Origin of the sequence: Nocardioides sp. (assembly GCF_047607365.1) — a bacterium.
Classification (GTDB): domain Bacteria; phylum Actinomycetota; class Actinomycetes; order Propionibacteriales; family Nocardioidaceae; genus Nocardioides.
In genome coordinates this window covers 1-47994 of the sequence record NZ_JASGDD010000168.1, presented here as the reverse complement: position 1 = coordinate 47994, position 47994 = coordinate 1, and the positions used below count along the sequence as shown (strand labels likewise).

Genomic DNA, 47994 nt, shown 5'->3' with positions numbered 1-47994 from the left:
TCGGCGCCGGAGCCGGCGGCACGACGGGCGGGGCCGGGGGCGGTGTCGGCGAGGCCGTCCGGGCCGAGCGCTCGCCCGGCGGCGTCGGCGTCCAGGTGCCGGCGAGCCACGCCCGCGCGGGATCGAGCCAGAGGGTCAGGACCCCGATCGGCGCGAGCGCCGCGAGCAGCCCGCTGCTGCACAGCGCGGCGACGAGAAGCGGGACGGCGAGGACGCTCAGCCACAGTCGCGCCGACGTCGAGCGTTGCTGCAGCACCTGCCACCCGAGGATGGCCGAGGCCGTGGCACACGCCGCGGCGACCATGCCCAGCGCCCGCAGCCACGACTCGACGTCGTGCACGCTCACGCCCGCGTCGGCGAAGACGGGGTAGTCGATGGCCTCGGAGATCGTGCTGGCGAGCTTCATCGAGCCGAACGACTGGAACTGGTCGGCGACCAGCAGGATGGTCAGGACGGAGCCGCCGATGATCAGCCACACGGCGGTGGTCACCTGGCGGGGTCGGGCGGCGGCCATGGGCCCATTCTCCCCGAGCTTCCCGGACGTCACGCGCGCAGGTCCGCCGCTCCCAGCCGCCGGAGCGCCTCGGCGAGCACCTCGGGCCGCTTGCAGAAGGCCCAGCGCACCAGCTGGTCGCCCGCGTCGGAGTCGTGGAAGACCTGGAGCGGGATGGCGACCACGCCCGCGCGCTCGGGCAGCGCGTGGCAGAACGCGAGGCCGTCGCGCCAGCCCAGGCCGCCGATGTCGCTGATCGCGAAGTAGGTCCCCTCCGGAGCCCGCGTCGGCAGCCCGACCTCGTTGAGCCCGTCGACGAGCAGGTCACGTCGCTCCCGCAGTTCGTCCGCCAGCTGCGCCGGCCACGCGTCCAGCTCCCCCAGCGCGTACGCCGCCGCCGGCTGCAACGGCCCGCCGGAGGTGAAGGTGAGCCACTGCTTGGCGGCATAGACGGCGTCGACCAGGTGCGCCGGCCCGCTCGCCCAGCCGATCTTCCATCCGGTGAAGGAGAACGACTTGCCGATGCTCGAGATCGTCAGCGTGCGCTCCCGCATGCCGGGCAGCGTCGCCACGGGCGTGTGCGGCACGCCGTAGGTGAGCCGCTCGTAGACCTCGTCGGAGACCACGACCAGGTCGTGCTCGATCGCGACGTCGGCGATCGCCGCCAGCTCGTCGCGCGTCAGCACCGCGCCGGTCGGGTTGTGCGGCGTGTTGAGCAGCACCATCCGGGTCCGGTCGGTCACCGCCGCCCGCAGGGCCGCCACGTCGAGACGGAAGTCGGGGGCGGCGAGCGTCAGCGGACGGCGTACGCCGCCGGCGATCCGCACCATGGCGGGATAGCTGTCGTAGAACGGCTCGAGCATGATCACCTCGTCGCCCGGCTCGACCAGGCCGAGGACGGCGGCGGCGATGGCCTCCGTGGCGCCGGTGGTGACCACCACCTCGGTGTCGGGATCGAGGGCGAGACCGTAGTGACGGGCCTGGTGTGCGGCGACCGCCGCACGGAGCGCAGGTGTTCCCCGGCCCGGCGGGTACTGGTTGTGCCCGCCGCCCAGCGCACGCTCGGCGGCCGCCAGCGCCTCGGCCGGGCCGTCGGCGTCGGGGAAGCCCTGCCCCAGGTTGACCGCTCCGGTCCGCAGCGCGAGCGCGGTCATCTCACCGAAGATCGTCGGCGGGATGTCCCGCAGCCGCGCCGCCACCATGCCCCTAACCTAGACGCCGTGACCGACGCGCCCCTGGATGAGCACAGCCTTGCCGCCGACATCGACGCCGCCTGCCGGCTGCACGGAGAGTTCACGCTCCGCTCCGGGCAGGTGAGCGACACCTACTTCGACAAGTACCTCTTCGAGGCCCAGCCTGCGCTGCTCGACCGGGTCGCGGCCCGGATGGTCGAGCTGCTGCCCGAGGGCACCGAGCTCCTCGGCGGGCTCGAGCTCGGCGGGGTCCCGATCGCCACGATGGTGAGCGCCAAGACCGGCCTCCCGGTGCTCTTCATCCGCAAGAAGGCGAAGGAGTACGGCACCGCCAAGCTCGCCGAGGGACCGGACTTCGACGGCCGCCGGGTGACGCTGATCGAGGACGTGATCACCTCCGGCGGCGCCGTACGCGACGCCGTGAGCGCGCTCCGCCCCGCCGGCGCGATCATCGACACCGTCGTGTGCGCCATCGACCGCTCGGCCGAGCCGGGTGCGTCGCTGCGCGACGTCGACCTGGAGATCCGCCCGGTCCTGACCCGGGCCGAGCTCGACGCCGTCAGCCGATGACGTCGTCCTCGGCGGCCTCGGCGCGCTGCTTCTCGTTGCGCTCCTCGACGTCGCGGACGTAGGCCTCGGGGACACCGGGGTCGGGGTCGTCCTTCTTCCGGACGACCTCGATGAGCAGCAGGATCACCGTGACGCCCAGCAGGCCGTAGGTGACCAGGTCGATGTACTTGCCCAGCGACGGGAAGGTCTTGCCCAGGCCGTAGCCGATGAGCGTGATCGACCAGACCCAGATGACGGCGCCGAGCGCGCTCCACACGAAGAACTTGCGGCGGTCCATCCGGGTGACGCCGGCGACGAGCGTGATGTAGGTCCGGACGAACGGCACGAAGCGGCCGGCGACGAGCGCGAAGTGACCATGGCGCTCGAAGAACTCGGCGGTCTGGTCGAGATACTTCCGCTTGATGATCTTCCCGTCGCGCTCGTAGATCCGCGGTCCGATCTTGGCGCCGATCTCATAGCCCACCACGTTGCCCGCGAAGGCGGCGGCCGTGTAGAGCACGAGCAGGATGATGAGGTTGGTCAGGTGTCCTCCGGGGAACACCATCACCGACTCTTTCCCCTCGGCGATGAAGAGCCCCATCGCGAAGAGGAACGTGTCGCCCGGCAGGAACGGGAAGAACAGGCCGCATTCGACGAACAGCACCCCCACGCCGAGCCAGTACAGAGCCGCCCCGAAGCGATCGAGGAGGTATTCAGGGCTCAACCACTGTGTGAAATCGTGCACCGAGACAAGCGTGGGGAGCTGGACGAGGAGATCGTGCACAGCGCAACCCTAGCCGGACACACCGAGCGGGACCTGACTACCGTTTCCCCGATGACCGAGGAGTACGACGTCGAGGAGCTCGCTCCCTACGACCCGATGCCCCACGGACCACCCGAAGTGGGGCTCGGTCCGTGGCCCGGAGGGCGCGCCGCGTGGCCGCAGGAGTCGCACTACGACCCGGAGCTGCTCGAGCACGGCGACCGGCGCAACGTCGTCGACCGCTACCGCTACTGGCGCCTCCGGGCGATCGTCGCCGACCTCGACACCCGGCGGCACGGGTTCCACGTGGCCATCGAGAACTGGCAGCACGACTTCAACATCGGCACCATCGTCCGGAGCGCCAACGCCTTCCTCGCGGCGGAGGTCCACATCGTCGGCAGGCGCCGGTGGAACCGACGCGGGGCGATGGTGACCGATCGCTATCAGCATGTGCGCCACCACGACGACGTACCGGCGCTGGCGGAGTATCTGCGCTCACATGCCGACGGGCCGATTCCGCTGCTCGGCATCGACAACCTGCCCGGATCGCTCCACCTCGAGACGATGCCGCTCCCCCGGCGGGTCTGCTTCCTCTTCGGCCAGGAGGGTCCCGGGCTCTCGGAGCAGGCACGGGAGGCGGTCGACGGGACGTTCTCGATCGCTCAGTTCGGGTCGACGCGCTCGATCAACGCGTCGGCGGCCGCCGCGATCGCGATGCACTCGTGGGTCGTCCAGCACGCCGACCTCGGCGGCGAGGACGCCTGGCGCGGCTGAGCACCGGCAGTGGCACGCGTCACGGGGCTTTGATCGGTCCAATCCCCCGGCCCGTGTTCCGGGCCTGCTCCGGCGTCTAGGGTGACCGATGGCCCGACGCCTGCCGCCGCCGCGACACTGCCGACACACGAGGAGAGCCATGCCCATCGCCACCCCCGAGAAGTACGCCGAGATGCTGGCGACCGCCAAGGAGAAGGGCTTCGCCTTCCCGGCGATCAACGTGAGCTCCTCGCAGACGCTCAACGCGGCCCTCGCCGGATTCGCCGAGGCCGGATCCGACGGCATCATCCAGATCTCGACCGGTGGCGCGGAGTACCTCTCGGGTCCGACCATCAAGGACATGGTGGCCGGCTCGGTGGCCTTCGCGGCCTTCGCCCGCGAGGTCGCGAGGAAGTACCCCGTCAACATCGCCCTCCACACCGACCACTGCCCCAAGGACAAGCTCGACGGCTTCGTCCGGCCGCTCCTCGAGCTCTCCTCCGAGCGGGTCGCGGCCGGCGGGGAGCCGCTCTTCCAGTCGCACATGTGGGACGGCTCGGCGGTGCCGCTCGACGAGAACCTCGCGATCGCCGAGGAGCTCCTCGCCAAGGCCGCCGCGGCCAAGGCGGTGCTCGAGATCGAGGTCGGCGTCGTCGGAGGCGAGGAGGACGGCATCGTCGGCGCGATCGACGAGAAGCTCTACTCCACGCCCGAGGACGCCATCGCCACCGTCGAGGCGCTCGGCCTCGGCGAGGACGGCATCTACCTGACCGCGCTCACCTTCGGCAACGTCCACGGCGTCTACAAGCCGGGCAACGTGAAGCTGCGCCCCGAGATCCTCCAGCAGGCTCAGGAGGCGGTCGTCGAGAAGCTCGGCCTCGCCGCCGGCTCGAAGCCGTTCAACCTCGTCTTTCACGGCGGCTCCGGCTCTACCGAGCAGGAGATCGCCGCCGCCGTCTCCTACGGCGTGGTGAAGATGAACATCGACACCGACACCCAGTACGCCTTCACCCGCCCGGTCGCCGGCTACATGCTCTCCAAGTACGACGGCGTGCTGAAGGTGGACGGCGAGGTCGGTGACAAGAAGGCCTACGACCCCCGCGCCTGGGGCAAGGTGGCCGAGGCCGCCATGGCCGCCCGCGTGGTCGAGGCCACCCAGCACCTCGGCTCCGCCGGCAAGACGATCGGCTGACGCGCCAGCGTTCCGGACGCCCGCACCGCCGTCTTCGCAGACGCCCGCCACGCAAGAACCCCACCCAGGTGGGGTTCTTGTCGTCTCCGGGCCACGCCGAGCCGCCACTTCCCCACCCTGGTGGGGTTCTCGCTGCCTGTGGACAGCCGCCGACCCGACGGCGGGATTCGGGGCAGGCTGCTCAGATGCCTCTCGGGACCTCGCCTGCCGTCGACACCTCGCTGCCCTTCACCCGTACGGATGCTCTGCGGAGCGGCATCTCCAGCGCTCAGCTGCGGTCGTCGGCGTACGTCGCGCTGCACCACGGCGTCTACGTCGCCGCCGACGTCGAGCTGACACCACACCTGCGCGCGCTGGCGGCGCTGCGCTGCTTCCGTTCCGGCGCGTTCGTCTCCCACGCGACCGCCGCGCGGCTGTGGGAGCTTCCGCTCCCGACGCTGCCCGAGGAGCATGTCACCGTCGCCGCGCGGAGGGACCGGCGGTCGCGACCGGGGATCGTCACCCACTCTCCCCGCTCGGTGCCGCTACTGGGGAAGGACGGCGTGACGGCGACCGCCCCCGTGCAGACCTTCGTCGACCTGGCCGCACTGGTCGGCCTGGTCGATCTCGTGATCGTCGGCGACCATCTCGTCCGCAAGCGGCTGGCCAGACTCGACGACCTCGTCGCCGCTGCCGGCCGAGCGACCGGCCCGGGCGCCGCCGACGTCCGCCGGGCCGCCGCGCTCGTCCGCGCCGGTGTGGACTCCCCGATGGAGACGCGCCTCCGGCTGCTCCTCGTGCTTGCCAGGTTGCCGGAGCCGCGGGTCAACTCACGGGTGAGCATCGACGAAGGTGTGACGATGCGGAAGTACGACCTGTGCTGGCCTGCCGCCAAGCTCATCGTCGAGTACGACGGCCGTCATCACATCGAGCGCGTGGAGCAGTGGGAGTCCGACCTGGCTCGGCGGGAGGCGATCGACGACGACGGCTGGCGCATCCTCGTGGTGACCGCCGATGGCATCTTCAAGCGCCCGGCCGACACGGTGGCCAAGGTGCACCGGCTGCTGCGCGAGCGCGGGGTGCCCGGGACCCCGGTCATGCCGAGCCCGGCCTGGCAGCCGCACTTCCCGGGACGCCCCTGACTCACAAGAACCCACCCTGGTGGGGTTCTTGTCGTCTCCGGGCCACGCCGAGCCGCCACTTCCCCACCCTGGTGAGGTTCTCGCGGTCAGGCGACCGGTGGGGACGACCGCCTCCCCACTCAGGCGGGATTCCTGCGGCCGGGAGGCTGCCGCCGACTCAGTGCCCGGCGGCGTAGCCGGAGTGCTTCGGCTTCTCGTAGAAGACGACGAACACGAGGCCGAGGAGGGTGACGACGGCCGGGAGGTAGGCGGCGTCGCGCATGGCGTCGGAGAAGAGCTGCGCGACGTGCGCGTCGCCGATCCTGTCGGCGCCGGTCTCCCCCGTCGAGCTGGCGCCCGGGAGGTAGTGCGCGAGCCGGGCGTCCAGCAGCACGGCGATCGCCGCCGAGCCGAGGACCGAGCCCACCTGGCGGGTCGCGTTGTAGACCCCCGCCCCCGCGCCGGCGAGGTGCATGGGGAGGTTGCGGGTGGCCGTCGCCGCGGTGGGCGCCCACACGAACGCCTGGCCGATGCCGACGACGATCATCGGCAGCACGATCCGCCACACGGCGACGTCCGGCTGGAGCTGGGTCGCCAGCCAGAAGAAACCGACCACGTTGCAGAGGAAGCCGAAGCCCACCACGAGTCGCGGGTGCACGTTGTCGACCAGGTTGCCGACGACCTTGGCGAGCAGGATCGACATGATCGCCATCGGGAACAGGAGCAGGGCGGCCTGGGTCGGCGAGTCACCACGGACCGCCTCGGCGTAGAGGATGATCGGGTAGCCGAACGAGGCGCCCACGGCGCCCATCGTCGTGATCGCCAGGTTGGACACCGAGAAGTTCCGGTCCTTGAACAGGCCCAGCGGGACGAGAGGCTCCTGCTTGTTGGCGGCCTGCCACAGCACGAAGACGACGAGGAACACCAGGCCGCCGGCGATCATCGCGATGATGCCGGTGTCCCAGTCCTCCTGGTGGCCCTGCTGGACGCCGTACGCCAGGAGGAAGAGGCCGACGCCGGACAGGGCGACGCCGAGCCAGTCGAACCTGTGCTCGTGGGTCGGCAGCACCGGCACGAACCGGAGCGCGGCGAGGAAGGCGACGATGCCGATCGGCACGTTGACGAAGAAGATCCACTCCCAGCCGAACGCGTCGGTGAGCACGCCGCCGAGGATCGGGCCGACGACCATCGCCACGCCGGCGGTGGCGCCCCACACGGCCATCGCCTGGCCGCGCTGGGCCGGCGGGAAGATCCGGGTGATGATCGCCATGGTCTGCGGCGTCATCATCGAGGCGCCCAGGCCCTGCGCCACCCGCGCCACGATCAGCATCTCGACCGAGCCGGTCAGGCCGCACCACAGCGAGGCGAGGCTGAAGACGATCAGGCCAGCCATGTAGATGTACTTCGAGCCGAAGCGGTCACCGAGGCGTCCGGTGATGAGCACCGGCACCGCATAGGCCAGCATGTAGGCGCTGGAGACCCAGATGACCTTGTTGTAGCTGGCGTCGAGATCGCTGCTGATGCTGGGCGTCGCCACGGTGACGATCGTCAGATCGATGAGGATCATGAAGAAGCCGATGACGAGCGCGAAGAGCGCGGGCCACGGCTTCACGTCGGTCGCGGGAGCGGGCGCGGAGGTCTGTGCCTGGGTCACGAGGAACATCCAACACCGATGCACCGACAATTACTCCCATGAGCACCCACGACCTGATGGCCCAGCCGCCCGCCACCCTGCTGCCCGAGGACCCGGCCGCGGCCGAGCTGGCGGACGGGGCCGACCCCGCCGACGTCGTACGCCGGAATCCGGCCTCGCCGGCGGCCTGGGCCGTCCTCGCGACGGCTGCCAAGGAGGAGGGCGCGGATGACGTGACGGTCTACGCCTATGCCCGCGTCGGCTATCACCGCAGCCTCGACCTGCTGCGCCGCAACGGATGGAAGGGCCACGGCCCGGTCCCGTGGGAGCACGAGCCGAACCGTGGCTTCCTGTCCTGCCTGGCGCTCCTCTCGCTGGCCGCCGAGGCGATCGGCGAGACCGAGGAGGCCACCCGCTGCGCGGACTTCCTGCGCGACAGCAGCCCCGCCGCCTACGACGCCCTCATGAGCTGAGACTCAGCTGCTGAGAAGCAGCCCGTCCTCGCCGCGGTCGACGGTGACGGTGTCGCCGTCCTTGACCTCGCCACCGATCAGCCTCCGCGCGAGCGGGTCGCCGATGGCGGTCTGGATCAGCCGGCGCAGCGGCCGCGCCCCGTACGCCGGGTCGTAGCCGATCTCCGCCAGCCACTCCTTCGCGGGCTGGCTCACGGAGACCGCGATCCGCCGGGCGGCGAGCCTGCGCTCGAGCGCCGCGAGCTGGATGTCGACGATCCGCGTCAGCTGCTCCTTCGACAGGGCGTCGAACATGACGACCTCGTCGAGCCGGTTGAGGAACTCCGGCTTGAAGCTCGCCCGGACCGCGGCCATGACGGACTCGCGCTTGGCGTGCTCGTCCAGCAGGGGGTCGATGAGGAACTGCGACCCGAGGTTGGAGGTCAGGATGAGGATCGTGTTGCGGAAGTCCACGGTCCGGCCCTGGCCGTCGGTGAGACGGCCGTCGTCGAGCACCTGGAGCAGGATGTCGAAGACCTCGGGGTGGGCCTTCTCGACCTCGTCGAGGAGCACGACGGAGTAGGGCCGGCGTCGCACGGCCTCGGTGAGCTGGCCGCCCTCGTCGTACCCGACGTAGCCCGGAGGCGCGCCGACGAGCCGGGCGACGGAGTGCTTCTCGGAGTACTCCGACATGTCGATCCGCACGATCGCCCGCTCGTCGTCGAAGAGGAAGTCGGCGAGCGACTTGGCGAGCTCGGTCTTGCCGGTGCCGGTGGGGCCGAGGAAGAGGAACGAGCCGGTGGGGCGGTTCGGGTCGGCGATGCCCGCCCGCGACCGGCGTACGGCGTCGGAGACGGCCTTGACCGCGGAGGCCTGGCCGATCAGCCGCTCGCCGATGACGTCCTCCATCCGGAGCAGCTTGGCGGTCTCGCCCTCGAGCATCCGGCCGGTCGGGATGCCGGTCCAGGCCTCGACCACCTCGGCGATCTGCTCGGGGCCGACTTCGTCGCCGACGAGCTTCTCCGCGGCCGGGATCGCGGACTCGGTGCTCTTGACCGCGTCGATCCGCTCCTCCAGCGCCCTGATCTGCGTCTCGGTCTCGTAGCGCCGGTTGAGCAGCGCCCACTTCTCCTCGCCCTCGGGGGCGAGCATCGACTCGCGGGTCAGCCGGTCGAGCTCGACCCGCAGTGCGTCGATCTGCGTGCGCAGCTCGCCCTCGCCCTCCAGTGAGGCCTTCTCCGCCTCCCAGCGGGCCTCCAGCGCGCGCAGCTCCTCGGCCTTGTCGGCGAGGTCGGCGCGCAGCGCCGACAGCCGCTCGACGGAGGCCTCGTCGGACTCGCGCTCGAGCGCGAACTGCTCCATCTTGAGCCGGTCGACCTGGCGGCGGAGCTGGTCGATCTCCTCGGGAGAGGACTCGTGCTCCATCCGCAGGCGCGAAGCGGCCTCGTCGATCAGGTCGATCGCCTTGTCCGGCAGCTGACGGCCGGTGATGTAGCGATCCGACAGCGACGCCGCGGCCACGAGCGCGGCATCGGTGATGCCCACCTTGTGGTGCGCCTCGTACTTCTCGCGAATGCCGCGCAGGATCTGGATGGTGTCCTCGACCGACGGCTCGCCGACGAAGACCTGCTGGAAGCGGCGCTCCAGCGCGGGGTCCTTCTCGATCGACTCGCGGTACTCGTCCAGCGTCGTCGCGCCGATCATGTGCAGCTCGCCGCGGGCCAGCATCGGCTTGAGCATGTTGCCGGCATCCATCTGCGAGTCGCCGCCGGCGCCCGCGCCGACGACGGTGTGGAGCTCGTCGATGAAGGTGATGACCTGGCCGTCGGACTGCCTGATCTCGTCGAGGACGGCCTTGAGCCGCTCCTCGAACTCGCCGCGGTACTTCGCGCCGGCGACCATGCTCATGAGGTCGAGCGCGAGCACCTTCTTGCCCTTGAGGCTGTCGGGCACGTCGCCGTCGACGATGCGCTGGGCGAGGCCCTCGACGACGGCCGTCTTGCCGACCCCGGGCTCGCCGATGAGCACCGGGTTGTTCTTCGTACGCCGGCTGAGCACCTGGATCACGCGACGGATCTCGGCGTCGCGACCGATGACCGGGTCGAGTCGACCCTCCTCGGCGCGCTCGGTGAGGTCGACGGCGTACTTCTCCAGGGCCTCGAAGCTGGCCTCCGCGTCCGCGGAGGTGACGCGGCGGCCGCCACGGGTCTGCTCGAGGGCGGCGGTGAGGCTCTCGGCGGTGAGGCCCCGCGCGGCGAGCACCGCGCGGGCGCTCGACTCCACGGTGGCGAGTGAGATGAGCAGGTGCTCGGTCGTGACGTAGTCGTCCTTCATCGACTGCGCCAGCTCGATCGACCCGGCCAGCACGCGGGTGAGCGCGCCGGACGCGGCCGGGGCGGCGACCGAGGAGCCGGTGACCTTCGGCAGCGTGTCGCGCTCGGCGCCGGCCGCCTCGACGACGACCGAGGGGTCGACGCCGGCCTTGGCGACGAGCGAGACGGCGGTGCCCTCCTCCTGGAGGAGCAGCGCCACGAGGAGGTGGATCGGCTCGACGGAGGAGTTGCTCCCCGTCGTGGCCGCGAGCTGTGCGGCCTCGATGGCCTCCCGGCTCCGGGTGGTGAACTTGTCCAGACCGAACTGGCTCATGGTCGTGATGATCTCCCATTTCTGTCGGGTCGTGCTGAGGATGGGCGAAGCCCTGTATCCATGCAACAACCCCAAAGTTGAGTCCATTCCACTCAACTTTGTCAATCGTGCGCGTCGCGCGGCCGGCGTTCGTCCGAGCGCTCATCCCGACGGGTCAGTCGGCCTCCGGGTCGGCGTGCTCCGGGAACGCCTCGGTGACCGCCTGCTCCTCGGAGACCAGGCACGCGCGACAGAACTCCTCGCCGAAGGGGGTCAGGTGGATCGAGCGCCGTACGACGCGCGCGAAGCGCACCGAGTGCAGCGCGCCGAGGACGTCCGGCTGCGCCTCGAGGACCTGATACTCCTCGGAGTCGGCGATCGACTCCTTGCTGAACCAGACGAGCCCGAGCCGGTGCAGGTTGTCGAGGTAGGCAGGCACGTGGCCGGCGTACCGCACCCCGGCGCGCATGCCGATCATCGACAGCCCCGGCGCGATCAGCTGGGAGGAGACCACGCCGACCGGCCCGCCGGTGCGGACGTCGACCGAGGGCTGCGGGCCGCCGCGCAGAAGCAGCAGCAGGATCCGCGCCTCGTCGGGCGCGAGGTCGCCGAGGATCCGGTCGAACGCCGGGTGCCCCTCGTCCGGCGACCACACGTCGCGGGAGCGCTCCAGCAGGTCGGCGCCACGCTCGCGCAACGACGTCGGCGTGACGGCCTGCTTCACCGGGGCGAGCGGCGCCCCCGACCCGCGCGCGGTGTCGCCGAGCGCCGTCTCGCGCACGACCTCGGCCGCCCGCAGCACCTCGCGGACCAGCTCGGCGGCCTCGGCGGGGTCGACCGCCGCACGGACGACCCGGGACCCGCCACGCCAGGCGGCCCGTGCGCCCCAGCCGACCGTGTTGACCGAGACCCCGGCGGCCACGCGGGCGAGGCCGGGCACGGCCCCGAGTCCGGCCAGCCGCGAGCGGCGGGGCACCAGGTCGGTCACTGTCGTCTCCTCACAGGAGGTGGAAGAGGCCATAGTGCAGGAATCCTCCCGCAAGCCCCATGATGGCCCCGTGGACGTAGAGCATCCACTCGTCCTCCTTGATCGCGGCCCGCATCATCTCCACGAACTCGTCGGCCGGCAGCTCCCGGGTGCGTACGGCGACGAGCGCCTGGATCCGGTCCGCCTGCTGTCGCGAGAAGACGGCGTCCTGGAACGGCGTGAGGGTGCGGTCGACGGCCTGCCGGGTGACCGACTCGCGGATGCTGTCGAAGCGCTCGGGGCCGATCGCCACCCGCACGGCGGCGCGGGCGGGACCGGCGGCCTGGTCGATCGCGGGCCGCAGCGCGTCGGCGAGGAGGCGGTGGGTGGTGTCGCCCCGGGGCCCGTGGAGCAGGTGGTCGCCGATCCGCTCGAGGGTGATCACGTGGTCGGCGATGATCCGGGCGTAGACCTCGGCCGCCTCGGACTGCCGGCGCGGGAAGAGCCCCTGCATCCGCACGCCGAGCACGCGCCGCGGGGCCGGTGGCTCGAAGATCAGCCACATGCCGAGCGCGTTGGTCACCCACCCGACGACCACGCCCATGAGCGGGAGCGACCACCACGGGTGCCACACCAGGTCGATCGCCGCGACGGGGATGCCCAGCAGGAAGCCGAAGATGAAGCCGAACGCCACCATGAGGTCGAGCTCGCGCTGGCCGAAGTCGCGGAAGATCCGGACCACCAGGCCCGGGTTGGCGCGGAAGTGCTCGATCACCATGTACTTCGGGTCGAGCAGCTGGTCGATGTGCACCCCGATCTGGCCGGTGACCTGACCGGCGATGCCCGGCAGCTGCGACTGGACCCGCGCCACGATCCCGTCGCGGATCGGCTGCGGCAGGTCGCGCCACAGGGCCGGGTGCTCGGCCCGCATCACCTCGTCGACCAGGGCGGGCACCTCGGGCGCGAACGTCGCCACGATGTGCGCGGCGATCTTCTCCGGCTCGAGCTCGCGGTAGAAGTCGGCCGGCGTGCCGAGCTTGGCGATCGCCTTGTCCACCGCGATCGAGCCCATCTTGGCCGCCCGCGCGGGGATGATCCCCTGCCACCCGAGCCTGCCCTGCGCGAGACCCGGGAACTCCTGGATCCTGCGCGGCAGCAGCCGGGCGAGCTCACGCAGACCGGGCACGGCGACGCCGGCGAACGACGTGGGCTTGAACAGCATCCACAGGCCCGACCAGTTGATCAGCCAGCCGATCACGCCGGTGAACAGCGGAATGGTCGCGGTCGCCCACCAGCCCATGGGACCACTCCTCGCGTCCGGCCGTCTCTGGCGGCGACCTTAGCCGACGGGCGTCGGGAGGACCGCGGGCCACTCGTCCACAGGCGCTGAGATCGCTCGTTGCCCCACGAGGGCCTCCCTCGACGCTTGGGTGACAACCGCTCGGGAGGAACGCAGAATGGACGTCGGTCCGCACGGAAGGAGCCACCCATGCCGCTCTCGGCCAGGCCGGAGGCCGTCATCCCGATGTCGTGGGAGGAGTACGCCGCATGGGAGGACGACAACGTTCGCGGGGAGTACCTCGACGGGGTGTTCGTGATGGCGCCCAGCGCAAGCGGATGGCACATGGAGATCTCATTCCGGTTGACCGCCGCGTTGCGTGCGGTCGTCCAGGGCCCCTACGTCGCGCGGCAGGAGGTCGGCTGGTCGCCCACCGACCAGCATCAGGAGCCGGTGCCCGACATCGCCGTCTACTGGCCCACCGCGGCGCCCCGCATCGCGCGCACTCCCGTGCTGGTCGTCGAGATACTGTCGCGCGACCGCAACTACGACATCGAGTTCAAGCGCGGCCTCTACGCACGCTGGGGCCTGCCGACCTACTGGATCGTCGACCCCCAGCGCCAGGAGCTGCGCGTCCACACGCTGCACGACCAAGAGCTGCGCGAGACCACGCGCCTCGCGGGCGGCGTCCACCACCTGGCCTTCGGCCCCTTCGCGGTCGACCTCGACCTCGACGCGCTCTTCGCCTGAGCCACCGCACCGCTGCGGCTCGCGATTTCACACGCCGTCCGGGATCTCCGGGCCCCCTTCAGTCGCCCTCCCACGGGCCCGAAGGTCGTTCGGCGTTCGGGAAGGACCCGGGCTCAGTCCTCGACGGCCTCGCTGGTGGCGGCGTCCGGCGGCGGCTCGTGGTCCGGGAAGTGCGCCGTGTCGGCCTCCTCGGCGGTGGCGAAGCACACCCGGGCGAAGTCCGAGCCGAAGGGCGTCAGGTGCACCGACCGGCGTACGGTCACGGCACGACGGCCGGCGTGCTTGGCCTCGAGCACGTCGGGCTGGGCCTCGAGGACCTGGTAGCGCAGGAGGTCCTTGAGCGGCTCGGGTGACTGCCAGATCAGGCCGAGGCGGGTGAGGTTGTTGAGGTAGGCCGGGATCGACTCGGGGTAGCGCACGCTCGCCCAGCTCGCGAACATGTTGAGGCCGCGCGCGATGACCTCGGGCTGCATCCGCCCGCGGACGCCCGCCGAGCGCACGTCCACCGACGGCTGCGGGCCGTTGCGCAGCAGGAGCACGAGGATCCGCGCCTCGTCCGGCGCGAGCTCGCGCAGGATCGACTCGTACGCCGGATGGCGGGCCTCGTCGCTCCAGACGTCCCGGCTGCGGCGCAGCAGCTCGCTCCCCGTACGCCGGAGGCGCTCCTCCTCCGTCTCCCCGCTCTGCGTCCCGCTCGCCTCGAGGGCGCTGCGCACCGACTCCAGCGCGGGCACGGCGATCTTGCCGAGTCCGCCGACGACCGGGCCTCCGCCGCGGGTGAGCGCGCGGGTGATGTCGAGGACGCTGTCGGTGATCGTGGCGAGGTCGTCCGAGAGCGCCGCCGCGGCCTCGGGGTCGACCACGGCGCGCGCCACCCGCACGACGCCCTTGGCGTACTGCGTCGCGGACCACGCCGTGGTGTGGACGACGGTCTCGGCGCCGATCCGGGCGACCCCGGGGAGGCTGGTGAGCGCGCTGCCCAGCAGACCCCGGCGGCGGCGCGTGCTGACGGGCGTGTTCGAGCTCATTCGGGGTCCCCGTTCGGAGCGGAGCGAAGCGGGCATTCGACGGGGGTGATCATCCCACTCCGAAGATCCAGAGGTGGATCAGCCCACCGACGAAGCCCATGATCGCGCCATGGGCGTAGAGCAGCCACTCGTCCTCGATGATCGCGGCGCGCATCATCTCGACGAACACCGGCGCGGGCAGCTGGCGGCAGCGGTCGGCGATGAGCGAGCGGATCTTGTGGGACTGCGCCTCGGAGAAGGCGGCGTCCTTGAACGGGGTGAGGGTGTAGTCGACGGCGGTCTCGGCGACCGAGGTGCGGATCGCGTCGAAGCGGCGGGCGCCGACGGCGACGCGCACGGCGCCGGACGCCGGGCCGATGGCCTTCTCGATGGCGGGTGCGAGGGCCTCGGCGAGCATCTGCCGGGTGCGATCGCCGGCCGGGCCGTTGAGCAGGTGGTCGCCGATCCGCTCGAGGGTGATGACGTCCATGGCGATGTGCTTGCCGTAGACGTCGCTCGCCTCCCACTGCCGGCGGGCGAAGAGCGCCTGGATCGTGATCGGGCCAAGCCTCCACGGGTTCGCGGGCTCGAAGATCAGCCACATGCCGAGCTTGTTGGTGACCCATCCGACGACGATGCCCATGATCGGCAGCAGCCACCACTGCCCGAAGAGCTGGTCGATGAAGGCGACCGGGATGCCGAGCAGGAACCCGAAGACGAAGCCGAAGATCACCATCATCCGCAGCTCGCGAGCGCCGAAGTCCTTGAAGATCCGCACCACGATCTCGGGGTTCTTCTCGAAGTTCTCGATGACCATGACCTTCGGGTCGAGGATCTGGTCGATGTGGTCGCCGATCTCGTCGGTGACCCGCTTGACGATGGTCGGCAGCTGGGCCTGCACCCGCTCGATGATGGTGGCGCGGACCGGGCGGGGCAGGTCCTTCCAGAGCCGCGGGTGCTCGCGCCACATGATCTCCTCGACCAGCGCGGGCACCTCGGGGGTGAACACGTCGACGATGTGCGCCGAGATCACCTCGGGGTCGAGGTGCATGTAGAAGTCCTTGGCCGTGGCCATCTGGGCGAGCGCCCTGTCGACCGCGATCGAGCCCATCTTGGCCGCGCGTGCGGGCACGATGCCCTGCCAGCCGAGCGTGCCGTGGAGGATGCCCGGGATCTCCTGGATCTTGTAGGGCAGCGACCCGGCCAGCTCCCGGAGGCCCTTGATCTTGAACCCGTGGAGCTGGATGGGCTGGAAGAGCATCCACAGGCCGGTCCAGTTGATCAGCCAGCCGATGACCGCCGTGAAGATCGGGACGGACCAGAAGTGGACCCAGTTGATCTCGGAGAAGAACTCTCCCATGCCCTCGTGCTTTCTCCCCGGCCCGCGTTCGCGTGACGCGTGACACGGTAACTCCCGGCGGGAGGCTACCGGCTCGGCGAGGTCCGCGCCACCGATTCGGGAACTACCGCTCCGCCTCGGAGCCAGCGGGCCAGTGGGCAGACGGCTCAGGCGGGTGACATCGTCACGGGATTCGGGATCCTGCCGTGACGACTCCACGGAGTGACCCGCCAGATCAGGCGGTTCTGGACGAGCTTCTCGGGGACCCAGCCGAAGATCCGCGAGTCGGTCGAGCGACCCCAGTTGTCGCCGAGCACCCAGTAGCTGGCGGCGGGAACGGTGGCCCAGGCGCCGGCGCCGCCGTTGGGCGTCATGACGCCGTCGGAGGTGCAGCACGACGAGATCGCGTTCCCGACCTGATCGGACCACGTCGGACTGGAGAGGAGGTACGTCGTCTCGCTGCCCGCCGGCTTGAGGTAGACCTCCGGATGCAGGCCCCCGGTGATCCGCACGCGGTCGCCGGGCATGCCGATGACCCGCTTGACGACGACGGCGCCCCCGTTGACGCCGCCCGACGGGCCCTCCACCGGGTCCGGTGGCGTGGGCTCGCGGGCGGTCACCAGGTCGAACCGCTCGACGCGATCCCGGTGCAGCAGGTCGATGTCGATCCGGTCGCCGGCCTTCAGAGTGGGCTCCATGCTGTCGCCCTTGACGGTCACCGAGAAGGTGAAGGCGGCGATGACGGCCAGCGCCCCGAGGCCGATCAGGACGGCCACCGCAACCGCCACGAAGCCCGAAAGCTCGGCCAGCCTCCCGTCCCCACGTCGCACCCGACGCAACCTACACACCATCTCGCAGCGGCCACGGTGTGACCGGTGGCACAATGGCCGACCATGTGGAGGCGGGGGCAGCGCGACGTCATCGAGGACGTGCCGGCAGGGGAGCAAGCCGACGAGGCGTACGACGGACTCGACGACACGGCGGTCAGGGCGCCGGCCGCCGCAGACGTCGCGGAGCCGATCGAGCCGATCGAGCCGATCGAGTTCATCGACGATCGCTTCGGCTACGCGAAGGGCGTCGCGGTGGGCCTCGTCGTCGGCATCCTCGGCACCCTCGGGGTCCAGTTCGGCATCGAGCAGTTCTCGAAGTTCAACTTCGGCCGGGAGGACCCGCTCGGCTATGTCTCCATCGCCCACGATGCCCTCCCCAACTGGGGCAAGGACGCGGCGATCGCACAACGGCTGGAGAACGACACCCAGGCGTCGTGGGACCTCACGACCTACTGGCAGATCCACCCCGGCAAGCGACCCGTCACGCTCCCGGCAGCCCGGGAGACGCTCGAGAAGCGGATCCAGCTGCCCGACGCTTCCAAGCTCCAGCGGGTCATCACCAACGTCGACGCGCCCGGCGCCGAGGGAACGATCTACATCCTCTGGTTCACGCTTCCCAACAAGGCACGGGACTGGCTGATGCAGAACCCGCATGTCATGCGCGGCGCCGATGCCGACGTCACGCCGCTCACCCTGTGGGCCGGAGACATCGTCGTCTACTACCTCCCCGGCGAGCGGGACGTGAGCGCGAAGCTGAAGACCTGGCTCAAGGACGTCTCGAGGTGCCCGACCGTCGCCGGGGACTGCTGACCCGGGCGAGGTGCTCCCGCGGTCAGCGCGGCGTCATGGTCGCGGGGTTGTGCACCCGGCCGAAGCGGCCCAGCGGCAGGATCCGGAAGTCCAGGGTGCCGCCGAGATGCGCGGTGTCCACGAACCCGTACGTCCGCGAGTCGGTCGACCCGCCCCAGTTGTCGCCCAGCAGCCAGTAGCTGCCCTCGGGCACCGTCGCCCAATGCTGGCTGTCCGAGCTGGTCCCGTCGTCGGCGCAGCACGCGTCGGAGGCCTCGCCCACCTGGCCGTCCCAGGTCGAGCTGCGGATGACGTACGTCGTCGAGGACCTGGCCGGCCGCACCAGCACCTCCGGGCTCCCGGAGACGCGCGGGACGGCGATGCGGTCGCCCGGGAGGCCGATGACGCGCTTGACGACGTGGCGGCTGTTGATGTCGGGCGTGGTCGCCTCGACGAGGTCGAACCGCTTCACGTCGTGTCGGCTGAGCGGGTTCCAGACGAGTCGGTCGCCGTCGGCGAGCGTCGGGTGCATGCTGCGCCCCGCGACCTGGATGGAGATCGTCAGCGCGCCGACGACGACGAGCGTGCCGACCAGGAAGAGCACGAGCGCGAGGACGCCGATCACCCGACCGACCGTGCCCCGTTGGCCTGCCAGATCACGAACCACGATGCGCCTTCCCAACTCTTCCCGACTGTTCCCGAACCTCTCGGTCCCGCGTGCGCGGCGAGGCTACCGCGCGGGGGCACGTCGCGAGATATCGCATGACCTCAGGCCCGGATCGGCCGCGCAAAGCAATATCTGAGACAGATGTCACGCATTCGCTTGACGCGACCTGTGTTGTACGTCACTCTGAACCGGTCGCCGCATGTTACCTGGCGGTAAACCCGCCGGTTGAGGGACCGGCGACTTTCACTGATGAGGGAGCAATACATGATTGAAAAGGGAATGGGGCGGACTCGTCTGACCCGCTTCGCCGCCATCACGGTCCCGGCCGCGGTGGTCTCCGCGGGCCTCGGCTTCGCGATCGTCCAGGGCGCGGTCTCCGCGGACCTGGCATCCGCCACCGGCTTCCAGGTCGTGTCCACGGGTGCCGACGCCACCAAGCTCAGCCTGGGTCTGGAGAAGACCGGGGCGGCCGCGAGCGACGCCTCGGCGACCAGCAGCAACCACGAGGCTGCTGAGGCCTTCCTCGAGGGCCTGGGTGTCGACGACCTGTGCCTCGCCGCCAACACCAACCTCGGTGCGCTCGGCACCGTCGGTCTGACGGTGACGTCCACCAGCCCGGTGACGCTGGGCTCGGTCGACCTCAACGCCAAGAGCATCGGCGCCGACCTGGCGCAGCTGCCGACCACCAACATCGGCCAGGCGGTCAACGACCTCAAGGAGTCCACGGCGGGTGCCGGCGACGGTCTGACCACCTCGGCGTCGCAGGCTCCGGGTGGCTTCGGTCTGGCCTCGACCGGCGCCATCCACCTGGATGCTCTCGACGCGCAGGCCTACCTGCTCACCCTGGCCGACGGTGTCGACCTGAGCAACCTCAGCATCGCGCCGACCGCCACGACGGCGACCTGCAGCTGATCGCACCGCCCCGAACGCGGAGGACGGGCCAGCCGGGTCCCGGCTGGTCCGTCCTCCCCCTTCACTTGTAGAACCAACTGGGGAGCACCATGACCGAGACCACCACCGCCGCGCGGACCACCAAGCCGCGCCGCGCCTCCACGCCGCGGCGGAATCCCGCAAGCGCCGTGTGGCAGGCCTTCCGCCGATTCCGCAAGACCCGTCCGTTCTGGGGGTCCCTCATCCTGGCCGCGGGCGGCTACTTCGTCCTCAAGCCCGTCATGGGCAGCAACCTCGCGCTGCTCGTCCACCTCGGCACCAGCGGAGCTCAGGTCTACGTGCTCGGCATCGGCATGATCGCCTGCGCCGCCGTCTGCCTGCTCGCGCCCTCACAGCGATACTTCCCGGCCGTCATGGCCATGGTCTTCTCCGTCGCGTCGCTCCCGCTCGCCAACCTCGGCGGCTGGATCGTCGGGATGGTGCTCGGGATCGTCGGCTCCGGCCTCGTCTTCGCCTGGACGCCCTACACCGACCGCCAGCTCGCGCGCTTCGACGCGAAGGCTGCACGGAAGAAGGCCCGCAAGGACGCACGACGGGCCGCGCGGCAGCAGGCTGCGGCGGCCTGAGCCGGATCGTTTCAGCGCGGGTCGGACGCCAGCTCGAGGGAGCGCGCGACTCGCGATCGAGGGAGCAAGTCAGACAATGAAGCACAACGGGGGACGGCGGCGCGCCCAGCGCGGCCACGAGTCGGGTCCGAGCGCATGGGGCGCGCGGACGTGGCAGCGCCTGAGGGCAGATGCCGTCCGGCGTACGCACGAGCTGGTCGACGACGCGAAGACGCGGTCGGCCGCGATGGTGGCCGAGGCGGAGTCGACGCGCCGAGGCAACCGCAAGCGAGGCGTGTTCTTCGCCGCGTTCGGCTTCGCCGGCCTCGCGATCATGTTCCGGCTCGTCAGCGCCGACGTCCTCGCGGTCAACTTCACGACGCAGAACGGGCAGTTCCAGCTCTACTCGAACTACCTCGACGCCCAGAAGGCCGCCGGCTACCTCGACACCAGCACGCGCGCCGCGACCAGCGGATCGACCTGTCCGCAGGGCACGGGCACCCAGACCGCGACGAGCGGCCAGTGCGGCGTGGCCGACCTCGGCATCAACACCGCCAAGCTCGCCGGGCTCTGCGCGATCCAGACCGAGTCGATCGGGTCGATCGGCAGCTGGTCGCTCAAGCTCACCGCCGGCCAGGCCGTGGCCACGTCGTTCACCGGGACCAGCGTTCCGACGCCGCCGGGAGGGACGCTCAGCACCTCGGGAGGCAGCGCGACCTTGAGCATCAACTCCGCGGGCACCATCAACGAGACGAACAGCACGGCCGGCGGCATCATCAAGGCCAGCAACCTCTACCTCAACACCAACAGCCTCAACGGCTTCGGCAACCTCGTCAGCGGCCTCTACCTCGGTCAGTCGGCCGACACCGTCGCCGCCTCGGCCAGCGACACCAACGCCACCGTCTCCTTCCCGGCCGTCTCGGGCGGTCAGCTCGCGCCCACGGCGGGCAACTTCGGCCTCTACGCCGACCAGCTCAACGTCGCCGGCCTCAACGGCTATGGCTACGGTCTCCGCCTCGCCGGCTCGATCACGCTGCCGAACCTGAAGATCACCGTCAACGCCGGCTCGCAGAGCCAGAGCAACTGCTGAGGCCCGGATGAGCGTCCTTCCGAACACCAACGCCATCGCCCGGCTCCGCAGCTGGGTCGACGCGCACCGCTACCACGGCCCCAAGGTCACCGGCACCCGCCTGAAGGGGGCCGTGCCCCTGACCGGCCTCGGGCTCGCCGGCCTCGGCGCCATGTTCAGCCTGGTGAGCTCGGGCGCGATGGCGGTCAACTTCACCACCTCCGACACTCAATTCAAGCTCTACTCGAACTACATCCAGGGCGTCTCCGCCGGTGGCATCCTCTCCGCGAGCAGGCGCTACAGCACCACCGGCACCACCTGCCCGCAGGGCACCAGCACGCAGGCGGCCGTCAACGGCCAGTGCGGGGTGGCCGAGCTCGGCATCAAGAGCGCGAAGCTCGCCGGCCTGTGCGCGATCGCCCAGCAGGATCTGCCGATCATCGGGACAGCCTCGCTCATGATCATGGCGGGCGTCCCGGTCAAGGGGTCGTTCACGAACTCCGCCAACACCACGACCGACGGCGCCGGGACCGCGATCTCCTACGACGCCAGCGGCCAGTTGACCGGCACCAGCCTGGACAACGCGATCAGCGCGACCGACCTGTTCCTCAACTCCAACGTCCTGAGCGGCTACGGCAACCTGATCAGCGGCCTCAACCTCGGTCGCTCGGCCGACGGCGTCGCCAGCGACGCCAACCTCAACAACTCGACCGGCACCTGGCCGACGGGCCAGACGGCTCCCGTCGCCGGGCAGTTCGGCCTGACCGCCAACTATCTCAACCTCGGCGGCCTCGACGGCTCGTCGTACGGCGTCAACCTGGCCGGGCAGATCACGCTGCCGAAGCTCAAGCTCGCCGTCTACTCCGGGACCAAGACCCAGAGCTCCTGCCCGACCGAGGCACCCTCGTGAGCGTCGACGTGCGCACAGGTTCGGGCGGTAGCGTGACGGACATGGCCGAGCGCACTCCCGCCCGTCGCGGTCGGGTCCTGCACGGTCTCGCCGTGGCCCGGACCTGGTTCCGGTCCTGGCGCCGCACCCGACCGTTCTGGGGTGGCCTGCTGTTGATGCTCGGCGGCCTGTGGATCATCAAGTTCATGTCGTTCTCCGTCGGCCTTGCGCTCACGGGCGGCTGGAGCTACTCCGCCGGCTACGTGATGGGCGGCGGAATGGTCCTCTTCGCCCTCGTCTCCTGGTTCGCGCCCTACTACAAGGGACTGGCCGGCCTGGTGGCCTTTCTGGTCGCGCTCGGAGCGTTCCCCACCGCGAATCTCGGCGGCTTCCTGGTCGGCTCGGTGCTCGGCATCATCGGATCGTCGATGATCATGAGCTGGGGCGACAAGAAGCCCAGCCGCCGCCAGCGCCGCAAGCTGGGAGTCGACAAGTACGGCCGGCCGCTCGACCAGCATCCTGTCAACGATGCGACTGCCTGATCAGCTTCGGCGCGGGGGGCGGGGAGTGCGCTCGGGCCTCGACGGCGCGCGCCTCTGGTTCCGGGACTATCGCCGAACCCGACCCTTCTGGGGCGGCCTGTGGACCATGCTCGGAGGAGCGTGGATCATCCACGCGATGAGCTTCAGGATCGGTCTCACCCTGACGCCCGGCTGGTCGTCGAGCGCCGGCTACGTGATGGGTGGCGGGCTGGCGCTGTTCGGTCTGGTGGCCTGGCTCGCGCCCTTCTACCGTGGTCTGGCGGCACTCGTCGCGTTCCTCATCGCGCTGGCGGCCTTCCCCACCTCGAACCTCGGCGGCTATCTGCTCGGCACCGCGCTCGGCATCGTCGGATCCTCGATGATCTGGGCCTGGGGCGAGAAGACACCGCGGAGGCCCCGCCGACACGGGCGGTCGGCCGGCGTCGCCGCCGACGCGGGGATGGAGGCGGTCTGATGGTGCGCCTTCTCAGGAGCCCGTCGCTGCGTGCTGCGACCACGGGCACCTTCGCCCAGCGGCTGATCGCCTTCACTGCGATGGTGCTCATGGTCTCGGTCGTGCTGTTCTGGCCGGAGATCCGCGACGGCGCGGGCCGGGCGGTGGCACAGAGCCAGGACAACAACTACCAGCCCTTCGCCTGCGGCCAGAACAACAGCTCCACCCTCCAGCAGCGGCGCCAGAGCCTGCAGCTCAAGAACGGCAGCGGCGGCAACGGCTCGGCCTACGCCTACCCGTGCGTCTCAGGCGTCAAGTGGAAGCTCAGCGTGGGGTGCACCCGGTGTGACACCTCGGCCGGATCCACGTCCAACGGCGCCATCGTCGGCGTCATCAACAATGCCTTCGCGACGGACGGCAAGACGCTCTACTTCGCCGGCACGGGCTCGGCGACCGATCTCGTCCAGGTGGGCATCCAGGGCCTGGAGTTCTGCCGGGGCAGCGGTGACCCGTCACGCAAGGTCAACAGCTACGGGTGCAACCAGGCCGTCTCCGGCGTCCAGCTCACTGCCGACTCGACGGACTCCGGATCCTTCAACATCACCAACGACTACCTGCTCAACATCGATCCGGCGGGCTCGATGAACGTCGGCGGGCTCGGCATGATGGCCGACGTCTGGGGCACCGAGGACAGCGAGTTCGAGGTGCCGAAGAGCGCCATCAGCCTCGGCAGCCTCTGTGGGACCGTGGCCACCAGCACCGGCAATGGCTGCACGGCGAACCTGAGCCAGTTCTCGGGCACGCTCCTCACCGCGATCGCCGGCGGGACCGTGCTGCCCCTGGTGGGGATCAACCTCACGTTCTACTACCTGATCACCCACACCCCCTCCGCGACCGACCCCTACAACGAGTCGGCGAGCAACAACTCGGTGGTGCTGCCCAACACGCGCATCGTCGTGGGGAACGGCTCGTGAGACTGCTCGGAACGGCCCCGAGTCACGGCACCCGCTGGCGCCGGGCGGCCGTGCCCATCGTGGCGGGATTCGCGCTCGTCGCGGCCATGACGTCGGCCGCGCTCAACAGCGCGCTCGGCTTCGAAGCCAACCTGTCGATCATGAGCTCCAGCCGCTCCAACGACCTGAACGGCTTCTCCTTCTCGACCAGTCGCCTCCAGGCGGTCAACGCGGGCTTCGGGATGGCGCCGGTGAAGCAGAAGGGCTACACCTACAGCACGGGGACCGACGGGCCTCCGGTCGTCGTCGGCGTCACCGCCACGGCGGGGATCGGCTCCACGACCAGCGTGGCGAACGAGAGCAGCACCACGGTCAACGTGATGTCCGCGATCGACGGCAGCAGCGCGACGTACTGGCAGTCCACGTCGCAGGCCACCCAGACGCTCATCCTCACCCTCTCCCAGCCGATCTCGGTGGCGACGTACACCATCACCACGAGCCCCACGGCCAACTACGACCCCAACACCTGGACCCTGGCGGGGTCGAACGACGCCAGCACCTGGACCACGCTGGACACCCGGACCGGGTACGCCGCCGCGAACTTCACGGCCCGCTCGACGGCGTACACGATCACCCCCACCGCGACCGGCAGCTACACCTACTACCGGCTCAACGTCACCGCGCGCAGGAGCGGCAACGTCCTCGGGCTCGGCGACCTCATGCTCGACGGCGTCGCGGGGATCAAAGCAGCGGTCAGCGCGAACGGGGGCAGCACCTCCGAGGCGTACACGTGGGCGACGGACGGCAACCCCTCCACCAAGTGGTACTCCGCCAGCTTCACGAACCCGACGAACCTCACGCTCAGCATGGTGAAGACCAACAGCGGCACCCAGGCCTCGCTGGGGGTGAAGGCGATCGGCTACGAGATCACGTCGGGCTCCGACTCCTCGGTCTACTACCGCCGCGACCCGAAGAGCTGGGTGGTGCAGGGCTCCAACGACAACTCCAGCTGGACGACGCTCGACACCCAGACCAGTCAGGCCTTCGCCACCAACAGCCGGAGCAGGTACTACTCGATACCCACCGCCAACCGCGCGACCTACAACTACTACCGCCTCAGCCTCACCGGCATCTCGCTCGGCACGACGGGCTCGTCGAGCAACTTCCAGATGGCCGACTTCACCCTCGACACCGGCGCGTCGACCACCACTACCGGAAGCGCCGCGGACACCTGGAAGAACGTCCTCCGGGCCGGCTTCGCGTCGGCGACGCTCTCCGGGCTGTGCCTGTCGAAGACCGAGACCCTGCCGATCCTCGGCGACGTCACGGTCAAGCTCTACTCTCCCAGCAGCGCTGGCGACATCACGGCGAGCAACGGCGTCTTCGACCTCACCGATATCGCGTCCGACAGCTCCGACGCCGGCATCAACCTGAAGGGGAACACCCAGATCGGGCTGGCCACGACGGACATCACGACGGTGTACGCCAACGGCACCGGGCTGCCCTACAAGGCGAATCCGTTCGGCTCCAACGACCTCACCAGCGGCGATGCGGCCCTCGACATCTGGAACTCCAGCGTCTACAGCGGGACGGCGCCGTCCAACTGGGTGGTCGACAGCAAGGCGCACACCTTCGGCGGCGGCTGGACCGGGATCGACGCCGGTGCGGCCGATCTCTACAAGGTCGCCGGCAGGCTGCAGCAGGTGCAGCTCACCGGCAACATCACGCTGCCCGGCCTCAAGATCAGCGTGACCTCCGGCAGCGACGACATGTGCGCGACCTGGCCGACGAATCCGGCGTACACGAACAGCAAGTCGTGGCCCTAGGACCAGGGGCGAGCCGTCTCCGGTCGGCCACGGCCTGGGCGATGGCGCCGATGCGCTTTCCCGCGCTGACCCTCTTCCTCCTCCTCGGCGCGATCTTCACCGTCGCCCTCCGGCTCGACACCGTGCAGGGTGACACCTGGTGGGCGCTGCGGGCCGGCCAGGACATGTGGCACAGCCACCGGGTGATCACCACCGACACCTACTCCTACACGGCGTACGGCGACCCCTGGCCAGACCATTCCTGGCTCTACCAGGTGATCCTGTACGCGCTCTACAAGGTCGGCGGGTTCCCGCTGGTGAGCGTGGTGATGGCGGCCGTCGCGACGCTGTCCATCGCCGTCGCCCGGCCGCGCGGGCGGGTCACCTGGGCCGACGTCGTCGCGATCACCCCCGTGATCGCCCTCGTGTCGCTCAACTTCGCCATCCGCCCCCAGGTGGTGAGCCTGCTCATGCTCGCCGTGGTGATCCGTCTGCTCCATGCCGAGCGCTGGCGGTCCGTCGTCCTGGTGATGCTGGTGTGGGCGAACCTCCACGGCGGTGTCGTGCTCGGGGGACTGGTGCTCGCCGGAGCGACCGTGGCCGGGCTGGTCTCATGGCTCGTGGCGTGGCGCCGCGGCCCTGCGGGGGAGGTCCGGGGGCGCCGCGCACGCTTCCTCCGGCTCGCGCTCACCACGGTGGCGTCCGCCGCGGTGACGCTGGTCAATCCCATGGGCTGGGGGCTGTGGCGCTACGTCGCGACCTCCTCCAGCCGACCTGGTCAGGAGTGGATCGCCGAGTGGCAGCCGAGCTGGACGGCGCCGTGGGTGACGCTGTGGTTCTGGGTCTGGTGCGGCGTGCTGACGGTGGCTCTGCTGTTCCGGTGGCGGCGTCTCCTCGACTGGCCCGTCCTGCTGGGGCTGTGCACCTCACTCGCGATGGCTCCCCTGGCGTGGACCGCTCTTCGGAACATCAGCGCCTTCGGCATCGTGACGCTGCCGCTGCTGGTCGTGCTCCTACGGCGCCGGCAGCCGTTCGGTCCCGAGCCGGCTGTGCGCCCCGGCTCCGTCCTGCCGGGCGGCCGGGCCATGGTGGCGATCGCGGCGGTGGCGGTGGTCGCATCGAGCGTCCACACGCTCGGGGCCCCCGCGGCCCTGGGCTGGACCCCGATGTCGCCGGCCATCGCGCGGGCCATCGAGGCTTGCCCGGGACGGGTCTTCACGACGTACAACAGCGGCGCCTATCTGATCTGGTTCACCCCGGAGAAGAAGGTGTTCGTGGACAACCGACAGGATCCCTACGACGCCGAGACACTCCAGTTCGGCGTCGGCGCCGGCGACTGGACCAGCGTCTTCAAGAAGTACGGCATCACCTGCGCCGCACTCAGCCTGACGTCGGACCCGATGCAGGTCGTGCAGCTCGGCGCGCTCGCGGGATGGCCCGTCCTCCTGGCCGACGATCAGTGGGTGATCCTCCGGGATCCCTCCCTCGGCCCTACGACCCGATGATTCCCTGCGTGCGCAGGTAGCGCGCGAAGGACGCCCGGAGGAACAGCGCGTACTCGGGCGTCACGTGGCTCTCGTCGCTGCGCACGACCAGGTCGCCGCTGTCCTTGGTGACCGCGCTCGGGCAGATCATCTGGTAGCAGAAGAAGGACAGCAGGTCGGCGTAGGTCGCCCCCGTGCGCGCGGCCACCTTCCGCTGGATGCCGTTGAGCGCGAACCAGGTGGCGTACGGCGCCTGCTGGCACCGGTCGGGAGTCCACCCCTGCGCGGAGCAGGTGCTCGCGCTCTGCTGGGCCGGGGCTGGGGAGAGCAGGAGGACGCGGCGCCCCGGCGCGGACACCGTCCTGACCGCGCGGGCCAGGCCGCCGCGATAGGCGCCGAGCGCGGCCCGCGTCTCCTGCTCGGTGGCGGTGTCACCCGCGAGGAGCGAGTAGGGCTCGTCCTCGCTGTCGGCCATCACGACCAGCGAAGGCTTCCAATGCGCCACCAGCCGGGCATAGGCGTCCTGGTGACGAGCGCAGTCGGCGGGATCGCGATCGGCGACGACCGGGCGCACGGGCGTCACGACCGCCGCCGGGCAGCCGCTGAGGGTGAAGCTGACCAGGGTCCAGCCGCGCGATCCCAAGGTGTCGCGCAGCATGTACCAGTAGGCCTCGCCCATCGTGGTGTCGCCGAGGAGCACCGCCACCTTCCGCGGGTCGATCTCGTCGGGCGTCAGCACGCAGAGCGGGGTGATGTCGTCGACGACGTCGCAGCCGTCGAAGGAGTCCCCATCCAGGCGGGCGCCGTTGGTGACGTCCGGCCACTCCGTGAGCCTCGTGGACCGCTCGAGCATCTCGACGACGTCCTCGCTCGGCGTGACGAGGTGGGGGTCCTCGAAGACCTCCGGGGCGTCGGGCACGGCCTTCCACTGACCCAGAGGCCCGGGGGCGAGGCTGGACGAGGAGCTCGGATCGGTCGGGGACGGTGTCGCGGCCGTGTCGTGCCCGGAGCCGCCACGGGAGGTGAGGATCCTGACCCCGACCAGCACCAGGCACACGACCACGAACGCGACGACCCAGGCGCCGTCACGGCGAGGGGAGACCGGGCCCTCGCTCACTCGACGAGGCCCTGCCGCGTGAGGAACCGGCTGAAGGACGGGGCGAGCATCGCGGCGTACTCGGGAGTGAGGTGGAGCGCGTCCGAGGCCACCACCGTGTCGCCGACGACCGCCGGGCAGCGGAGATCGTGGCAGAAGAAGGACAGCAGGTCGGCGTAGGTGGCTCCGGTCTCGGCGACGACGTCGCGATCGATCGTGTTCAGCCGCGGCCAGAGACCGTAGACGGGACTGACGCACTGCTGAGGTGAGGAGCCGGCGACATGACAGGTCGCGATGGAGGGGCGCAGCGGAGGCGGCGAGAGCACGACGGCTCGCGCTCCCACCCCCTGTGCTCGAGCGATGGCCTCCGTCAGGCCCTGGGCGTAGGCCGCAGGAGCCCGCTCGACATCCGGCTCGCCATCGCCCCCGGCGTCGTCGTCGACCGTCAGGTAGGGACTGCTCTCCGTGTCGGACATGAACACCAGCGACGGCTTCCACCGGTCGAGCACCGCCTGGTAGCGATCGTGATGCGCTGCGCACCGCGTCTGGTTCGACAGTGAGAACTTCTGCTGCACCAGCGCAGCGGTGCATGCCTGGAACCCGTAGATGACCACCGTCCATCCGCGTGGAACGAGGGCGTCGCGCAGCATCGGCCAGTACGCCAGCATGGAGGAGTCGCCGACGCCGACCGCCACCTTGGCCGGATCGACGCCGCTCGCCGGCTCCGCGACGCACGGCGGCTCGATCGCGGCCGAGTCGTTGCAGGCCTCGATGAAGTCCTGTCGATTGACGCGGTCGCCGTTCGAGAGCCGTGGCCATCGCGTCATCGTGACCGAGCGCTCGATCGCGTCGGCGAGGTCGGCGGTCGGGACCACCATGTCCGGGTCGGAGATCCGCTGCGGCAGGTCCTGCGCCAGGGTCAGGACCTCGGGAGAGATCTGATCGAGGTACTCCTGCGGGATCGGCGGCAGTCCCGACGACTGGTCGGCCGGCGCCTCCTGCTCGGTCGGCTGCGTCTCGGCCGAGGAGCTCGGCGAGACCTGCGCCGTTCCCCCCACCGGAGGCGCCGGCGTCACGGCGACGCTCCGCGTTCCCGCGGCGAAGAGGATGGCCGCGATGGCCGCGAAGACCGCCGCCTGCATGAGGGCCCGCTGGTGCTGCCCCGTCCTGAACCACTCCCTCGTCCGGCTCCACGACCTCCGCGCGGGCACTTCGACGAAGTTGTACATCAGCACGGTCAGAGCCAGCGTCGCGGAGATGTCGAACGCGTAGAGCAGCGCGGTGTCCTCGATGTAGCTGCTGGCGAACACGATGACCGGGAAGTGGACGGCGTACAGGGAGTACGACATGTCGCCCAGCCAGATGAACGGCTTGGCGTTGGCGAACAACCAGCTCGGATCGCGCTTGAGGGTGTTGGCGTAGAAGATGACACCCATCCCGACCATGCCGAACGAGGCGGCGGGGACGGGGTAGCCGATCGGCGGCGTGAAGAACAGCGCCAGCAGGAAGAGGCCGATCCCGACCCAGGCGACCGTGCCGGCGTGAGGTGTCAATCGCCGGTTGACGCGGACGATCAGCGGCACGGCACCCGAGCCGGACGATCCCTCGCCGGACTCGGCCGAACGCTTGGCGCGCTGGGCCTCTCGCACCGCGACGTTCGCCATGAGAGCACCGATGCCGAAGTCCCACACCCGCGCGAAGGTCGAGAAGTAGGCGGCGGTCGGGTGGACCGCGCTCGCCCACCAGCCGTAGGCGTAGGAGGTGACGATGATGACCAGCGCGACCGGCGTCACGCCGGTTCCGCGCCCACGACGACGGGCCACCCACAGCGCGATCAGGATCACGAGGGGCCACGCGAGGTAGAACTGCTCCTCGACCGACAGGGACCAGAAGTTCAGCACCGGGCTGACGACGCCGCCCATGTGGAAGTAGTCGGTCCCGTCGGCCGCGAAGTGCACGTTGGCGAGGAAGAAGAAGGCCCAGAGCACGTCGACAGTCGAGTCGTGGGCCCGGGTGGGCAGGTAGATCAGATGCGCGACGACGGCGGTGAGGACGAGGGTCAGGACCGCCACCGGCAGGATCCGTCGGACGCGGAACGTGTAGAAGGTGACGAAGTAGTCGCGGATGCTGGCGGTCTGCGCGAGCATGATCAGCCGGATCGAGATCAGGTAGCCCGAGATCACGAAGAACGCGTCGAAGACCGCCGCCGCGTTCGTCAGCCTGCCCGTCATGTGGTGCAGGGCCACGAGCGTCATCCCGAGGCCGCGAACGGTCTGGATCCCGTTCTGCTTCGTGAAGAGTGTCTCGACCTCGTTGCCGGCAGCCTGGTCGCCGACGTACGGCGCGGCCGCCCTCCTGCCGTCCGACACAGCGCGGAGCATAGCCTGAGGGTGAGAGGTGAGTCACAGGCACGCGTTGCTAGGTTGCTCTGCCATGAGGCGCCAGGCCGAGCTCCTGCTCTCCGCGGTTCCGTCGGCCATCCTGGTCCTTCTGGATCGCCCGGCCCTGGCGAAGGCCCGTTGGAGCGACGAGTGGGCGACCTGGCAGTTCAGCGGCCTGAGCTGGCACCAGCTCTGGCAGGCGACCTCGCACGTCGACCGGGCCCTGCTCCCCTACTACGCCGTCGTCCACGTCGTGCGAGACCTGGGCGGCACGATCGCCGCCGTGCGGCTGCTCTCACTCGCGTGCGGTGTCGCCGCGATCGTCTGCGCGCAGCTCGTCGCACGGAGGATCTGGGGCCGCGTCGCGGCGCTGACGACCGGGGTCGTCCTCGCGGTCAATCCGGTCTTCTGCCTGTGGTCCGCCCAAGCTCGGCCCCCGGCACTGGGCTACCTCGCTGTCGCCTTGGGCACGCTCCTCGTCGTCCGCTGGACGCGGGTGTCTCGCGTCGCCCACCCCGTGGTCGTGACCGTGGGCACCCTGCTCTTCCCGCCGACGGCGGTCGCCGTCGTCCCGCACCTGGTGTGGCGCTGGCGGACGGCCGGCCCGCGCACGGCGCTCGTGACCGTGGCCCCGGCCGTCCTGGGCGTCGCCGGCGTCGGCCTGTGGGGCCTGTCCTGGCGCGACCAGGCCCCGGCGCTGCTCGTCGCCAGCCACTCCGGGCTCCACGACGTGCTCGGCAGCCTGCACACCGCGCTGGGCTACGCGGGCTGGCTTCCGTGGCTCCACGCGGTCGCCCTCATCGCGGCGCTGGTGGTCGTGGTGTGGCATCGCGGAGAGCGCCATGCGGCGGCACGAGACGGACTGGTCCTGGCGATCCTGCTCGCCGAGGGAACCCTCGGACTGGCGTGGGCCGCCACCGCCGCCGGCGTGCCGATGATGGGCGACAACCTGCTCGTCGCGATCCCGATCGGGGCGGCACTCCTCCTGGGCGGACTCATCGGCCACGACTGGTTCGCACTCACCGACATCGGCACCGTGGCGGAGGGCGACCCGAGCGTCGCCCTCCGGGGCGGCTTCGCGCTCGCGACCGCTCTCTCACTCCTCTTCGCCGGCCACTGGTGGATTGGCCAGGCCCGCAGTGACCGGTCGGCGGACGGCGCGGCAACGGTCGCGCGGGACTGGTCGGAGGTGGCCCGCGCGGGCGACGCCGTCATGCTCCAGCAGCCGTACGCGGCTGTCGGATACCTCGCCTCGATCGCGGCGGCGACGCACGACCCGGACCTCGCCGACGCGCTGCTGAAGCAGCTTCCGCACGGCGCCGAGCGCGTCGTGGTGCGGCGCGTCGCCGAGGTGGACCCGGCACGATCGGTGGTCAGAACGACTGCCGCCAGGCCCGCCGGCGACGCGGAGCGGCTGTGGCTGATCCGCCTGCCGAAGGACCCCGTGAGCCGGCGCCACCTGGCGGTTCTCCGTTGTACCCAGCCCGAGGTCGCTCACGCCCGGCTGGGTCAGACCTACCTCGACCTCTACACCTGCGGCGAGGAGCGCGGGTGACGGCCCGGCCCGCTCATCCGAGAAGCGACACCGCGGGCATGGTGTCGAGCGGCCTGACCCCGGGAGCGACCCACACGGCGACGAACGCAGGCGTGGTGGCCGTCCTCGTGTCCCCCACATGACACGCGGGCTCGGCAAGGTACATCCGGCGGCTGGACGTCAGGCAGAAGGCCTTCGACATCGTCCGCTGCTGCCACTGGACGGCTGGAGCCCCGGGAGGAGCGGGCAGCGTCGTACCGGAGGGCAGGAAGAGCGCTCCGACCGGCGTTCCGTCGAGCACGACCACCATCTCGGGCCGGCTGGCATCGAAGCTCTTGCCGTCGCGGAGCGCGGCGTCGCTGGCCCAGAGGGTCGACGTCGCCTGCGTGTAGCCGGCCTTGGTCAGCGCCTTGGCGCTGGTCCAGCGGCCCAGGGCACGTACGACGGTGGCCACCAGGCGGTTGGCCGCACGACTCGACGCCTCCGACTCCCGCACGGCGCCACCCAGGACCTGGAGCCGGGCCTCACCGGGGAGCCCGAGCTCGTTGCTCGGCGCCTCCTCGCGCGGAGCGCTCACGGTCGGAGGCACCGTGGCGGAGGACCCTCCCGAAGGAACGGTGGTCGCCGGCTCCGATGCGGTCGACGGGGGGACCGGGGAGGCAGTGACGCCCAGGAGGTCGGAGACAGCGGCCGTCGGATCGACGGTGATGCTGGCCTCGGGCGAGGAGGGGTCGGCGCTGCCGAAGCTCCACGGGTGCGTCAGGCCCGACCCCGTGACCACCCACATGAGCACGCCGGTCACCACCAGCGCGGCCATGAGCCCCAACGCGTTTCGCGCTCCGGCACCGCCAGCCACGATCAGGCACTGTACAGTCTCCGACCGTAACGCACGTCACACCTGGGGAGGGGGACGGCATGGCCAGGTTCGTACGCCCTCGGGCACGCCTGACCTCGCTCCATGCGGCAGTGGACCGCGTCCAGGCTCTTCTCGGGATCGACCTTCGGCGCTTCGTGCTCATCTGCGCGCCGGCGATCCTCGCGATCGCGGTCATGGTGCCCGGGTTCTTCGTCGGCTACATGCCGGCGGCGTTCGCCACGGTCGAACCCATCGGGATCGGCACAAGCAGCGGATCGTCGGCCTCGATGGATCTCACCGCGGGCGCCAACCCCGTGATCAACGTCCGCGACGGCAAGCTCGACGATCTGTGCCTCATCCCGCGGATTTCCGTCCTCCCGTTCCTCCCCTCCGTCCTCTCCATCAGGCTCACCTCGGACTCCCGGGTCAGCCTGGGCTCGATCACCTTCTCCGCGAGTACGACGGCAGCACGCGGCCTCGGGCTGCCGGCGACCTCCGTGGGCGGCTCCGGAGGACGTGACGACGACAGCACCGGACCGGTGAGCATCCACACCACCGCGACCGACCAGCGGGTGCGGTTCGACCACCTGGCGACCGACGCCTACGCGCTCCGGCTCGAGCACGGGCTCTCGCTGACCAGCCTGCGCGCCGGGGTGGGCTTCGGCCGCCTGACCTGCGAGCCCGTCACGGGGACGTCGGCCGTCGAGGAGGACCAGGGATCATGAGAGGAACGACGGCCATCGCTGCTCTCGTGGCCCTCGGCGTGGTGCTCCTGGCGGGCTGCAAGGGCATCGCGTCGACCCCGAAGGCGGACGTCGAGAAGGTGCTCACCACTCAGCTCGCCCAGGCGCTCGGCGAGATTCCGAGCAACGTCAGGTGCGATGACGACCTCGCCGGCGAGAAGGGCAGCAAGCAGCACTGCACCTTCGAGGACCGCGGCACGACGTACGGCCTCACGGTCAAGGTGACCGACAACAAGGGCAGCGTCGCCACGGACCTCGACGAGCCGCTCCCCGACTTCTCCGCGGCGAAGCTCGAGCTCGCGGTCGCCCAGGACTACCAGAAGCGCAACGGCGCCGCACCGACCACGGTTCACTGCGCCGCGCCGCTCTCCAAGACACCGGGCGACCACACGACCTGCGACGTCACGGTCGACGCCCGGAGCCTTCTCGCGACCGTCACCGTCGGCGAGACGGACTCGACCACCGGTGTCACGGCGTTCACGACCACCTACCAGTAGGTCTTGGGGCAAGAAGGGAACTTCTCGGCCGGCACGCCCCCCGAGAAGTTCCCCAGTCCCCGGTTAACCGGGGACTCCACCCCGCGACCCAGTCAGGGGACCGGCGCCATCGAGACCGGGGAGTCCAGCGAGCCGAGCGCGCTCCAGGGTGTGAGCCGGAACCAGACGACCGCGCGGATGCTCGACGCGGGGACGAACCCGAAGTAGCGGGAGTCGGACGAGCCACCCCAGTTGTCGCCGATCACCCAGTAGGAGCCGGCGGGGACCTCCGCCCACTGCTCCGCCTCGTCCCCGCCGGCCACCGAGCGGCCGTCGTCGGCGCAGCAGGCGGCCACCTCGGAGCCGACCTGGTCACTCCAGGTGCCGCTCGAGACGAGGTAGGTGCGGGAGTCTCCCGCCGGCCGGAGCAGGACCTCGGGGTGCTCCCCGCCGCGGACCGCGACCTCGTCGCCGGGCAGGCCGATCACCCGCTTGACGATCTCCGTGCCGCCCCCGTCGATCTCCTCGCCCGGCTGGCGCGCCACGACGACGTCGAAACGCCGCGGCGTCCCGCCGCCGAGGGGGCGGAGCTCGAGCCGGTCGGCGTCGTGGATCGTCGGCTCCATGCTGTGCCCCGCCACCGGCACCGAGAGCGCCAGCGCCGCCACCCACAGCAGAAGGAGCAGCACCGCCGTCACCGCCGCGACCGTGGCGACGACCCGGAGACGCCGGCCGTCAGGGTGCACGCCACGGACCCTAGGGCATGCCCGAGAGCATCGCCCGGCCCGACCCGCGGGACGGTCGGGGACGCGCCGGCCGGAGAAAGCGGGTAGTCTCCCCTCAGATGTCTGTGACAGGCGTCACGTTCATGATGTCTGTCACGTCTCGCCGCGATATGGGGTCGCGTCTGCACGAGGGGATTGAGATGGAGAAGGACGAAGGAACCGGTCGCGCGAGGTTGCTCCACTCCGCCGTGCTGGGAGTGCCGACCGCCCTCGCCGCGGCCGGGCTCGGCGCCGCGATGCTGCACGGCGCGGTCGGTGCGACGCTCTCGTCGGCGCAGGGCTTCACGCTCCAGTCGAGCGCGATCAACAGCAGCGGCCTGAAGATCCGGCCGGGCGCGGCCAGAGTCGCGGGCGGCGACAAGGCGACCATCTACGCCCAGACGGGGTCGGACACCGTCGCGGACGGCGTCGACATCACCGCCAAGGTCGACACCGGCCTCCCGGTCATCGGCACCGTGTCGCTGCTGATGTCCTCCACCGACGAGTCGATCTCGCTCGGGGCGATCGTGCTCAACGCGAGGGACCTCTCCGTCGCCGATCGCGACACCGCGAAGAACGCCACGAACGGGAGCAACGGCGCCGCCTCGCTCTCGGACGTCGACCTCGGCATCGCGCAGTCCCTGGCCGGCTTCGACCACACCACGGACGCGGAGGGCAGGTCGTCCGGCTATCAGGCCGCCGGCTTCGCGATCACGGCCGGCACGTCGGTGCTCAACAACGTCGACGCGACCGCGTACGGCATCCACCTGGCCGGCCTGAACCTCGACAACCTGTCGATCCGTGTCACGAACTGATCCGGACCGGCCCGGCGACGAGCCCGACCCACGGCTCTCGCCGCACGTCGACGAGCTCTTCACCAACGAGGCGCTCCTCGCCAGCCTCGGCCGGTTCACGCGCTTCCGGCGTACGCGCCCCTTCTGGGGCTCGGCGCTGCTCCTCGCCGGCGCCTACTTCGTGGGCCGGCCGGTGATCGGCGGGGGCTTCGCCTTCCTGGCCGACATGGGCGCCTCGGCGCTCGGCGCCGCGATGATCGCGCTCGCGATGGCCGCCTGCGCCCTGGTCGCGATGTTCCTTCCCGCGCAGCGCCACCTGCCCGCGATCCTCGGCGCCATCCTGTCGGTCGCGTCGCTGCCGATGGCCAACCTCGGCGGCTGGATCATCGGCATGCTGCTGGGCATCGTCGGCTCCTCGCTCATCTTCGGATGGGCGCCCTACACGCAGGCCCAGCTGGTGGAGGTCGCCGAACGGCGTCGCCTCCGCCGGGCACGGCGCGACGCCAAGCGAGTCGGCCGGGCGCCCAGGGCGGTGTGAGACATGGCACTCACGCGGATCCGCGCCCGCGTCGCGGCACTCGAGACGGCGGCCGCGACGACCACCGAGGGCACCCGCCGCCGTGTGGTCCCGATGATCGCCGCCAGCCTGCTCTGCCTGGTGGGCCTCCAGCGGCTGGTGAGCTCCGGGGTGGTCGCCGTCTACTTCACCACCACCGACACCCCGACGATGATCGCCACCAACTACCTCACCGGGCTCTCCGCGGCCGCCTACCTCGACCCCCAGAAGCACGTGAGCGGACCCGACGCGGTCGTCGAGCTCGGGGTCAAGGACGTCCGCCTGAGCGGCCTGTGCGCGCTGGCCGAGCACAGCTTCGCGGGCGTGAAGTACACCCTCATGCTGACCGCCGGCGCACCGGTCGCCGACCCGACCTCGGGCACCGGGGCGAGCGCCGACGGGGCCGGCAACGCGATCCGGGTCGTCGGCGGCTCCGGCTCCGACGCGGGCGACCTGTCCCTCGACCAGTCCTCGCCGGTCGTCCTCGCCGACCGGCTCTTCCTCTCCGCCTCGGCCCTCGACGCCTACGCCTACAAGCTGTCGGGCCTGGTCATCGGCCGCAACGCCTCGACGGTCGCAGCGGCGGCGGGCCTCGACGGCACCGTCGGCGACGCGGCCTTCCGCCAGAGCGCGGTCGACGGCGCCTTCGGCGTGACCGTGGACCATCTCAACCTCAGCGGCGTCGACGCCAACTCCTACGGCATCCACCTCAAGGGGACCCTGAAGGTGCCGAGCCTCAAGGTCCAGATGCTCACCGGCAGCGCCTCCTCCAACCGCGACAAGTGCGACTCGGAGGCAAGCTCGTGACCGCCCCCCTCGCCATGCTCTCCCGCGCACGCTCCGTCTTCCGCGCCTGGCGCCGCACCCGTCCGTTCTGGGGCGGGCTCCTCGCCATCGCCGGCGGCGCCTGGATCCTCAAGATGATGTCCTTCCGGCTCACCTTCCTGATCGCCGACGGCTGGAGCAGCTCGGCGGGCTACATCCTCGGCTGCGGCATGGTGGTCTTCGGCCTGGTCGCCTGGCTCGCGCCGCTCTACCGCACGATGGCGGGGCTGGCGATCGTCGGGATCTCGCTCTACGCCTTCGTGGCGGCCAACCTCGGCGGCTATCTGCTCGGCACGGTGCTCGGCATCCTCGGCGGCTCGATGGTGTGGGCCTGGGGAGACAAGCGACCGGCCCGCCGGCGTACGAAGGCGAGCGCGAGCGAGGCAGGGCGGTGACCATGACGCGTACGACGACCACCCGGTCCTCCCGACGGCGCCAGCGCGCCATCGCCCTGGCCGCGTTCCTCGGCTTCGGCACGGTGCTCTGGATCGGCCCGGCCAACCCGGTGTCCGGCAGCGCCGGCGCGGCGAAGCCGGCGACCTCGTTCCGGTGCGGGCCGAACGACGATCACCGCACCGCCCTCCCGCTGTCGACCGGACGGGGGACCGCGACCTCGGGCACCACGGTGACCCCCTGCCTCTCCGGCGTGCTCTCGGAGTTCAGCGTCGAGCGAGGCACGGGCGACGCCGACGTCGCGACGGTCACCAACATCACCAAGGTCTCCAACGACCCGATCTCGATCACCACGGCCGACGGCAGCACCATCTCCGGGCTGTATCACATCGCGTTCAGCAACTTCGACGTCGCGCCCGACGAGAAGACCGAGATCAAGAGCATCAAGGGCACCTCGAGCTCGGTCCCCTACACCTTCACGCTGAAGCCGGACGGAGCGGACGCGCCGGTCGTCGGCGACGGTGAGGACGTCGTGACCGACAAGGTCGTGACCGGGGACAGCGTCGTCACCATCGACCTCTCCTCGATCGACCTCGCCGGCCTCGACCTCCCCATCGGACCGATCGGCGCCGTCGCGTGCGCCCTGGTCGGCGGGACCCCCGGCGGCACCCTCGGCATGGACTGCACCGTCACCTTCGCCCAGCTGCGCGGCGACCTGGTGACGCTCTTCAACGGCGCCGGCGTCACGAAGTTCGACCTCAAGAGCGTCGACCTGAAGTTCTACTACCTCGTGACCCACGACGCGGACGGCGGCCCGGCTCCCGGCACCGCGCTGCGGTTCCCCGACACCACCATCGCGGTGACGCCATGACCGGCCAGCCGACCGATCGCGAGATCGAGGGCCGCACGCCCGATCACGGGGCGGCCGAGCTCCGTCAGGGCACGCGCTGGGGCCGTGCCGGCCTGCTCGCGCTCGCCTCGTTCGGGGTCCTGGGGTGGATCGTCGGCCAGGCGGCCTCGGGCGCTCTGGCCGTCCAGCTCAACGTGGACAGCCAGAGCTCGCCCGCCGCCTTCAGCACCACGCTGCTCGAGGGCCCCGACATCGCGTTCGGCGCGGCGGCGGGCAGCGTCGACGGCTCGACGACGCCGGTCCTCCGTGCCGGTGTCTCAGACGCGACCCTCAACGGCTTCTGCCTCTCCCAGACCCAGAGCCTCGGGGTGCTGGGCGACATCACCGTCAAGGTGACCGCCGGCGACGACTCCGGCAAGGCCGACATCACCGCCAACTACGCCACCTTCGACCTCACCACCATCCGGGCCGCCGGCGAGGGGGTCGTGCTGGGCGGCTGGAACCAGATCGGCGTCGCCTCGACCGACGTCACGACCATCGACCAGAACGGCGCGCCCTATCCCAACCCGCTCGACGCCCCGACCACGGGCTACGGCGAGGGCTGGTTCGGGATCGACTCCGACCAGGGCGCCGTCCACAACATCAAGGGCCGCCTCTACAGCGCGCAGGTGATCGGCAACATCACGTTGCCGCATCTCAAGGTCAACCTGTTCCACGCCTCCAAGACCGGCGACGCCGCTCCGTGCGACGCGGCCGGCGAGACTCCGGAGGACTGATGGCCGGCCCTCGTCTCGGCACGATCCGTATCCGCCGCTGCCTCGTCGTCATCGTCCCGTGTCTCCTGGTGGTCGGCGCCATCGTCGTCGGCATCGGCGCCGGAGCCGTCTCCGTCACGATCATCACCGACAAGCCGCTCGTCGTCGGCACCTCCGGCGGCACCGGTCGCGACCTCCGCGCCGCCGTCGGATCGCAGCGGGCCGCCAGCGCCGGCGAGGCCGACCGGGGCGCGTTGCGGGTGGAGCTCTCCAGCGGGTCGCTCGACGACATCTGCCTCTCCCCCACGGTCGACCTGCCCGTCCTCGGATCCACGACCGTGGGGCTGAGGATCGACGGGACCGTCGACATCCGGGACGTGACGCTCGCACTGTCCGGAGCGGACCTGGGGGCGACCGCGAAGGACCTCGACCTCGGCGTCACCGACCGCAACACGGAGTACGGCACCTTCGCCACGTCGGGCGACGCCGACGGCGACGTGGTGCTCAAGGACGCCGACCTGAAGGTGATCGGCCTGACCCTGCACGACGGCATCCTGCCCAAGAGCGTCAAGATCAGCGTCGCCGATCACGACTTCTGCTGATCTGGTGCCGATCTGGCCCGCCGGCGCCGGCGATCAGACCGGACGCCGCCAGACCACGACGGACTGGCCGACGTCGGGCGGCCGCACCGCGGGCAGCCGAGAGGCGGGCAGCTCGTCGCGTCGCGCGACGGCGCCGGCCCTCAGCGCCGCCCGAGCGGTCTCGAGCTCGGCGGTGAGCTCGCGGTTGCGGGCCGCGAGCGCGGCCACGCGGTTCTCCAGGGCGAGGATCCGCCGCACGCCCTCGATGCCGATCCCCTCGCTGGTCAGGGAGGCGATCAGGCGGAGGAGGTCGATGTCGTGCGCGGAGTAGCGGCGGCCACCGCCACCCGTGCGCCCGGGGGTGATGAGGCCCAGACGCTCGTAGGTCCGGAGCGTCTGCGGATGCAGTCCGGTCAGCTCGGCCGCGACCGAGATGACGTAGACGGCCGCGTCCGGCTCGGGGCCTCCGAGCGGCGCGCTCACGCGGAGTCCCCTCGGCGCGAGCCCTGCGGCACCTGGCTGCGGCACACCTCGCTCCGCTTCGGCGTACCTCCGCGGGGGCTCCTCGCGCTCACGCGGACGCACCCGCCTCGCTGGAGACCGCGTCGAAGAGCCCAGCGCGCAGTGGCCGGCCGGCCGTCGCCGCGCGATAGGCCTCCAGGGCCTCGCGCGCGGTCGGGTCGAGCACTGCCGGGACCTGGACCTCGACGGTCGCGAGCAGGTCGCCGTACGTGCCGTCGGCGCGCTTGACGCCCTTGCCGCGCACGCGGAAGGTGCGGCCGTTGGGCGTGCCGGCGGGGACCTTGAGCGTCACCGGGGCGCCGCCCAGGGTGGGGATCCGCACCTCGGCGCCGAGCGCCGCCTCGTCGAAGGCGATGGGCACCTCGAGGCCGAGGTTGTCGCCCTTGCGGGTGAAGACCCGGTGCGGCGTGACCTTGACGTCGACGAACAGGTCCCCGTTGGGGCCGCCGGCCTCGCCGACCGCGCCCTTGCCGCGCAGCCGGATCCGCTGACCGTCCTTGACTCCCGCCGGGATCTTGGCGCTGATCGTGCGGCCGGCCAGCCCGTGGCCGGTGCCGTGGCACGTCGGGCACGCCTCGTCGTAGACCACCTGCCGGCCACCGCAGGCCGGGCAGGTCTCGCTCACCTGGAAGCCTCCGAGGTCCTGGATCACCGATCCCTGGCCGCCGCAGACGTTGCAGACGTGCGGCTTGGTGCCCGGCTTGCCGCCGGTGCCGTTGCAGTCGGGGCAGGGCGCCTCGGAGGTGAGGCGCAGGGAGATGGTCACGCCCTCGAGGGCGTCGACGAAGCCGATCGTGGCGGTCGTCTCGATGTCGGCGCCCTTGGTCGGCCGCGCCCGACGCTGCCGTCCTCCCCCGAAGAGGTCGCCGAACATGTCGGCGAAGCCGCCGCCCTGGCCGCTCCCACCCTGGCCCGCCTGGGCGAAGAGGTCCTCGAAGTCGTAGGAGCGTCCCCCGCCCGAGGAGGGGTACGACGCCCCGCCGGTGAAGCCGCCGCGCCCGAATCCGTTGAAGGCGGCGCCTCCCCCCGCGTAGAGCGAGCGGACCTCGTCGTACTTCTTCCGCTTGTCGGGATCGCCGACGACGTCGTAGGCCTCGGCGACCTTCTTGAACTTCTCGTGCTTGGCCTCGTCGCCCGGGTTGGAGTCCGGGTGGTTGGCACGCGCGAGCTTGCGGTAGGCCTTCTTGATGTCGTCCTGCGTCGCGGTCTTGGTGACGCCCAGCTCGGCGTAGAAGTCCTTGTTCACCCAATCCGACCGGATGCCGTCATTGGTGTCGGCCACGTGCCAACCTCCCTTCCCTCTGCTCGTGGATCACTCAGGGTCGACGACCAGCACCTGCGCGGCCCGGACGACCCGGTCGCCGATGCGGTAGCCGGCCTTGGCCAGCACCTTGACCGTGGTGGTCTCGATGCCCTCCTCGGTGCCGAGGTGCGACAGCGCCTCGTGGAGCGTCGGGTCGAACGCCTCGCCCGGCTCGCCGAACCGCGACAGGCCGAGGGCCTCCACGGTGCGGGAGAGCTGGTCGGCCACGGCCTTCAGGCCGGGGTTGTGGTCGCCGAGCTCCCCGTGCTCCCGAGCCCGGTCGATGGTGTCGAGCACCTCGACGATCGGGGCGAGCACCTTGTAGGTGGCGTTCTGCGCGACCAGCTCGCGGTCGCGCTCGACCCGCCTCTTGTAGTTGACGTACTCCGCCTGGAGCCGCTGGAGGTCGCTGGTCAGCTCGGCGATCCGGTCGTCGACCGACGGCTCGGACGCCTCCGCCTCGCTCTGGTCCCCCTCGGCGGCGTACGCCGTGTCGGCTGCCTCCCCGAAGGAGCCGGTGTCGGTCACCGGCTCCTCCTGGGGTGCCCCCTGGGGCGTCTCCTGGGACTCCGTCACTTGCTCTCGTCCTCGTCGACGATCTCCGCCTCGACGACGTCGTCGTCGGCCTCGCCGGTCGCGCCGCCGGCTCCCGCAGCCCCGCCGGCCGCGGACTGCTCGGCCTCGGCGGCGGCGTACATCGCCGCGCCCATCTTCTGCGAGGACTCGCCGAGCTTGGTGATGGCCTGCGTGATGGTCTCGTTGCTGGAGTCCTCGTTGCCGAGGGCGCCCTTGAGTGCCTCGAGGTCGGTGGTGACGTCGGCCTTGACGTCCGCCGGGATCTTCTCGTCGTTGTCGGCGAGGAACTTCTCGGTGGTGTAGACGAGGCTGTCGCCCTGGTTGCGGACCTCGACGGCCTCGCGACGCTTGGCGTCCTCCTCGGCGTACTGCTCCGCCTCGCGGACCATGCGGTCGATCTCGTCCTTGGAGAGGGCCGAGCCACCCGAGATGGTCATGGACTGCTCCTTGCCGGAGGCCTGGTCCTTGGCGGAGACGTGCACGATGCCGTTGGCGTCGATGTCGAAGGTGACCTCGATCTTCGGGATGCCGCGCGGCGCCGGCGGGAGGCCGGTCAGCTCGAAGTTGCCGAGGGCCTGGTTCTCCGACCAGATGGAGCGCTCGCCCTGGGCGACCTTGATCTCCACGCTGGGCTGGTTGTCGTCGGCCGTGGTGAAGATCTCCGACCGCTTCGTCGGGATCGTGGTGTTGCGCTCGATGAGCGGCGTGAAGACGCCGCCCTTGGTCTCGATGCCGAGGCTGAGCGGGGTGACGTCGAGGAGCAGCACGTCCTTGACCTCGCCCTTGAGCACACCGGCCTGGAGCGCGGCGCCGACAGCGACGACCTCGTCCGGGTTGACGCCCTTGTTGGGCTCCTTGCCGCCGAGCAGCTCCTTGACCAGGTCGGTCACCGCGGGCATGCGGGTCGAGCCGCCGACGAGGACCACGTGGTCGATATCGGCCACCGCCGTCGAACCATCACGGAGGACGTTCTCGAACGGCACCTTGGTGCGGGCGAGGAGGTCGGCGGTGAGCTTCTGGAACTCCGCACGCGTGAGGGTCTCCTCGAAGTGCAGCGGGCCGGACTCGCCGTGGGTGATGTAGGGCAGGTGGATGGTGGTGCTCTGCGAGCTGGAGAGCTCGATCTTCGCCTTCTCCGCCGCCTCCTGGAGACGCTGCGCGGCGATCTTGTCCTTGGACAGGTCGACGCCGTTGGCGTTCTTGAACTTCGTGACCATCCACGTAACGACCGCGTTGTCCCAGTCGTCGCCACCGAGGTGGTTGTCGCCGCTGGTGGCCTTGACCTCGACCACGCCCTCGCCGATCTCGAGCAGGGACACGTCGAACGTGCCGCCGCCGAGGTCGAAGACGAGGATGGTCTGGTCATCGCCCTTGTCGAGGCCGTACGCCAGCGCCGCCGCGGTCGGCTCGTTGACGATGCGGGCGACGTTGAGGCCCGCGATCTCGCCGGCCTCCTTGGTCGCCTGACGCTGGGCGTCGTTGAAGTACGCCGGCACCGTGATGACCGCGTCGGTCACCGTCTCGCCGAGATAGGCCTCCGCATCCCGCTTCAGCTTCTGCAGGATGAAGGCGCTGATCTGCTGGGCGGTGAAGTCCTTGGTGGTGCCGTCCTCGGCGACCGCGAACTTCCAGTCCGTGCCCATGTGACGCTTGACCGACTTGATCGTCCGGTCGACGTTGGTCACGGCCTGGCGCTTGGCGACCTCGCCGACCAGCACCTCGCCGGACTTGGCGAACGCGACGACGGACGGCGTGGTCCGCGCACCCTCTGCGTTCGCGATGACGGTGGGCTCGCCACCCTCAAGGACGGCGACCACCGAGTTCGTGGTGCCCAGGTCGATACCGACCGCTCGTGCCATGCTGACAATACCTCCGCTTGAGACTTCTCTGTCTGATCGTGGTGAAGTTTAGTTCCATCGACTCAACTTCATTCACTCGTCACAACGAAGGTTACTCGCCGATCATTCCCTGATCAGCACAGATCGCGCAGCAGCGCGCGGCAGTCAGCCAATGCTGACGGGGACGCCGCCCGTCACCGTCGCGGAAGTCACGTCGAACGTCGTCCCCACGACGAGGTCGCCGAGGGTGATGGAGATCGAGGTCGCCGCAGGAACGACGATCTCCGGCGCGCAGAGTCCGTTGCCGGCATACGTCGAGGGGGGATACGAGGATGACGACTGGAAGGATGAACGCTCCTCGACCCCTCCCGCCGAGCCGGAGCCGTCGAACTCGTGAATCCAGGAGGTGCCCAGCAGGTTGCTCGAGTTGGAGCTGCCGTCGAACACGTTGACCGGCGCGATACCGAGCCCGTAGTCCTTGTTGTCGGCGTCGGCGGCGGCACGGAGCTGCGGCGAGCTGATTCCGGCTGCAGACGCGATGAACGAGGTCGGCCAGGCCGGGGCCTTCGTCAGGCACGGGACGACGTTGTTCACCGAGCCGGCGGGGACGTCGAGCACGGGCACCCCGTCCGGACCGGCGATGAAGCCCGCGGAGCCGGAAGGCCGCGTGGTGGTGAGCCGCAGCACGTCACCGCCGCTGGGCACCAGGATCCAGTAGACGCTGCTGTCGTAGAGCGCGTGATGGGCCTTGTCCGCGGCCGCCTTCTTCGCAGCGGCGGTCGCGAGCGCCTTCGACTTCCTCTTCGTCGTCGCGGCGAGCTTCGGCTTCGCCCTCCTCTCCGCCGCCTTGAGCGCCTTCTTGGCCTTCGCCGCCGACGAGCCCTTGCCCTTGACCGTCTTCGCCAGCGTGCCCACGGCGGTCCCCGCCTGCGTCGTGGAGGCCGCCGACCCGGAGGTGCCGTCAGGGCAGATCGTCTGGGTGAGCACGACCGTGGCCTTGCCCGAGGTCGCCGTCAGCACGCCCGTCGCGACGTACCTCTTCCCCACCCTGACCACGGACGGCTTGCCGGCCCTCACCTTCGCGCTCTTCCCCGGCTTGGCCAGGGCGCTGATCACCGTGGTGCTCGCGCCGCAGGCGGCGCTTGCGGACGGGGTCACGGCGGTGGTGGCCGTCACGAGCGATCCGCCGACGAGGAGGACCACCGAGAGAGCGGCCGTGCGGGAGGGGCGAACGGGCATGGTCTGGAGCCTTCCGACGGGGCGCGTCCTGTGGCACGCCTGTGAGCCTGCCTAGTCCAGACCCTCAGTCGAGGAACGTCAACCCCGTGTCGACCATGCTGACGCGCGGGAGCTCGTCGACCTCGTCGAGCGGCCACCAGCGGGCCTCGTCGGTGGTGCCGTCGACCTCGGGAGCGAGCTCGCCGCCGACGATCCGCGCCGCGTAGAAGACCCGGACGGCCTTGAGCGACCGACCGCCGTAGGCGCCCACGCCGCGCTGGCGCTGCTCCTCGGCGAAGACGTCGGTCTCGATCCCCAGGAGGCCGGTGAGCTCGACGTCGTACCCCGTCTCCTCCTTGACCTCGCGCACCGCTCCCTGCTCCGGCGACTCGTGCAGCTCGACGCCGCCCCCCGGGAGGGTCCAGCGCTTGCGCGACTGCTCGTTCCAGAGCGCGAGCAGGATCCGCGCCTCCTGACCGGACCCCTCGACGATGACGGCATAGGCGGCGAGCCGGGTGTCGTAGTCGGTGTAGTGCGGCAGCGCGGGCTCGGGCGCCGGATCGGGACGGGTCATCCGGCCATTGTGCCGCGCGAGCGGCCCGCGCGCGGGCGGCTCGCGCGCGGGCGGCTCAGCCGACTGTGACGCTGACCTCGTTGGAGGTCAGGCCGGTGTCGGTGTCCTTGACCCGCCACTTCTGCACACCGCTGCGGCCCGTCTGGACGTACGTCGAGAACTGCTCGCCCGAGACGCCGACCGTGACCGGGAAGTCCACCCAGTCGTCGTTCTCGAAGCGCTGCACCTGGAGCACCGCGCCCTCGCCTCCGGTGTAGACGCCGGTGAGGTCGATGCGCTCCATGGCCGCCACGCTGGTCTGGCCCACCGAGAGGCTGATGCTGGTCGCCTCCTGCGCCGGCGTCTCGGTCGACAGGTCGCTCGACTCCGAGTCGCTCGACTCCGTCGGCACCGACGAGAGCGTGATCAGCGGCCCATCGCTCGACTGCGTGGCCTGCGGCGTCGGGAGGTAGAGCGAGGCGCCGTCGTCGGCCACCTGCGCGTCGGGGTCGCTGCCTCCGCCGAGCCCCAGCACGCCGGTGGCGAGGAAGACGAACGCACCCGCGAGGAGGCCGAGCACCACGGCGACCGAGGCGAGCGCGACCAGGCCGGCGACGATGGGATGACGCTCCTCGCCGGAGGGGCTCTTCTGGTTCTTCAGGGGCACACCAGGTCCTTCCGAGACGACGGTCTTCTCCCCCATCCTCGCCCACACCAAACCCCCGGGGCGAACCCTAGGCTCGGCGACATGGAGTTCCAGGACGTCGTACGCCGGCGGCGCATGGTGCGCCGCTACACCCCCGAGCCGGTGGCGGAGTCATCGCTGAGCCGGATCCTGGACAACGCCGTCCGGGCGCCGTCGGCGGGGTTCTCGCAGGGCTGGTCGTTCGTGGTGCTGGACACCCCCGAGGACGTCGCGCGCTACTGGGCGGTCTTCGCGGGCGACAGTGAGCCGCCCACGCAACCCGCGGGGGACGACCGCTGGCTGGCCGGAATGCGGACCGCCCCGGTCCTGGTGATCCCGTGCTCGTCCAAGGCCGCCTACCTGGCCCGCTACGCCGAGCCCGACAAGGGCTGGGAGGACCGCGCCGAGGCGCGGTGGCCGATGCCGTTCTGGCACATGGACACCGCGATGGCCGTGCAGAACATGCTGCTCACCGTCGTCGACGAGGGCCTCGGCGCCTGCTACTTCGGCATCCCGCCGAGCAGCGACGTCGCCGTCCGGGAGGCGTTCGGGATCCCCGCGGAGTGGGACCCGGTCGGCGTCGTCTCGATCGGCCACCCCGACCTCCAGGGGCCGTCCGCGCAGGGCAGCCCCGCCCGGCGTACGCGCAAGGCGAGGGGCGAGGTGGTGCACCGCGGGCGCTGGTAGCTACTTCTGGCCCGAGAGCACCAGGTCGGCGGAGTCGCCCGGCCAGCAGGAGAAGCCGGCCGGGACGGCCTGACCGCCCTTGACCATCTCCTCGAGCGTGTCGAGGCACTTGGACACGAGGACGTTGGGATTGTTGGACACCGAGTCGGCCAGCGCCTTGTTGGCACGCGCCTGGGCGGCCGCCGTCTTCTCCTGCTGCTCCGCGATGCGGGTGTTGCCGACCTCCGCCTGGTAGGCGTTGATCTTGGCCTGCGTGGTGTCGGCCAGCTTGAGGAAGGACATCGTCACCGAGTCGACGAGGATCTGGGCGTGGCCGTTGTTCATCGCGGCCAGCCGCTCGCTCATCTGGCCCTCGATCTCGGTGGAGAACTCGTCGAGGTTGGGCGTCGCGCTGATCTCGGTGTTGTCCGCGCTCTGGTTGGCGGCCGCGTTGACGTTGGCGAGCGGGTTGAACTGGCCCAGGACGTCGTTGACCGCCGCCTTCATCTGGGTGACGACGAGGCTGTGGCGGATGGTCTCGTTGACGTTGTTGGAGCGGTAGTTCTGGAAGAGCGTGGAGGCCTGCGACTCGGCGATGTGCCAGCGGATCGTCAGGCTGGCGCAGGCGGTCGAGGAGTCGGCGATCCGCACCTCGATGCAGTCGTCCCCGGTGAACTCGTCGGGCTGGATGGCCGCGTCCAGCGTCGTGACCTTCTCCCACGGCCTCTTGAGGTGGATGCCGTTGGACAGGTCGCGGCCGGTGGGGCGGCCGAAGGAGGTCACGACGCCGACGTCCTTCGTGCCGACCCGCGCGACGAAGCTGCCGGCGAGGACGACGAGGGCGAGGACGACGAGGGCCGCCGCCGCGAGCCGGGCGAGCAGCCGCGTCGACCTCTGCACGGCGGCCGCGTGGCCGGACCCGCCGTTCTCCCCGGGCTCGCCCGGCGGGCGGACGGGGCGGCGCGCGGCGACGACGG

The 47994-nt window shown here is 70.6% G+C and carries 50 protein-coding genes; 27 read left to right on the top strand and 23 right to left on the bottom strand.

The genetic code is table 11. The annotated features are described in order from the left end of the window. Nucleotides 1-514, bottom strand: a 514-nt coding sequence (locus QM572_RS13245) for a hypothetical protein (protein ID WP_415093859.1), incomplete at its 3' end; no start/stop codon positions are given. A gap of 29 nt (nucleotides 515-543) precedes the next feature. Further along, complete coding sequence (locus QM572_RS13240; RefSeq protein ID WP_415093857.1) at nucleotides 544-1695, bottom strand: pyridoxal phosphate-dependent aminotransferase; 1152 nt, start codon at nucleotides 1693-1695, stop codon at nucleotides 544-546. A gap of 18 nt (nucleotides 1696-1713) precedes the next feature. Here QM572_RS13240 and pyrE point away from each other — a divergent pair, with 18 nt between their 5' ends. Next, nucleotides 1714-2256: an orotate phosphoribosyltransferase gene (gene pyrE, locus QM572_RS13235; protein WP_415093855.1), complete on the top strand. Its 543-nt coding sequence runs from the start codon at nucleotides 1714-1716 to the stop codon at nucleotides 2254-2256. Here pyrE and QM572_RS13230 read toward each other — a convergent pair. Beyond that, nucleotides 2246-3019 (bottom strand): DedA family protein, encoded by a 774-nt coding sequence (locus tag QM572_RS13230; RefSeq protein WP_415093853.1) that lies wholly within the window; start codon nucleotides 3017-3019, stop codon nucleotides 2246-2248. The genes pyrE and QM572_RS13230 overlap by 11 nt on opposite strands. A gap of 51 nt (nucleotides 3020-3070) precedes the next feature. Here QM572_RS13230 and QM572_RS13225 point away from each other — a divergent pair, with 51 nt between their 5' ends. The 3 genes from QM572_RS13225 (at nucleotide 3071) to QM572_RS13215 (ending at nucleotide 6064) form a co-directional block, all read left to right on the top strand. Then, nucleotides 3071-3772: a TrmH family RNA methyltransferase gene (locus tag QM572_RS13225; protein WP_415093851.1), complete on the top strand. Its 702-nt coding sequence runs from the start codon at nucleotides 3071-3073 to the stop codon at nucleotides 3770-3772. A 139-nt stretch (nucleotides 3773-3911) separates the two neighbouring features. After that, nucleotides 3912-4943, top strand: coding sequence for a class II fructose-bisphosphate aldolase (gene fbaA, locus QM572_RS13220; protein WP_415093849.1), 1032 nt, complete (start codon nucleotides 3912-3914; stop codon nucleotides 4941-4943). Between the two features lie 185 nt (nucleotides 4944-5128). Continuing rightward, nucleotides 5129-6064 (top strand): DUF559 domain-containing protein, encoded by a 936-nt coding sequence (locus QM572_RS13215; RefSeq protein WP_415093847.1) that lies wholly within the window; start codon nucleotides 5129-5131, stop codon nucleotides 6062-6064. A 157-nt stretch (nucleotides 6065-6221) separates the two neighbouring features. On the opposite strand, the gene QM572_RS13210 is transcribed toward QM572_RS13215, so the two are convergent. Further along, a complete protein-coding gene (locus tag QM572_RS13210) occupies nucleotides 6222-7706 on the bottom strand; it encodes a DHA2 family efflux MFS transporter permease subunit (RefSeq protein ID WP_415093845.1) in 1485 nt (494 codons plus the stop codon). A gap of 29 nt (nucleotides 7707-7735) precedes the next feature. Between QM572_RS13210 and QM572_RS13205 the strand changes: the two genes are divergently transcribed. After that, the gene (locus QM572_RS13205; protein ID WP_415093843.1) at nucleotides 7736-8149 is read left to right on the top strand and encodes a DUF3151 domain-containing protein; all 414 of its coding nucleotides are present in this window, start codon (nucleotides 7736-7738) and stop codon (nucleotides 8147-8149) included. Nucleotides 8150-8152: 3 nt separating this feature from the next. Here QM572_RS13205 and clpB read toward each other — a convergent pair whose 3' ends face one another. The 3 genes from clpB to QM572_RS13190 all read right to left on the bottom strand — a co-directional run bounded on the left by clpB (nucleotide 8153) and on the right by QM572_RS13190 (nucleotide 13020). After that, nucleotides 8153-10759, bottom strand: a complete 2607-nt coding sequence (gene clpB / locus QM572_RS13200) for an ATP-dependent chaperone ClpB (RefSeq protein WP_415093861.1) — start codon at nucleotides 10757-10759, stop codon at nucleotides 8153-8155. 169 nt (nucleotides 10760-10928) lie between these two features. Next, a complete protein-coding gene (locus QM572_RS13195; protein WP_415093841.1) occupies nucleotides 10929-11741 on the bottom strand; it encodes an Abi-alpha family protein in 813 nt (270 codons plus the stop codon). Nucleotides 11742-11751: 10 nt separating this feature from the next. Next, nucleotides 11752-13020, bottom strand: a complete 1269-nt coding sequence (locus QM572_RS13190; protein ID WP_415093839.1) for a hypothetical protein — start codon at nucleotides 13018-13020, stop codon at nucleotides 11752-11754. A 189-nt stretch (nucleotides 13021-13209) separates the two neighbouring features. On the opposite strand from QM572_RS13190, the gene QM572_RS13185 reads away from it, so the two are divergent. Continuing rightward, nucleotides 13210-13749, top strand: coding sequence for a Uma2 family endonuclease (locus tag QM572_RS13185; RefSeq protein ID WP_415093837.1), 540 nt, complete (start codon nucleotides 13210-13212; stop codon nucleotides 13747-13749). Between the two features lie 113 nt (nucleotides 13750-13862). Here the strand turns inward: QM572_RS13185 and QM572_RS13180 are convergent, their stop codons facing one another. The 3 genes from QM572_RS13180 to lepB (QM572_RS13170) all read right to left on the bottom strand — a co-directional run bounded on the left by QM572_RS13180 (nucleotide 13863) and on the right by lepB (QM572_RS13170) (nucleotide 16925). Beyond that, complete coding sequence (locus QM572_RS13180; RefSeq protein WP_415093835.1) at nucleotides 13863-14777, bottom strand: Abi-alpha family protein; 915 nt, start codon at nucleotides 14775-14777, stop codon at nucleotides 13863-13865. Nucleotides 14778-14826: 49 nt separating this feature from the next. Beyond that, entirely contained in the window at nucleotides 14827-16116 is a 1290-nt protein-coding gene (locus QM572_RS13175) for a hypothetical protein (protein WP_415093833.1), read from the bottom strand. 146 nt (nucleotides 16117-16262) lie between these two features. Beyond that, entirely contained in the window at nucleotides 16263-16925 is a 663-nt protein-coding gene (lepB, locus tag QM572_RS13170; protein ID WP_415093831.1) for a signal peptidase I, read from the bottom strand. Between the two features lie 63 nt (nucleotides 16926-16988). Here lepB (QM572_RS13170) and QM572_RS13165 point away from each other — a divergent pair, with 63 nt between their 5' ends. Then, nucleotides 16989-17735, top strand: coding sequence for a hypothetical protein (locus QM572_RS13165; protein ID WP_415093829.1), 747 nt, complete (start codon nucleotides 16989-16991; stop codon nucleotides 17733-17735). A gap of 22 nt (nucleotides 17736-17757) precedes the next feature. On the opposite strand, the gene lepB (QM572_RS13160) is transcribed toward QM572_RS13165, so the two are convergent. Continuing rightward, a complete protein-coding gene (gene lepB, locus QM572_RS13160) occupies nucleotides 17758-18339 on the bottom strand; it encodes a signal peptidase I (protein WP_415093827.1) in 582 nt (193 codons plus the stop codon). Nucleotides 18340-18645: 306 nt separating this feature from the next. Between lepB (QM572_RS13160) and QM572_RS13155 the strand changes: the two genes are divergently transcribed. The 9 genes from QM572_RS13155 (at nucleotide 18646) to QM572_RS13115 (ending at nucleotide 27073) form a co-directional block, all read left to right on the top strand. Continuing rightward, the gene (locus QM572_RS13155; protein WP_415093825.1) at nucleotides 18646-19293 is read left to right on the top strand and encodes a DUF6230 family protein; all 648 of its coding nucleotides are present in this window, start codon (nucleotides 18646-18648) and stop codon (nucleotides 19291-19293) included. 89 nt (nucleotides 19294-19382) lie between these two features. Beyond that, the gene (locus QM572_RS13150; RefSeq protein WP_415093823.1) at nucleotides 19383-19898 is read left to right on the top strand and encodes a DUF6114 domain-containing protein; all 516 of its coding nucleotides are present in this window, start codon (nucleotides 19383-19385) and stop codon (nucleotides 19896-19898) included. Between the two features lie 76 nt (nucleotides 19899-19974). Beyond that, nucleotides 19975-20967, top strand: coding sequence for a DUF6230 family protein (locus tag QM572_RS13145; protein ID WP_415093821.1), 993 nt, complete (start codon nucleotides 19975-19977; stop codon nucleotides 20965-20967). A 7-nt stretch (nucleotides 20968-20974) separates the two neighbouring features. Continuing rightward, complete coding sequence (locus QM572_RS13140) at nucleotides 20975-21856, top strand: DUF6230 family protein (RefSeq protein ID WP_415093819.1); 882 nt, start codon at nucleotides 20975-20977, stop codon at nucleotides 21854-21856. Next, the gene (locus QM572_RS13135; RefSeq protein ID WP_415093817.1) at nucleotides 21853-22377 is read left to right on the top strand and encodes a DUF6114 domain-containing protein; all 525 of its coding nucleotides are present in this window, start codon (nucleotides 21853-21855) and stop codon (nucleotides 22375-22377) included. The genes QM572_RS13140 and QM572_RS13135 overlap by 4 nt, the downstream gene beginning before the upstream one ends. After that, nucleotides 22364-22831, top strand: a complete 468-nt coding sequence (locus QM572_RS13130; protein ID WP_415093815.1) for a DUF6114 domain-containing protein — start codon at nucleotides 22364-22366, stop codon at nucleotides 22829-22831. The genes QM572_RS13135 and QM572_RS13130 overlap by 14 nt, the downstream gene beginning before the upstream one ends. After that, a complete protein-coding gene (locus QM572_RS13125; protein WP_415093813.1) occupies nucleotides 22831-23784 on the top strand; it encodes a hypothetical protein in 954 nt (317 codons plus the stop codon). The genes QM572_RS13130 and QM572_RS13125 overlap by 1 nt, the downstream gene beginning before the upstream one ends. Continuing rightward, nucleotides 23781-25589 (top strand): DUF6230 family protein, encoded by a 1809-nt coding sequence (locus QM572_RS13120; protein ID WP_415093811.1) that lies wholly within the window; start codon nucleotides 23781-23783, stop codon nucleotides 25587-25589. Before QM572_RS13125 ends, QM572_RS13120 begins: the two co-directional genes overlap by 4 nt. A 50-nt stretch (nucleotides 25590-25639) precedes the next feature. Further along, the gene (locus tag QM572_RS13115; protein WP_415093809.1) at nucleotides 25640-27073 is read left to right on the top strand and encodes a hypothetical protein; all 1434 of its coding nucleotides are present in this window, start codon (nucleotides 25640-25642) and stop codon (nucleotides 27071-27073) included. Here QM572_RS13115 and QM572_RS13110 read toward each other — a convergent pair. Together QM572_RS13110 and QM572_RS13105 are read right to left on the bottom strand one after the other, a co-directional pair. Then, a complete protein-coding gene (locus QM572_RS13110) occupies nucleotides 27060-28169 on the bottom strand; it encodes an SGNH hydrolase domain-containing protein (RefSeq protein ID WP_415093807.1) in 1110 nt (369 codons plus the stop codon). The two genes, QM572_RS13115 and QM572_RS13110, sit on opposite strands and share 14 nt — an antisense overlap. Then, a complete protein-coding gene (locus QM572_RS13105) occupies nucleotides 28166-30529 on the bottom strand; it encodes an acyltransferase family protein (protein ID WP_415093805.1) in 2364 nt (787 codons plus the stop codon). Before QM572_RS13105 ends, QM572_RS13110 begins: the two co-directional genes overlap by 4 nt. Before the next feature lie 52 nt (nucleotides 30530-30581). On the opposite strand from QM572_RS13105, the gene QM572_RS13100 reads away from it, so the two are divergent. Beyond that, on the top strand, nucleotides 30582-32084 hold the full coding sequence (locus QM572_RS13100) for a glycosyltransferase family 39 protein (RefSeq protein ID WP_415093803.1): 1503 nt from the start codon (nucleotides 30582-30584) through the stop codon (nucleotides 32082-32084). A gap of 13 nt (nucleotides 32085-32097) precedes the next feature. Here the strand turns inward: QM572_RS13100 and QM572_RS13095 are convergent, their stop codons facing one another. Then, the gene (locus QM572_RS13095; RefSeq protein WP_415093801.1) at nucleotides 32098-32919 is read right to left on the bottom strand and encodes a hypothetical protein; all 822 of its coding nucleotides are present in this window, start codon (nucleotides 32917-32919) and stop codon (nucleotides 32098-32100) included. 59 nt (nucleotides 32920-32978) lie between these two features. Between QM572_RS13095 and QM572_RS13090 the strand changes: the two genes are divergently transcribed. Beyond that, a complete protein-coding gene (locus tag QM572_RS13090; protein ID WP_415093800.1) occupies nucleotides 32979-33644 on the top strand; it encodes a hypothetical protein in 666 nt (221 codons plus the stop codon). Next, nucleotides 33641-34159, top strand: a complete 519-nt coding sequence (locus QM572_RS13085; protein WP_415093798.1) for a DUF4333 domain-containing protein — start codon at nucleotides 33641-33643, stop codon at nucleotides 34157-34159. The genes QM572_RS13090 and QM572_RS13085 overlap by 4 nt, the downstream gene beginning before the upstream one ends. A gap of 92 nt (nucleotides 34160-34251) precedes the next feature. On the opposite strand, the gene lepB (QM572_RS13080) is transcribed toward QM572_RS13085, so the two are convergent. Then, entirely contained in the window at nucleotides 34252-34884 is a 633-nt protein-coding gene (gene lepB, locus QM572_RS13080; RefSeq protein ID WP_415093796.1) for a signal peptidase I, read from the bottom strand. 179 nt (nucleotides 34885-35063) lie between these two features. On the opposite strand from lepB (QM572_RS13080), the gene QM572_RS13075 reads away from it, so the two are divergent. Genes QM572_RS13075 through QM572_RS13045 form a run of 7 tightly spaced genes read left to right on the top strand, consistent with a single transcriptional unit; the run spans nucleotide 35064 to nucleotide 39677 of the window. Then, nucleotides 35064-35717: a DUF6230 family protein gene (locus QM572_RS13075; RefSeq protein ID WP_415093794.1), complete on the top strand. Its 654-nt coding sequence runs from the start codon at nucleotides 35064-35066 to the stop codon at nucleotides 35715-35717. Next, nucleotides 35704-36234, top strand: a complete 531-nt coding sequence (locus QM572_RS13070) for a DUF6114 domain-containing protein (RefSeq protein ID WP_415093792.1) — start codon at nucleotides 35704-35706, stop codon at nucleotides 36232-36234. The genes QM572_RS13075 and QM572_RS13070 overlap by 14 nt, the downstream gene beginning before the upstream one ends. Before the next feature lie 3 nt (nucleotides 36235-36237). After that, nucleotides 36238-37059 (top strand): DUF6230 family protein, encoded by an 822-nt coding sequence (locus QM572_RS13065; protein ID WP_415093790.1) that lies wholly within the window; start codon nucleotides 36238-36240, stop codon nucleotides 37057-37059. Continuing rightward, nucleotides 37056-37472: a DUF6114 domain-containing protein gene (locus tag QM572_RS13060; protein ID WP_415093788.1), complete on the top strand. Its 417-nt coding sequence runs from the start codon at nucleotides 37056-37058 to the stop codon at nucleotides 37470-37472. The genes QM572_RS13065 and QM572_RS13060 overlap by 4 nt, the downstream gene beginning before the upstream one ends. Nucleotides 37473-37474: 2 nt before the next feature. Continuing rightward, the gene (locus tag QM572_RS13055; protein WP_415093786.1) at nucleotides 37475-38341 is read left to right on the top strand and encodes a hypothetical protein; all 867 of its coding nucleotides are present in this window, start codon (nucleotides 37475-37477) and stop codon (nucleotides 38339-38341) included. Next, nucleotides 38338-39096, top strand: coding sequence for a DUF6230 family protein (locus QM572_RS13050; RefSeq protein ID WP_415093784.1), 759 nt, complete (start codon nucleotides 38338-38340; stop codon nucleotides 39094-39096). Before QM572_RS13055 ends, QM572_RS13050 begins: the two co-directional genes overlap by 4 nt. Beyond that, complete coding sequence (locus QM572_RS13045) at nucleotides 39096-39677, top strand: hypothetical protein (RefSeq protein ID WP_415093782.1); 582 nt, start codon at nucleotides 39096-39098, stop codon at nucleotides 39675-39677. Before QM572_RS13050 ends, QM572_RS13045 begins: the two co-directional genes overlap by 1 nt. Before the next feature lie 33 nt (nucleotides 39678-39710). Here the strand turns inward: QM572_RS13045 and QM572_RS13040 are convergent, their stop codons facing one another. From QM572_RS13040 to QM572_RS13010, 7 genes are all read right to left on the bottom strand, one after another. Then, nucleotides 39711-40139 carry a heat shock protein transcriptional repressor HspR gene (locus tag QM572_RS13040; protein ID WP_415093780.1) on the bottom strand — a complete coding sequence of 143 codons (429 nt, stop codon included), beginning with the start codon at nucleotides 40137-40139 and terminating at the stop codon, nucleotides 39711-39713. An 88-nt stretch (nucleotides 40140-40227) separates the two neighbouring features. Next, nucleotides 40228-41460 (bottom strand): DnaJ C-terminal domain-containing protein, encoded by a 1233-nt coding sequence (locus QM572_RS13035; protein ID WP_415093778.1) that lies wholly within the window; start codon nucleotides 41458-41460, stop codon nucleotides 40228-40230. A 30-nt stretch (nucleotides 41461-41490) separates the two neighbouring features. Next, nucleotides 41491-42057 carry a nucleotide exchange factor GrpE gene (gene grpE, locus QM572_RS13030; RefSeq protein ID WP_415093776.1) on the bottom strand — a complete coding sequence of 189 codons (567 nt, stop codon included), beginning with the start codon at nucleotides 42055-42057 and terminating at the stop codon, nucleotides 41491-41493. Continuing rightward, nucleotides 42054-43916 carry a molecular chaperone DnaK gene (gene dnaK, locus QM572_RS13025; RefSeq protein ID WP_415093774.1) on the bottom strand — a complete coding sequence of 621 codons (1863 nt, stop codon included), beginning with the start codon at nucleotides 43914-43916 and terminating at the stop codon, nucleotides 42054-42056. Before dnaK ends, grpE begins: the two co-directional genes overlap by 4 nt. A 144-nt stretch (nucleotides 43917-44060) precedes the next feature. Further along, nucleotides 44061-45134: a hypothetical protein gene (locus tag QM572_RS13020; RefSeq protein WP_415093772.1), complete on the bottom strand. Its 1074-nt coding sequence runs from the start codon at nucleotides 45132-45134 to the stop codon at nucleotides 44061-44063. A 64-nt stretch (nucleotides 45135-45198) separates the two neighbouring features. After that, on the bottom strand, nucleotides 45199-45687 hold the full coding sequence (locus QM572_RS13015; protein ID WP_415093770.1) for an NUDIX hydrolase: 489 nt from the start codon (nucleotides 45685-45687) through the stop codon (nucleotides 45199-45201). A gap of 55 nt (nucleotides 45688-45742) precedes the next feature. Beyond that, nucleotides 45743-46333, bottom strand: a complete 591-nt coding sequence (locus QM572_RS13010; RefSeq protein ID WP_415093768.1) for a hypothetical protein — start codon at nucleotides 46331-46333, stop codon at nucleotides 45743-45745. An 81-nt stretch (nucleotides 46334-46414) separates the two neighbouring features. Here QM572_RS13010 and QM572_RS13005 point away from each other — a divergent pair, with 81 nt between their 5' ends. Then, nucleotides 46415-47038, top strand: a complete 624-nt coding sequence (locus tag QM572_RS13005) for a nitroreductase family protein (protein ID WP_415093766.1) — start codon at nucleotides 46415-46417, stop codon at nucleotides 47036-47038. Here QM572_RS13005 and QM572_RS13000 read toward each other — a convergent pair. Further along, on the bottom strand, nucleotides 47039-47994 hold a 956-nt coding region (locus QM572_RS13000; RefSeq protein WP_415093764.1), incomplete at its 5' end, for an SPFH domain-containing protein. It lies immediately after the preceding gene.

Bases quoted from the DNA above. Each gene is read 5' to 3' on its own strand.
- QM572_RS13240 (WP_415093857.1), bottom strand. From the start codon at position 1,695: ATGGTGGCGGCGCGGCTGCGGGACATCCCGCCGACGATCTTCGGTGAG.
- QM572_RS13225 (WP_415093851.1), top strand. From the start codon at position 3,071: ATGACCGAGGAGTACGACGTCGAGGAGCTCGCTCCCTACGACCCGATG.
- fbaA (WP_415093849.1), top strand. From the start codon at position 3,912: ATGCCCATCGCCACCCCCGAGAAGTACGCCGAGATGCTGGCGACCGCC.
- QM572_RS13215 (WP_415093847.1), top strand. From the start codon at position 5,129: ATGCCTCTCGGGACCTCGCCTGCCGTCGACACCTCGCTGCCCTTCACC.
- QM572_RS13210 (WP_415093845.1), bottom strand. From the start codon at position 7,706: ATGTTCCTCGTGACCCAGGCACAGACCTCCGCGCCCGCTCCCGCGACC.
- QM572_RS13205 (WP_415093843.1), top strand. From the start codon at position 7,736: ATGAGCACCCACGACCTGATGGCCCAGCCGCCCGCCACCCTGCTGCCC.
- QM572_RS13190 (WP_415093839.1), bottom strand. From the start codon at position 13,020: ATGGGCTGGTGGGCGACCGCGACCATTCCGCTGTTCACCGGCGTGATC.
- QM572_RS13185 (WP_415093837.1), top strand. From the start codon at position 13,210: ATGCCGCTCTCGGCCAGGCCGGAGGCCGTCATCCCGATGTCGTGGGAG.
- QM572_RS13180 (WP_415093835.1), bottom strand. From the start codon at position 14,777: ATGAGCTCGAACACGCCCGTCAGCACGCGCCGCCGCCGGGGTCTGCTG.
- QM572_RS13175 (WP_415093833.1), bottom strand. From the start codon at position 16,116: ATGGGAGAGTTCTTCTCCGAGATCAACTGGGTCCACTTCTGGTCCGTC.
- QM572_RS13165 (WP_415093829.1), top strand. From the start codon at position 16,989: ATGTGGAGGCGGGGGCAGCGCGACGTCATCGAGGACGTGCCGGCAGGG.
- QM572_RS13155 (WP_415093825.1), top strand. From the start codon at position 18,646: ATGATTGAAAAGGGAATGGGGCGGACTCGTCTGACCCGCTTCGCCGCC.
- QM572_RS13150 (WP_415093823.1), top strand. From the start codon at position 19,383: ATGACCGAGACCACCACCGCCGCGCGGACCACCAAGCCGCGCCGCGCC.
- QM572_RS13145 (WP_415093821.1), top strand. From the start codon at position 19,975: ATGAAGCACAACGGGGGACGGCGGCGCGCCCAGCGCGGCCACGAGTCG.
- QM572_RS13140 (WP_415093819.1), top strand. From the start codon at position 20,975: ATGAGCGTCCTTCCGAACACCAACGCCATCGCCCGGCTCCGCAGCTGG.
- QM572_RS13130 (WP_415093815.1), top strand. From the start codon at position 22,364: ATGCGACTGCCTGATCAGCTTCGGCGCGGGGGGCGGGGAGTGCGCTCG.
- QM572_RS13125 (WP_415093813.1), top strand. From the start codon at position 22,831: ATGGTGCGCCTTCTCAGGAGCCCGTCGCTGCGTGCTGCGACCACGGGC.
- QM572_RS13115 (WP_415093809.1), top strand. From the start codon at position 25,640: ATGCGCTTTCCCGCGCTGACCCTCTTCCTCCTCCTCGGCGCGATCTTC.
- QM572_RS13105 (WP_415093805.1), bottom strand. From the start codon at position 30,529: ATGCTCCGCGCTGTGTCGGACGGCAGGAGGGCGGCCGCGCCGTACGTC.
- QM572_RS13100 (WP_415093803.1), top strand. From the start codon at position 30,582: ATGAGGCGCCAGGCCGAGCTCCTGCTCTCCGCGGTTCCGTCGGCCATC.
- QM572_RS13090 (WP_415093800.1), top strand. From the start codon at position 32,979: ATGGCCAGGTTCGTACGCCCTCGGGCACGCCTGACCTCGCTCCATGCG.
- QM572_RS13085 (WP_415093798.1), top strand. From the start codon at position 33,641: ATGAGAGGAACGACGGCCATCGCTGCTCTCGTGGCCCTCGGCGTGGTG.
- QM572_RS13075 (WP_415093794.1), top strand. From the start codon at position 35,064: ATGGAGAAGGACGAAGGAACCGGTCGCGCGAGGTTGCTCCACTCCGCC.
- QM572_RS13065 (WP_415093790.1), top strand. From the start codon at position 36,238: ATGGCACTCACGCGGATCCGCGCCCGCGTCGCGGCACTCGAGACGGCG.
- QM572_RS13055 (WP_415093786.1), top strand. From the start codon at position 37,475: ATGACGCGTACGACGACCACCCGGTCCTCCCGACGGCGCCAGCGCGCC.
- QM572_RS13050 (WP_415093784.1), top strand. From the start codon at position 38,338: ATGACCGGCCAGCCGACCGATCGCGAGATCGAGGGCCGCACGCCCGAT.
- QM572_RS13045 (WP_415093782.1), top strand. From the start codon at position 39,096: ATGGCCGGCCCTCGTCTCGGCACGATCCGTATCCGCCGCTGCCTCGTC.
- dnaK (WP_415093774.1), bottom strand. From the start codon at position 43,916: ATGGCACGAGCGGTCGGTATCGACCTGGGCACCACGAACTCGGTGGTC.
- QM572_RS13020 (WP_415093772.1), bottom strand. From the start codon at position 45,134: ATGCCCGTTCGCCCCTCCCGCACGGCCGCTCTCTCGGTGGTCCTCCTC.
- QM572_RS13015 (WP_415093770.1), bottom strand. From the start codon at position 45,687: ATGACCCGTCCCGATCCGGCGCCCGAGCCCGCGCTGCCGCACTACACC.
- QM572_RS13005 (WP_415093766.1), top strand. From the start codon at position 46,415: ATGGAGTTCCAGGACGTCGTACGCCGGCGGCGCATGGTGCGCCGCTAC.